Consider the following 56,247-nt stretch of genomic DNA (forward strand, 5'->3'; position numbering starts at 1 on the left):
TACAATCAAACTTGTTAAAATAACGACGGTGGCAACAAAGATAATGTCGGTTCGATACGGAAATGGTTGACCATTAAGTGTTAAGGGAAGTGAGAAGGCCATTGCTAAAGTTATAGTTCCGTGGACACCACTGTATGCCATTATGATACTGTTAGCATGCTTTTCGTTACGGTCCCAGGCACGAATACGGGCAAAGTCCCAATTAGTCCAGAGATAACGTAATACCGTCATAATAAGATACAGCAATATACCGACACCTAATAATATGAAAACAGAACTAGTATTGTGTTTATGTAAGTTAATGATGACACTTGGGAGCGATAGTCCAAGTAATACAAAAACGATTCCGTTTAAGATACTTGAGACAACTTGCCAGGTACTATTCATAACGATTTGCAGCCGGGAACTAGTTAGACGCAAACGATTTTGCTGGATACCGTGGATCAAACCGGTTACGACAACCGCTAAAATTCCTGACACACCGATTGCTTCGGCCATTAAATAAACTACAAATGGTGTTAGTAAAGTGAAGGGCACCATAACCGAAGGAGTATCGACATGCATATTAATTAAACGCAATCGAATAGCAACGATTATTGCTCCCAGAACTCCTCCAACGATAATCCCACCAAAGAAAACATAAATAAAATTACCAATACCGTCCATGACAGAAAATTGACCGGTCACAGCGGCTGCAATTGCTAAATTCAAAGCAACGATACCTGATGCATCGTTGAAGAGGGACTCATTTTCCAACGTCCCCATAACTTCTTTAGGAACAAGCATATTACTGGTGATTGAGCTAACAGCCACCGCATCAGTTGGGGTAATGATTGCTCCCAAGGCAAAGGTCAAAGCTAGCGGCATGCTAGGAATAATAAAATGTGTTGTGAATCCAACAATTAAAATAGAAATAATTGCTAATTCCACTGATAGTGAAAAGGTGGTACCAAATTGATGAGTCAGTCGGGAGAGACTGGTATGCTGACCATCGTTGAACATCAAAACTGAAATAATAACCAAGAGGAATACTTCGGGTTCAAGTTCAAAATGTTTATAGATTGGGATGAAAGATAGTACCAAACCAGCTGCGATTTGAATAAACGCAATTGGAATATTATTAACTTTCCATGAAATAATGTTGGCGACGACAACAGCCGCAATGAGCAAGAGTATGAGAAAAACAGTCTCCATTTTGTAAATCCTCCAATGTGATTTATTTTAGCGCAAAATGGAGATAAAAAATATAAATTAGTGGTGGTGCCGCCTCCAGGTGCAAGAAATTTAGGTCGCTATGGGGACCGACTGGAGCCAAGGTCTCCAGTCTCGATTTTGAACCTCGCAAAGTACGCGAGTTTCAAAACTCGTCCCGTGGTGTAAGCACTAAAGTGCTAACGCCACCTTCATAGCGACCTAAATTTCTTGTACCTTCCGGCTAAGTTGTTGTTTTCATTGGATAATATAGTAGGAAAAATTTGATAATGGATAATAGGCTTTGTTACTTTCATGTTCTTGGTTATTTTAATATAAGAACTTAGGAGATATGTTTATTAGATAATATATTAGTCGGAAGAGTTGAGAAAAGTTAACTGGCTGTGGATGTGGCGTTATGGCTTTAGCCATTACACCACCGGGCGTGTTTGAAGACTCGCGGTATTTGCGAGGCTTCAAACCGAGGACTGAGACCTTGGCTCAGTCCGGTCCGCATAGCTAGTTAACTTTTCTCAACTCTGGAGTTAGCAATCTAAAATACCTTTTACTGACACGCCCGGCATGTTGTGTTATGCTTATATTCGAATGTGAGGTGCAGTATGGCAGAAGATATGCTTAGTTTAGTCATCGTTACTGGTATGAGTGGCGCTGGTAAGACTGTTGCAATGCAATCCTTTGAAGATTTAGGATATTTTTGTATTGATAACATGCCACCTAACTTGCTTCCAAAGTTCTGGGAGTTGGTTCATGAGTCTGGCAAAATTAAAAAGGTGGCGTTGGTTGTAGATATTAGATCACGCGCCTTTTATGATGAAATTTTCTCTATGCTTTCAAAGGTAGATGAAGATGAACAAGAAAAACATCAAAAAGTTGATATGAAGATTCTCTTTTTGAATGCTTCTGATGAAGAACTAGTTTCTCGTTACAAAGAAACTCGTCGTAGTCATCCTTTGGCCATGGAAGGTCGTTTGCTTGATGGTATTCAAAAGGAAAGAGAGCTCTTATCTGAGATCAAGGGCCGGGCTTCAGTTGAAATAGATACAACTGATTTAACGCCACGTCAGCTTCGTGAAGAAATTTTTGATAATTTCCAAGAGAACTCTGTCGTTCCAACTTTCCATATTGAAGTTATGTCCTTTGGTTTTAAATATGGACTACCAATTGATGCGGATATTGTAATGGATGTTCGTTTCTTGAGAAATCCTTTTTATATCAAAGAATTAAAGACGCAAACAGGTATTGATAAACCAGTTTACGATTATGTGATGGATGATGCACAAACGCAAAACTTTTATAATAAATTTTATGATTTGATGAAAGATATTATTCCCGGTTATGAAAAAGAAGGGAAAACTAGTTTAACGATTGCAATTGGTTGTACAGGTGGACAACACCGCTCTGTAGCTATCGCCCAACGACTTGGTACTGATTTGAAAGATAAGTACTATGTTGATATTACTCATCGTGACATGGAAAAATCGCAAAAGAAGGTAATTGAACATGGCAACAAATAGGATAGTTCGGGTTGTTAAAGGACGTCGTCCAAGAGTTGTAGTTATAGGTGGGGGTACTGGTTTACCAGTTGTATTAAACAGTTTAAGAAATATGGATGCTAATATAACCGCAATTGTTACTGTTGCTGATGATGGGGGATCATCTGGTGTCATTCGTGATTATATTAACGTTGTCCCTCCTGGGGATATTCGAAATGTTTTAGCATCCTTATCAGATTTACCAAAGGTAGATTTAGATGTCTTCCAATATCGCTTTAAAACCAATGATGATTTCTTCTCAGGTCATGCGATTGGAAATCTAATTATTGCTGCTTTAACGGAAATGTCACCTAATATTTTTGACGCCGTACAAGAACTATCTAAAATGATGCAAGTTGATGGTCACGTTTATCCAGCAAGTAATACGAAGTTAACGTTGCATGCTGAATTTACTGATGGCACAAAATTGGCTGGAGAGCATGAAATTACTCATTCTGGTAAACATGTTAAGCGGGTTTGGGTCACTGATTCAGACAATCCTGATGAGGAACCAAAGTCGGTTATTTCAGTCATTGCTTCCATTATGCAAGCAGATGTTGTTGTTTTAGGTCCTGGTAGTTTATTTACCAGCATTTTGCCTAACTTGATGATCAGTGATATCGGTGAGGCAGTTAAACAAACTTCAGCAGAAGTCGTTTATATTTGTAATATCATGACACAGATCGGTGAAACGGAAGGTTTTACTGATGCTGATCATGTCCGAGTTTTAAATCGTCATTTAGGCGGTAACTTTATTGATACCGTTTTGGTTAATACACGAAAAATTCCTGAAGGTTATATGGATCATAAAAAATATGATGAATATGTCAATCAGGTCAAGACTGACTTTGTTGGTCTAAGAAATATGGGATGCAAAGTTATTCAAGATGACTTCTTATCACTCCATGATAAAGGTGCATTCCACGATGGAGAAAAGGTTGCTAAGGAAATAATTAATCTTTCCTTACAGTCAGGAAATAGAAAGAATGAGGTGAGACGGTAGTGGTTTCTTACGCAAGTGAGGTCAAACAAGAACTCACAAAATTAGTGGTTCATCCTGAGCACGCACGAGTTGAATTATCAGCTTTGTTACGAATGAATGGCTCATTAAGCTTACAAAATCATCACTTCGTCTTAACCGCACAAACTGAGAACGCTGCAATTGCCAGAAGAATTTTTTCTTTGATCAAGCAAAAGTATGGTATGGAATCAGAATTACTTGTGCGTAAAAAGATGAAATTGAAAAAGAATAATCAATACTTGGTTCGTTTAAAGCATGATACGAATAAAGTTTTGACTGATTTAGATATTTTGGATGAATCTGGCTTGTCAATCAATACAGATGTACCCGAAGAAGTTTTAAATGAAGATCAACGGATGCGTTCATATCTGCGTGGAGCCTTTTTGGCTACTGGTAGTGTGAATAATCCGGAAACTTCACGTTACCATTTGGAAATTTATTCATTATACGAAACTCATAATGAGGGAATCGCTCAGATGATGAACTATTTTCATTTGAATGCCCGGACGACCAAACGTCGTAATGGCTACATTGTCTACTTGAAGGAAGCTGAAAAGATTGCTGATTTCTTGCAGTTGATTGGCGCTACTAATTCAATGTTGAAATTCGAAGATATCCGCATCGTCCGTGATATGAGAAACTCAGTTAACCGTCTAGTTAATTGCGAAAATGCTAATATCAATAAGACAGTGGCTGCGGCTGAACGTCAAATTGAAAATATTAAGCATTTGCAAGCAACGGTTGGCTTGGATTCACTTCCTGATAAATTACGTGAAATTGCGGTTTTACGTTTGGAAAATCCTGAAGTTTCTTTGAAAGAATTAGGCGATATGGTTCCAAGTGGACCTATTTCTAAGTCTGGAATCAATCACCGTTTAAGAAAATTGAATCAATTAGCTGAGGTAGGATAGTATCTCGGGCGCTGATAAAACATGTTCAGCTTTCGAGCATTAAGGCAAAAGGCACCAGTAATCCGATTTTGGATTGCTGGTGCCTTTTGTTTTAAGTGGAAAAAGCTATGTTTTGTCCCAAACTCTTTTTTACTATTGTCTAAAGTTTTGAATTTTTGGTATTGATAACATAATTATTAATATTCCAAATAAAATAAATGAGAACCAAATTAATGGCCGATAAAGTGTCGGTTGAATCTGGGTAATATGATAATCAACTTTTTTATAGTTATCTTGGTTTGTTAGTGTAATAAAACCAGTTTCATCAATTTTAAAGGGAACTTTTTTACCATTGATTAAAACTTGATAATTTAAAGTTCGATAACCAAAGACTGGCAATTTAATCGTACCTTTAGGTACATTATGAGCGGTCAAAGTTAACGAATTAGCAGTGGCCGTATGTGTTAGTGGAATATCTTTCGTTGGTGTCACAGCTAGATGATGAGAAATTAAATAGTTGATCTGTGAATCTAAACTAGCACCATCAGAATCCTTTTGTAATGGAACGGAATTTGGAGCATAGTCAGGAATAAGTGTCCGCATCAACGTGTCGCTATTGATTCCGGTCGAAGTTAGTTTAGCTGAATCGTTCATTGGAACAATAGTTTTGGAATATTCAGTCACGATTGGGCTATGTGTCGTTTTATAGAATTGGTCATGGTAGGCCGTGTAGATTGACATTCCATATGATAAAGCAGTCATCGCCACGAAAATAAGTCGAGCTTTCTTTTGGTCAAAGTTAATCAAAATCAAAACTAATGGAACCATCCCTAGAAAGGGAGCAAAGCGCCAGTTGGCATATTGGAAGGTGTCAAGAACGGGCAGTTTACTGAGTAATCCCCAAGGTACTAGGTTAGTGCTAAATAGAATTAAAACTAATTCTACTAAGAACCAAGGTATTAGTTGACGCAGTTTTTCTTTTTTAATTCCAATTAATACAATTACTAGCAAGATAATTGAAGCTACAGAAATAGTTGATTTAGCATTCCAACTGGTTGTCATAAATAAGGTCCAGATTGATTCACTGATAACATGTCCTTTGCCAAATGGAGCTAATAATCCGGTCTTAGAAATACGGAGAACACGATAAATTATCGGTAGACATAAGGCAACTGTTAATAAAGCGGCAATCGCCAAGTTAATCCAAGCCAAATAATTTTTCTTAAGAATAGTTTCAATGATTAAAAAGATACCAACGATAATAGTAATGGTAACAGCGCTCAATAGATGAGAATTGATAACAATTGTCATTAATAAAGCAGTTTTGATAATTAATGGTGGATCAATCTTAGTGCTTTCAACAGCATCCTTGAGTGTGAAGAGTAGTGGAAAAGCAAAAATCATTACAATGGCAGTTCCTGTCTGCATCTCATTGGTTAAGTCTTTCAAAGCAGAACCTGATAGGGCAAAGATTGAAGCTGCCAAAACGGCGTTACGTGAATCGAAACGCTTATTCAATGATAAAAATGAGACGATAAAAGTCAAAGCGTAAATTAAAACTTTAATAGCAATTTGTTGATGAATCGGGGTTAAGAAGTTGGTGATCCAAACAAAAGGCCAGAGTGTAAAGTCAGGGTACATGCCATTGACAGCTTGTCCCGTGTTGAAAAAGGTATTGAAGTTAACCCAACTAGGTAAAGTGTGTTGTTGAAAAGCTAGGCGAATTTCATAGATTCGTTGTGAATGGAAATAAGTATCATACATTGAGACCATGTAGTTGAAATGAAATTGCCAGAGTGTCCAAATTAGTAAGGTAATGAAAAATAATAATGCAATTAAAATTGTTTGCAGAGCGGGTTTATTCTTTAAATTCAAAATGCCCTCCTATGAGTATGTGGTCAAATATGCCGTTTCCAGGAGCAAGAAATTTAGGTTGCTATGGGGACCGACTGGAGCCAAGGTCTCCAGTCTCGATTTTGAACCTCGCAAAAGCCGCGAGTTTCAAAACTCGTCCCGTGGGGTAAGAGCTAAAGCTCTAACGCCACCTTCACAGCGACCTAAATTTCTTGCTCCTTCCAACTAATTTTTTAATAAGTAGTTGGGTTATTGAATTGTATTTTCATCGTTAAATAATAAGATTAAAAATTCACTAGCATCATGCTTAATCCAAAGACTAATTATACTTCATTTTAAGAATACAAAAAAAAGTATCTTTTCAATTTTAGGAAAGATACGTTTTTACTATCTGGAAACTAGAAACTTTTACGCTGCCTTTTTATTATTCTTAATCAACAAAGCAAAGATGAATCCGAGAATTGCCATGCCGAAGAAGAAGGCAAAGACTTTTTGATAGCCAATTAAACCGGTATTGGCAGGTAGGTGATGATTTTGATTGGTTGTGACTAGAATCAAGGTTGCCAAACTGACACCTAAAGATCCGAGTAATTGACGAACGGTTGTAATGATAGCTGTTCCGTGCGGTAATAGTTCTTCCGACAATGAATTGCCACCTAAGGTTGTAGCTGGCATCATAACGAAGGCATTTCCACCTTCAATTAATGTTGCAATTACAATCATTGGCCAAATGGTTAACTTTGTATGAATGACGAACAACAAGAACCACCCGACGACAATCATTGACATACCAGTAATCAAGGTTGATTTGAAGCCAATACGATCAGCTAATTTACCAGTTAATGGATTAAGAATACTGAGGACAATGGCTGGTGGAACTAGTGCTAATCCAGACATTAAAACTGAGGTGTGTAAAATATTTTGGTAATAAAGTGGATAAATAATTGTTATGACAATTAACGAAATATATGAGAATCCGGTTAGTAGGACGGCTAAATCGAAGTTGAAGTTTTTCATAACTTTCAAATCGAGTAAGGGTTCTTTTTTGGTTAATTGACGATGAATAAATAAAGTCGTTAAAAGTAAACTGATTACCAATAGGATAATTAAATTGGTGCTGAAACTTTTAGTTGCTCCTGCTTGATTAACTACATAAAGTAAACCAATCACACCAAGTAGATAGACAGTTGAAAGTAAATCTAAGGTTGCTTTGTGACGTGGCATAACGTCTTTGATATTGAATAGACCACTAATAAAAATAACAACCATAATCAATAGAAAAATGACAAATAGTCCTTGCCATTGTAAAAAGTTTAAAACAATCCCAGAAATGATGGGACCACTAGCTAGAGCCGATCCCATGACTAGACCAGCATATCCCATCGTGGCACCACGGTTATTTTCTGGTGTGATGGACATTAATACGGATTGAAACGATGGAAATAAAACCCCGACACCGATAGCTTCTAAAGCTCGACCTAGCATGGCGATTGGAAAGTTTGGTGCAATGATGATAACAAAAGTACCAATGGCAAAAATTGCTACGACACTTAAAAAGATTTTCTTAAACGAAAAATTGTTTAATAGCCAAGGACTGATTGGCATCATGATACACATAATCAACATAAAGCCAGTTGTTAACCATTGAATCGTTGGTGCAGTCACGCCGAAGAATTTCATTAATGTTGGATAAGCCGTTGAAAGAGAAGATTGGCTGATCGACATTGTGAAGGTTCCGGACAACAAAGTTATAATGAATAACTTGCGTGCTAGGCTATTTTTAATTTCACCCTTGTTCATAAAATACCCCTTCTTTTGTTTAATCTAATAACAATTTAAGGATAGCCTAAAATAAAAATACTGTCCAATCGATTGATTGGACAGTATTTGATTATTTACTCGGAGTATTAAATTCAAGATTCTTCCCAGTGCAGGGACTTTGCATGATTTGTATAGTTTTAGGTAAATAGTTGGAATCATTTGGCTCCTTGAATAGACATTATGTACTTGTGGTGCTAACGTCTGTCTTCAAATTATTCTGATACGGATAAATTTTTTAAAAGCATGGTTATTTCAGAATCCTATTGAGATGGTAATAAAATCTATGAAAAGTATTTTAGGTATCAAGTTATTTTTGAGCTCCTAAAGAACTAGTCGGAAGATTCGGACAGTGGTTACTGGCAGTGAAAGTGGTGTTAGGACGACCGCTTTTGTCGTTCTTACAGCACCGGGCGTGTTTAAGACTTGCCGAACTTGCAAGGCTTAAACCGAGGTCCGAGACCTTGGCTCGGGCCGTTCCGCACTGCCAGTGACCACTGTCCGAGTCTGGAGACGGCATATCCATAATATGAATAATTTGAAGACATATCCTAGTAAATTTTATAGAAACCAATCACGGATACCATCTTTAATCATCTGTTTGGATTTACTGAAAATATTTTGATGGTCGGCATTATCAATTTCTGCATACAGGTGAGTATTTATTTTGGTTAAAATGTTAGCAAATTGATCAAGTTCTTCGTCAGTTAGAGCGTTTAAAAATTCTGGTACAGCAGATTCCATAGTGGTGGTTTGCCGACCCAAATCAGTTATCCGAATAATAGTCATTCTGCGGTCGGTCGTGGATTTTTCCTTTGTGACCAGTCCTTTTTTGACCAATTTATTAACGAATTCAGCAGTCGATTGGGCAGTTAAATCCAGCCGAGTGGCTAATTCCTTTTGTGATAGACCGTCAGTTTGTGATAAGGCCAGTAAAATCTTTCCTTGGCCTTGAAACATAAATTTTCCCTCTTCGTCGGAGTTTCTGTGTGTGACTTTGTCAGCAACGTGACGGACCATACCGAATTCTATCAGCTTACCAGCAGCGTTTTTTTGTTTTAGTAGATTAGGCATTTGTTTACCTCCGAAATTAATTATACAGCATAAAAAGAAAATATTCAGGTAACCTGAATAAAATGCTTGCATTTTTAATCAGGTACCCTTACAATTAATTTTAATCAGGTGACCTGATGAAATATAAAAATAACGAGGCATTGAATAATGACAGTAAATAATGCGATAGAAGTTAGCCATTTAACAAAAAAATTTAACGATAAAATAGCAGTCAATGATATTTCTTTTGATGTAAAACAGGGAGAGGTATTTGGACTTTTGGGGCCAAACGGTGCCGGGAAAACCACTACCTTGAGAATGATAACGACCTTATTGAAATCTAGTAGCGGTACTGTAAAGATTTTTGGTCACGATACGGCCAGTGAAGGGAAGTTAGCTAGATCGATGTTTGGATTGACAGGTCAATATGCGTCAGTTGATGAAGATATTTCTGCTAGAGAAAATTTAATGATTTTTTCACGCTTAAATGGTCTTTCACGAATGGAATCAAAAAAGCGTACTGAAGAACTATTAGAGGAATTTTCGTTAGTTAATTCGGCTGACAAGTCATTGAAAGATTTTTCTGGTGGGATGCGTCGGAGATTGGATTTAGCAGTCAGTTTAATCACACGTCCAGCCTTAATCTTTCTAGATGAACCAACGACGGGACTAGATCCTCGTACAAGAACCCAGATGTGGGACACGATTAGGAATTTGGTTAAGCAAGGGTCAACGATAGTTCTGACAACACAGTATCTTGATGAGGCAGATCAATTGGCGGATAGAGTTGCAGTCATTGATCATGGCAAGTTGGTGAAAATTGGAACACCGCAAGAGCTTAAACAGCAAATTGGTGGAACTGATTTGAGCTTTACGGTTCGAGATAAGAGTCAAGTTAATTCAGCCACAAGATTAGTGGAAGATAAATTAAAAACAGCTAGTCGCCTTACAGGTCAGCGTTTGAGCACTAATTTATCGGACATTGGGCAATTAGCAACATTATTAACAGCTTTTCAACAAAATAAAATTTCAATCAGTGATTTAACTGTTCAAGAACCATCATTAGATGATGTATTTATGAATCTAACAGTTGGCAAAAATTAGAAAATAGAGGTCTTTATTATGGATGTACAAACACACCGTGGCAATTTAATTATGAATACAGCAACAATGGCATATCGAAACTTATTAAAAACATTTCATAATCCTGACAGAATGATGGACGTTATTGTTCAACCAATCATGTTTATGTTGATGTTTGGCTATTTATTTGGGGGTGCGATTGCGGGTAACGTACAAAACTATTTGCCTACAATTGTTCCAGGGATTTTGATTCAAACAATGCTTTCGGCATCTTCAGGTTCAGGATCACAAATCAGAGAGGATTTAGATTCTGGGGTATATGACCGTTTCAAATCATTACCAATGGCTCACATTGCACCTTTAGCCGGTCAATTATTTGCCGATATTCTTAGATTATCGATTGCTACTATAACTTCATTAACAACCGGTTATATTATGGGATGGCGACCAGCAGCCGGTTTCGGTGGAATTGTAGTTAGTGGCTTGCTTGCAATCTTTATTGGTTGGGCTATGTCCTGGATCTTTGCTCTACTGGGAATGCTTGCTAAGAGTGCCACAACTGTTGAGAGCTTCTCGTTAATGATTATGTTGACATTGTCATTTTTATCAAATGCATTCATTCCGATTCATACTTTGTCAAAAACTATGCAAATGATTGCTTATATGAATCCAATTACTTATGTAATTATTGCCATTAGACAAATTTTAGCAACAGGGCGTTGGACTAATGAAGCTTTCTTGGTCTTGATTTTTGGAATTATGATTGTATTTGTCTTTGCTCCTTTGACTGTTTGTGCTTACAACCGTAATTAAAGGATGCCGCCTCCAGAAACCAGAAAATTAGGTCACTATGGGGACCGATTGGAGCCAAAGAGCGGTCTCCAATCTCGATTTTGACCTTCGCAAAGTACGCGAATTTCAAAACTCGTCCCGTGGTGTAAGGGATAAATCCCTAACGCCACATTCACAGCGACCTAATTTTCTGGTTTCTTCCGGCTAGTTTATTCTCTGCTTTGAATATAAATAAATTGGAGTATTACATTGTGGTTTTGATTACTTTCGTGTCAATAATTATTAGAGCACCAACACTTAAAAATAAAAGCATCTGTAAGAAACTATTTGTTAGTGGGTTACAGATGCTTTTTTTGCAACAAAAAAACATGATGCTGATTTTTATCAGAATCATGTTTTTAGTATAGGTAGGAATAAAACGAAATTTATAAACTCGCTTTTTACTTACCAGCTTTGTTTGTCATAATATCATCGATCAAACCATAATCTTTAGCTTCTTGGGCTGTCATGTAGTTATCACGATCAGTATCCTTTTGAAGTTTTTCAAATGATTGGCCAGAGTTATCAGCCAACATGTGGTTTAATCTCTTTCTTGTCTTCAAAATTTCTTGAGCAGCAATTTCAATTTCTGTCTGTTGACCTTGTGCGCCACCTAATGGTTGGTGAATAAGAACAGTTGAATTTGGAAGTGCAAAACGTTTGCCCTTTGTACCTGATGACAAGATAACTGATCCCATTGATGCAGCCAATCCTGTAGCGATAGTTTGAACATCAGATTTGACAAAGTTCATTGTATCAACAATAGCTAATCCGTCAGTAACAGAACCACCGGGTGAGTTGATGTACATTGAAATATCCTTGTCAGAATCTTGAGCATCTAGGAATAGTAATTCGGCAATGACTGTATTAGCCATTTGACTGTTAACCTCACCAGATAACATGATGATTCTATCTTTTAATAATCTTGAGTAAATATCATAGGCACGTTCGCCACGTGAACTTTGTTCAATAACTGTAGGAACTAACATTGAAATGCCTCCTGTTTTTAATTAGCACTCTTAATAGCACAGTGCTAATTTAGCATAATATTAATATGGGGTCAATAAAGTAGACTTAATAAATAAAAATATTTATTCAAAACGATTCTGTTTCGCTATTTAACTATGTTGCCTCTAGAATTTCTTGCTTTTAAATCCGTAGTCAAAAAGCCAACTAGCATTACGAATCAATCCAGAACAGTTTTGGACAATACTCGTTGTTTAATCTCAAGCCAGCCAATGTGTAAAACATAAGCGGAAGTAAATGATAGTACCCATGTTAATAAATAGCAACTGATAATAGCTAAAATTGGATTACTTTTAGCCAAGGTTTGACCACCGAATGTCCAGATAATTTGTAACCAGAAGACGTTTGATAGATAAGCTCGATAGGCGTAGATAGAAAATGGAAAATCGGTAGCAATTTGGAGGCATGTTTTAGTTGATGAAGTGCTAAAGTAGCTATTAAACTAATGATCGTAAGAGCATAGAGTGTCATTGAAAGCTTATAATAGGGAGCATTTGTTAATTTTACAGGGTAGCCGTAGGAGAATAGTTCAAAGTTAGTCCAGTAAAATGTGATGAAAAGTAGTAATAGTAATAGTAGGAAAAACTTGGGGAGATATTTTTCAATAACTTTGTGGTTTATCCAAGCTAGAGTTCCCAGAATGCCGTAAATAATAAAACTAATAAAAACCCGGTCTAATAAATACCAATTATTTCCATTAGATGCGTGGGTGCTATAAAAATAAAGCCACCATAAATAGAAGATTACAGTTGTGATGGTAATTATAATTGAAAGAATCGGTTTATTTTCAGTCAGGTGAGCGATTAACCAAAATATGGGCATGAGGATAATAAATTGCAACATCATCGTGTTGTACCATAAATGTGGGGCAGCATTACCGTTAACAAACTGCCATAAAAAGGTTCCTAAACTGTTGAATTGAAAATGTTGTTGCAGTTGGGGGAATACTAATAAGTAAATTAATGTCCAGCAAATGGTAGGGATGAATAAAACTAGCCATTGCTTGTATAGGTAAGCAGGATAATTTTTGATAGTGTATTGATTTGTCTGTCGAGTAGTTGTGTACAAAATACCGAAGATGAAAGCGGGAGCCGTGAATTTGACTAGGTTATACAGAAAACCGATTATATTTTGATTGGCAAAGCTAGGCGATGTTTTTAAAACAAAGGTTAAAACTGATTGCATCATTACAGCAGTACATGCAAAGACTTTCATGTAGTCGCCAATATCGGCCGTTTGAGAACTATTTGTTGAATCCATACAAAATAACTTCTTTCTATAATTCATAATTACATCATATAACAGATAAAAACAAAAAAAGAAGCTAAACTTTAGATGTAAAATCCGAAAGTTTAACTTCTTTTCTACAGATAATATTCTGATTAGCTTATGTAACAGTTGATTTATCAACACTCATAAGTGAAACTTTGTGAAACAAAAAATGCGCCACGTGGGGTCACATACCCCAACCTGTGAAACACCTGAAAACACTGACATTATGCACTATTTACTGTAGCTTTATAGCTCGTGGCTCACCCCGTGGCTCACTTTTTCTTAGGCTTTAAATATGCAGTAAAACTATCTATTGTTTCCTTGCTTGTTTGTTTGGTAACATGAGCATAGGTATTAAGTACCACATTTATATCACTGTCACCAAGTTGTTGCTGAACTTGTTTGAGAGTCATTTTTTTGGACTCTAGGGCAATCGTTGCCCATGTGTGCCTAATTCCATGTGGCGTGATTCTTTTAAGCTTAGAATCGCTATCACGGTGTTTATTGCACGTATCGATGATATGCTGCATCCATTTGTTTGGTTTCATCAAGGATAAAAGCTTGTTTTTAGTGTTTGGAAAAATCAATTGCTCATCATCAGATGTTTCAATGCCAAGGAATTTTAATTTCCTGTGTAGTTCATTGATCCAATTATTTAACATGTCGGCAGTGGTTTTGTCCAACCCTAAAGTTCTATATCCTCCGATAGTTTTTGGGGTACCAATTTTTTGCTTGTTATCAATAGCCCTAGTCACAGTTTTATTGATTAACAGAGTTCTATCGGTGTAGTCGAAATCGGATATTTGTAAAGCTAATATTTCGCCTTTACGAGCACCAGTAAAAGCAAGCAGTCGAAACAAAGTAACGGCTTTGTTATTTCTGCCATGATAAGTTTCGTATGATTTTCTAAGAAAGAGATTTAATTCATTTCTATCCCAAAACTTATCATCGCTTAGCTTATGACGTTCCGCTTTATCCTTTGGAAGTACAACTAATTCCATTGGATTATCATAGATGATTCTCAAGCGTTTAGCTTCTTTAAATACCATGCCGGCATAGCTGACAACTTTTCTAAAGTCAACAAGGTCAACAGACCATTTATTAACCATTTCCTGACACATAGGAATGGTTATTTTTTTTATAGACTTATTACCTAGCAAAGGTAATATGTGGTACTTAAACAGTCCCTGAACACGATTTAATGTACTTTCTTTTACGGTACTCTTATATGACTTCATAAAGTAGTCATAAACGTCCTGATACTTAACCTTTTGATTTTCAGCAAATCCGTGTTTATCTATATCAACCATCTGTTTTGCTAAAAATAATTTAGCTTCTCTTTGTGTTTTCAAACCACGCTTTTGTGTACGTTTCTTTTTTCCAGTTAATGGATCAACACCAATCGTATATTGAACACGATAAAATGTTTTACCAGCTTTTGTTTTGTATTGTGTAATTGAACTCATTTTATTTCACTCCATTGCGTGGGAGCAAGTTTAGGAGTAGGAAATAGGCATCACCTCCTTAAAATTGGTAGTCAATTTATACAGAAACCATACTATACGTGATATAATATTATATAGAATATATATTAGGAGGGCTATATGAATTTAACTACACTTATATCATCATTAATAGTCTCTGGTAGTTTTGGGTACTTCAATTACTTAATATTAAAAGGTTTTGATATAATCAATATTAGTGAAAACACAAAAGATGAAAAGATACCAATTCTAATGCTGTTTGGTGCAATGAACTATGGTATTTTTCTATGGATAGGAAGTAGCTTTCTCCAAGGTATTTCCAAAGGTGATTTTGGACAAATTGCAATTGGAATACTGTATGTTTTCGTTCTAGATCTCGTTGCAACTCCCATAATTATCATACCGATGGTGTTAGGATTACGACATATTATGAATTGGATTAGAGGCATTATGGGCAAGAGTAAAACAACATCTCCAAATACTAGGGATGACTTTTTTGAATCCAACAAAACACAAAACATTTACATATTTGATTTCAATAATAGTTTAGTAGCTTGCGGTTATATGAGTCAGGTTGATAGCGTTAGTTCAAATATTTTCGATATGCAACTCATTCCGTTTTACGATGAAGAAGAAAAAAATGTAACATATGATAAAATTTCAAAATTGGCTACAAAAGAGGACTGTCGTTTATTGATTGACTTTGAAAGAAAATTAAAAATATATAACATTGTTGATTAATTGTTCTTATCTTTTTTAGTCGGACTTGGCTTGGATTTAGCTTGATCACGTGTTGGAACATTTCCCTTTATACTCTCACCTAAATATCTTTTTTCAATATCATTATGTCTAGTATCTATTACTTTATTTAGTTCATTATCATCACTCATATTAGAGTCCTTTCGGTCACGCTTAATTGCGTGGCTTTTTTTGATTTTTTGGTAAAAATAAATAAGCCTACTTGAGACTTAATTTATTTTTGTGATTAATTAATCGTTTAAATGCCATAATAATATCCAAGCATAAATCCAAACATAAATGAGAGTATGAAAATAACTAGAGAAGTTATCCATAAAGCCATACCAGCTACTTTATGTCCATATTTAAATTGAACAGTTAAACCAATTACAAAAGCTGATAGTTGAAAAATGCTCAATTTTGGTATTAAGGCTATTGCAAAGCATATCCAACCAATAGTTAGCCAAATTCCCCAAGCATTTGAGGTTGTATTGGATTGATTAGATACAGCGTTTTTGTTGTATTGATCTGCTCCACAATTAGGACAAAATTGGATTCCTTTAGGTATCTTTGAACCACAGTTATAACAGTATTCAAATTCACTGTTTCCCTGTGCCTGTCCAGAGTCCATATAATTCGTTATTTTGCCATTTAAAAAATCTGATAAAGACTGCATTTTTGAATTAAGTTCAGCATTGTCAAAAGGTACAGTAGCATTTTCTAAACCCATTATTTTGATATAACCATCAGTTTCATCAACAGGTTTAAAATCAATACTTTTAATATCGCTATATTGAATATCTTGGTGTTTGTCTGGACCATATTCAACTACTGAATCAACACCTGATCTGTTAATTAAAATTTCAGATTCCTTAGTATCAATTGCAGTTGTGAATGGTGTTTTAATTGTTATTGATATATCGTTCATATTTCCCCCCATAAATATATATTTAATCAACATAAGTATATCAGAAGGGATGTATTAAAAATCACATTACAGCCATTTTTCTTTTGGCAATGTATTCATATCTCAATGGAATACAGAATTGCTGAATGAACATAATATAGCTATTGAAGTGGATATCGCAATCTTTACAATATTGTAGTAATAAGTCTATCGCTACCTTATTAGCAGCACTTTCAGCATTAATTTTTCCCACACTAGACTTGTCATACATATAGCAAGAATCACCATTAAGCATGTGGCCAATCTCATGAGCCACAACCATTGGTAGTTCCTCTTGCTTGTACCAATTCGTATTAATAAACATCATGTTACGTTCTGGTATAGCTAAGGAAGGCCAATCAGAATCTATTCCATTAAGTAATTCGAATCCTATGTGATGATCTAGTGCGTAATTCAGTAAGTAAGTTGTAACATCACTCATATATTATTTTCCCCCGTCTAAGATACGCCTAATCATTTCTAATTCCTCCGGTGGTATTTCTCTACCACCATAACTCATGATGGTGTAATCATCTTGCATAGCATCTTTAATGTCTACCTTTTTAGACTTAGAACTAGTACTTGGATCATCAGTCTTTCCCAAAAGGTAATCCACAGATACATGTAAAACGTCAGCCACTTTAGCAAGTCTACCTATACTAGGTTCTTTCTTTTTCCATCCATAAATACTATTTAAACCTAGACCAGCTTTAGCTGCTGTTTCTTGTAAGCTAATGCCTCTTTTTTTTGCCATATTTTTAGTACGTTCGAATACTGTCATATCAGTGTTTCCTCCAATATGACAAATTAATTTTACGCAAAAGAATAAAAATGTGTTGATTAAATTATTCAATCGCGTTATTATTAATTCATCAAGTAATTGAGCAACAAAAACACACGACCACCGATACAATACTTTGGTGAGGATTACGGTAGTAGTAGGCTTTCTATTGCTTATTTAATATGCTTTTATTTTACTCCATCGAATAAAGCAAAGCAACAACTTGATGAAAAAATAACAGAAAGGAGTAAAAAAATGGAAAACAATTCTACACGCAATCTTTTCTATGGAAAGTCTAGGTTAATTGATGATGAGATTGATAATTTTTGTCAGGGTTTATTAGAAAATATTATCAATAAAAAAAAGACCTATTCAGAAGTTATGAAGGAACTTCGTAGAAATAGGCCTTTCAATCAAAATGAAATAGATAATTTGCTTTATGAGAGAACAATTCAAATGCTTAATAAATCTATGGATAATGTTCTAATTCCTAAAGATTTTCTATCTTAACGATTGAAGAAACACTGTATAGCGTGTCTGGATCGTTATTAAAACAGAAGTAATCAGCATTGTGGAATACATCTAGAAGGTCTGGGACTACTCCCATTTCAATATGAGGATCACTGAGATCAATAGTGTCACCTATTCCAACTGTTACAGGAGCAACGTGCTTCATTACTTCTGTACGATTATCTTTATCATTGTCTAAATCCTTGCTGACAATAACGCTTCTAATTAAATCATCACTATGAATTGTGATGACTTCATTATTTGAAAATGTGATTTTAGCAGATTTCATATTATTTTCACCTCGGATATATATGGAATAACCAAATTATAACAACAGTAAAGGAGGTAGGAAATATGGATGATCAAAAGTATTGGTTTTTATTAGGAATATCTACCATTCTTTCAATATTTGCTCTGGTGTTAGGCATTCTGCAGTTGATAGGTTAACTTCATAAGGCTCGAAATCGGTTTCAATTTTTACCTCATTACCTGTTTTAGTTAGTACCTCTACAAGCATATTTTCTGATTCCCAAGATTTTATAACTAAAGGAAGTTCGGTTGTAAAGGTTCCATCTTTCGAGTCTCTCGGACCATATACTTTATGTGTTTTAGTAAAAATGTGTTTGTTCCCAATAGAAACATTGATTATTGAAACATTCCTATCTGAATGATTACTGACAGTCAGATTAATATATGTTGATACATTTGTTCTCATATATTGTATTTTGTTGAATTCAAGATTAGGTTTCAGAAGTTTTCTCTTATTTACATATTGATAAAGATTAAGACATATAGAAATGATTGCAATAGTTGTTGGTATATAGATTGAAAATGCTGTGTTCATATAATTTACCTCGAATATATGGAATAACCAAATTATAACAATAGAAAGGAGCTGATTATATGCCAGAACAACAATTCGCAGAATATGCTCATGAAATTGAAAGCACAATCAAAATTGGACTTTTTAAAAGAAATATGACTCAAAAAGAGTTAGCTGAATTGATTCATGCTAATCCACAGCAACTAAATAGAGCCATTAAAGGCGACATGACACCCAAGTCACGTGAGTTACGTGAACAAGTAGCACGAGTTTTAAATCTATAAAAAAGAAGGAAAAAAGTAATGAACAATTTAAAAGTAATTGGTAAGGAAAAGGTTGGTTCAATTGAATTTATAGGAATTGAAGGTGGATTTGGTAAAGATAAGAAAGCAATGTTGGTTAAAGATATTGCGGTAATTCACGGACAGACGGTGGGAAACATTAATTTACTGATTAATCGCAATATTAAAAGATTCAAAAAAGGCATAGATATTATAGATTTAAAGGCTGGTAATTTCGCTATTGTTTTGAACAAGAGCGGATTTAGTCAAAATCAGATCAATGCTACGAAGAATATTTATCTATTGTCTGAACGTGGTTATAGCAAATTACTAAAAATTCTTGATGATGATAAAGCTTGGGAAGTATATGACCAATTGGTTGATAACTACTTTAATATGCGAGTTGCGATCAAGGAAAATAATCCAGCTATTGTAAAAGACAAGCGCTTGGAAATTATGGAGAAGAATGCAGCTACTAGAAAAGCAAATTTGATGTACCGAATTGCTATGGCAACTGAATCTAATTCTTCGAAACAATCATTACTAGCTAATGCAGCTAAAGAATTAACTGGAGAAATGACTATTCCGGTCATGAGGAAGAAGGAATATTCGGCAACAGAAGTTGGTAACAAAGCAGGAATTACATCAAATAAGGTTGGACGAATTGCTAATAAGTTTGGAATTAAAGCAGAACAACCTGGTCAAAATAAATATGGCCGTTGGTCAAATAGTAAGTCTCAGCATTCTGATAAAGAAGTTCCACAATGGTTGTACTTTGACGAAGGTTTGAAATTTATCAAAGAACATGTGCAATAACTTGATGAAAAAATAACAGTAAAGGAGGTAGGAAATATGGATGAAAATAAGTATTTGAAGATTATAGATGTATTAACTAGTTCGTTAAAAGAAGCGACAATCACGATAAATAGATTATTAGATAAAAAAAGCTCCGAAATCATTATGATTTCGAAACTAGATGACATATTGACCGTCTTGAAACAAATTCGTGAAGATCGTAAACCACTCACTAGAAAAGATGTTTTGAAAGCATTTAATGGCGATCATTCAGACTCTTCAAAATAGAATCATATAAATGATTATAAGAGTCTATTAAATTGGCTTCCTTAGTGTTAGAACCAGCATTATGCAAAATGGAAAGTTTCTCTTCGGTTCGTTCAACGCCAGATAGGCTATTGATATCCGCCTGAATATATGCCAGCGCTAAATCATGGGCACGTTGTTCATTATCCATTATTTTCACCTCGAATATATATGAATTAATCAAATTATAACAATAGAAAGGAGTTGATTACATGCAAACAAGACCGATTGAAATCATGTTAAGTGAACAACAGTTAACAGGTATTCAGAATCAGATTTATGGAAAAGTTTCCGAAGCAATCGAACAATCAAGCCAGTCAAAAACTTGGATGAAGTGGAAAGACTTGGTTGATTATCTGCCAATCTCAAATAATGCGATTCGAGATCACTTACAGGATTTGCCGTTTCATATTGTAGGTGGAACGAAGTTCTATAACAAAGAAGAAGTAGACGAGTATCTACTAAATAAATAAAAAACAAGCGTGGGAGCAAGTTTATGAGAGCAATAAATATTCCAATGATTGTGTGGTTACCAGTCCTAGTATGGGCAGTCACATATGTATTAACTAAGTATCACGGTATTAAAGGATTCTTGAAAGAATGTACAGACTTTTATATGTAAAGGAAGTGAGACAACTATGGCCAAACAAAAAAATGTTAGTCCACTGGAAGATGGACCAACATTAATAAACTGTGGAAGATATAAGGCTTATGAAATTGTCGGTAAATATGGCATCAAAGCTGAATTACCAGACAACTATAAAGCTATTATTCTTCCGAACCATATGAAGAAAATGAAGAAAGATGAGATTTTGAATAAAATTCAAAACATTCTTTAAATGTTTCAATTGCCGGATATTCAGCACCAGCAAGTTCCAGGCAATTAAGGAGGTGAGTATGTGGATGACATAAAAATAGTACCAGACAGTGAATACAGTCCCATAGGCGACTGTGAACCATATGATCAATACATTGACGATAAATTAACAGGAGATGAACCACATGGTTATTAATAAAGACGTAGTAGCAATCAATGAGGCACTTGATCGATTTAGTAAGGCTAGTGAATCAGTTGGTTATGCTGATGGTTCGATTGCTGAAGTAATGAGTGAACGTGACAATGCTAATAATCTAGACGATAAAGAAGCGTATTCAAATATGATTGAACGTACAGACGCCATGAAAGCAATGATCAAAGACGACCAGGCTAAAGCACGAGAAGACGTTATACGTGCTTTTGCACATTATTACTCATAAAAGGGAGGAGAGAGTGTGTTAACCATCAGCGAACGGATCAATAGAATCATGATTGCCTCAATTCATTATCGGAATCGTCAGTTACTGTTTCGACTGTGCATGTCAGAACACAATCGCAATAAATACATTGATTCAGCTAATGAATTGGAAGCACAAAAAAAGTCGCTACTGACGGCAATCAGCAACGACACTACTACTAATACTATTAATTAACAGAGAAATTATACCACAGAAGGAGTACGAAATGGCTAAAAATAAGGATTTAAAGGTTGATTTAAACGTCGACACGCGTGATTTAGAAATTGAACTTTTAAAGATGCAAAACAGTGTTCTTAAAACGCAATTAGACACACAAAAATTCATTAACAGCCAGAATGTTACTAACTGGTCACAACGAACAGTTAAGCAATCTAGAGAAGAATTTCTAAATCGAGTTGCCACTGCTTTCAAGGAAACCTATGGATATCCAATCGAGTCCATGCAATTGAGCGTTAGAACAGAACGTGGCACGGATATTAATACTGAAAAGACTTTCTTCGTTGAAATTAATACTCGGGAGACTGAACAATGGCAACACTATACGAATTAACAGGTAGCTACCACCAACTACTTGAACTTGCAGAAGATGTAGACCCTACCGCATTCAACGACACTATGGATTCAATTAAAGACGCTATTGATGATAAAGCTGTTGGTTATGCAAAGGTCGATAGGGAGCTTGATAAGGACGAAAAAGCACTACGTGAGGAATCACAACGTCTATCGGCACGTGCTAAGGCTATCAATAACAACCGCCGTATCTTAAAGCAGAACTTACAAGATGCGATGGAAACCACAGGCAAAACTAAGATCAAGACTAAGGAATTCACTATCTATATTCAGAACAATCCGGCATCGGTCAAAATTCCAGATGAAGGTAAAATTCCAGCTTATCTCACTAAGAAAACTATCGTTCCTGATAAAACTCGTATCAAAGAATTATTAAAGGAAGGAAAAGATGTGCCTGGTGCCGAATTAAGTGTCAGTTCATCTTTACGGATTAGATAGGGATTGTATAAATTGAGAGATTACCAATTAGATGAATTACAAAAAATCTATAACTCATTTGATCATGGACATCGTTCAATAATTGTACAATCTCCTCCCTAGAACTGGAAAGACGGTTTTAATGGCTGAGATTGCTAAACGAGCGACTAATAAGGGTAATCGAATATTGTTCGTTGTTCATCGTAAAGAAATTGTTGACCAGGTTGTTAGAACTTTTAAACAGCAAGGTGTGGATATGTCCCTGGCAAAAATTGGAATGGTCCAAACAATTACTAGGCGTGTGGATAAACTCAAAGAACCGTCAATTATATTTGTCGATGAGGCACATCATGTTCTAGCTAAGAGCTACAGACGGATATTGGATAAATTCCCGAATGCGTTAAAACTACTATTTACAGCCACGCCTTACAGATTGAATGGCGAAGGATTTGAGAGTGTCGCTGACGATTTAATCCTGGGCAATTCAATCAAGCAATTAATCAAAGATGGATTCCTGGCACCTGTCGATTACTACGCACCAGTTCAATTAGATGTTTCACAACTTAAAACTAAGAGAAACGGTGAGTTTGATGAAAAATCTATTGAGGAAGCATTCAAACCTAAGGTTTATGGCAATGCCGTTAAAACTTTCAAGAAGTTAGCAGGCAATAAACAGGCTATTGCATACACATACAACGTGGCAAGTGCTGAACGACTGGCAAATGAATTAAACACCAATGGAATAGTAGCAAGAGCAGTAAGTGGTAATACACCAAAAGACAAGCGAGATTCGATTATTAACGATTATCGGGATGGAAAGATTCAAGTAGTAACCAATGCTGAATTATTTACGGAAGGTTTGGATTTACCGAATGTTGATGTAGTAATTATGCTACGTCCCACACAATCGTTATCGCTGTTTCTTCAATTCGCCATGAGGTGCATGAATCCGAGAAAAGGTAAGACAGCAATCATTATTGATCACGTTGGAAATGTTAACCGTTTCGGATTGCCAACACAGGCACATCACTGGACACTGGAAGGAAATAAAAAAGAAAAGTCTAGTCAATCAAGGGATGAAATAAAGCCTGTTACAACGTGTCCAAAGTGCTTCGCTACATTCTATCGCAAAGGTGATAAATGCCCGTTCTGTTGGGCAGAATTGACCGAAGAAAGAGTTCTGGAAGTAGTAGAAGACGCCAAGCTTGAAAAGGTCAAAGAAGAACGGCTACGTAAAGCCAAATTAATAATGGAAGATAACGTTATTAATAATGTGGCTGACAAGCGGCCAAATGAATTAAATAACTATGAAGAAATTAAAGCATTTGGCAAGCTTAATCATTACAAACCAGGTTGGGTTTACTTTTATGCAAAGAAAAGAGGATTTATTAAATGAGTATTTTACCAGAGAATAAGCCACACAAACCAATTGATACTCCCCATAATTTCTTTATTTATGGAGCTACCATGTCTGGAAAGAGTTACTTAGCTGAAAGGTTTCCGAGTCCATTATTTCTAAATACAGATGGTAATTCATTGGCTCAATCCGCACCAGCCATTCAAATTAGAAATGTTAAAAACGCTAATGGGCGGGGATTAAAACAAAGTGTTATTAATCAACTAGATGAAATTATAAGAGCATTACAGAACGAAAATCATTCATATAAAACGGTAGTTGTCGATGTTATTGATGATGTCTGTGTGATGTTAGAACAAGCAATATGTGCAGGAGAAGGGGTTCAAACACTTGCTGATATTGGCTATGGAAAAGGCTTTTCAATGTTCAATACAGTTCTTCAAGAACTAGTAATGGATTTAAAGGCATTGCCACTAAATGTGGTGTATATCAGCCGTGCGGTAACTGAGGGAGAAGGTATTCAAGCACACGAAGTACCTAGCCTTAGAACTAAGTATTACAACATTGTAAATGGAAATGCTGACCTAGTAATTTACACACAGCGAATTGGAAAACGCTATATCCGCAAGGTTACTGATAGACGAAAGGAATACATTCGTGAACAAATTAATGATTCTAAAATTTTACATATTTTAGATAATATTCCAGGAGTTTACGACAAGCCTGTCAAAACTTCAATTGAAGAACAAAAAAAAATTATTAAAGAACAAGAAGACAAACAAACTGAGGGAGATAAATAAATATGAGTTTACTAGATGCAAAGAACAATGCTTTAAAAGGATTTGATCCAAAGAAGGACGATCCAAATGCAATGGATCAAATTCCATCTGGAAAATATAAAGTTATTTTTAAAGGACTTGAACACAAAGCATCGGCTAAAGGCTGGGAACATTTAATGATTACGGTTCAAGTTTTAGAAGGAGAACACGCTGGAAAGATGGACTTTAATAGATTTTCACTTGAATCACCAACACCCGATAACATCGTCTCTGCCAGTATTAAATTGATTGCTAAATTAGCAGTGGCTTTGGGGATTACTTTAAAAGATGAAGATTGGACTGACTATGATACTTTGGCTGCCGCTTTCATTGATGGCAAAGGACAAGCAGTCGAAATGGAATTAAGTGTTCGTGAGAATAAGAAAAAACCTGATTTTCCTTATAAGACATACAATTTCAGTGGCATTCCTAATGATCCATTCAATTCAAACAATGCACCAGAAGTTGATGATTCAGAATTACCATTTTAATTAATAATTCAGTGCAGTAACACTTTAAATAATGCCAAATAGGGTGGAATGCCCGATAGGAGGAAGGACATGAAGAATTTAGTTAATTATGCAGTGGCTTACGCTGAAAAAGGCTTGAGCGTCCTTCCTATGTTTGATAAACAGCCATTAATAAAGTTTGCAGATAAACCAGCCTTAACACCTGATGAAGTTCGAAAAGTATGGGAAAAATTTCCATACGCACAGATTGCAATTAGAACAGTAAATATATTTGTAATCGATATTGATACTAAAGAAGCACATGGTCATGACGGTTTTAGGTCAATTGATGAGTATGCACATAAGGATTTGTTGATACCAACACTTGAACAGGAAACTGCTTCAGGTGGTAGACAGATGATTTACTTCAAACGTTCGGATATGGATATGACTCAACACATTGGTTGGATGCCAGGTGTTGACGTTAAAGCTCATGTTAATAATTATTTCATGATTGCACCAAGCGAGCGAAAAGGTAAGCAATACAAATGGCTTAACCATAACCCAATAGTCACTCCTAGCAAGGAATTAATTGAATTAATTAGTAAAAAAACGATTAGTCAGTCTTCATATAATCACAGCAATTATAAATTTAGTGATGAGAAGACAGCCACATCTGAATTGTTTGAATCAATTGTAAATGGATTGGGCGAAACAGGTGGCAGAAACAATGCCTTAGCAAGTTTTGTGGGTGGACTATTGTTCCGTAACGTTGAGGTTAAAACAGCCTATGAACTGGCTAAACAAGCTAATAATAATACACCCAAGTCTTTACCATCTAATGAGTTTGAAAAAACTTTCGAGTCAATGGTTAAAAAAGAAATCAGAAGGAGAGGAGGAAACAAATGAGTTTAGAAGAATCAATGAATATTCTTTCAGAAATGCAAAAAAAAGATAAGCCTAAAAAAATAGTTAATATGCCTATTCCATTTGAATTGAATGCAAAAGATGCTATAAAGACTAACAGCTTAAAAAATATCGGGTTAATTCTTGAAAGAGATCCAATGTTAAAGAATGTTTTTGCATTTAATGATTTCACTCATGAAATAGGAGTTGTTAAAGATATTCCTGATTTAAATATAAAAAAAGGTCAAATGTTAGATGATTATGATCCAGCAATTCTAAGGTATGTTGAAGATAAATATGGCGTATTTTTTAATAGAAATTTACTTCAAATGGCAGTTACTAATGATGCACGAAAGAGAGAATATAATCCGGTTACAGATTACTTTGATTTTGTGTATATGAATTGGGACGGTAAAAAACGTGTAGCTGACTTTCTACCCACATTTCTAGGAGCTGAAAAATCAGATATAACAACACTTATAACCAAATTGTTTTTTACAGGAGCTGTTTCTAAAGCTTATGAACCTGATACTAAGTTTGACTTTGTATTAGACCTAGTAGGAGGACAAGGAGCTGGTAAAACAACGTTCTTAATCAAAATGGCTAAAGATTGGTATACAGATCAGTTCTCAGACTTCAAGGATAAGGATAGTTACTCAGTAATGCTCAGAAATTTAATCGTTAATGATGATGAAATGACGGCAACTAATAATAGTAGCTTTGAGAGTTTGAAGAAATTCGTATCAGCACAAGAGTTAGAATTTAGACCACCTTATGGAAAGAAGTCAATTAGATATGATAAGAACTTTGTTTTAGCTAGGACAACTAATGAAATGACTTATTTAAAGGATAGAACTGGTGAACGGAGATTTTTACCTATCAAAGTAGATAGTAGTAAACAGCTTATGAGTCCGTTTACAGACTTAACTGATGAGGTTATTGATCAAATGTGGGGAGAATTTACAAGTTATTATCAACATAGTTTTAGTTTTGGCCTTACTAAAGAACAAGAAAATTTATTAACTGAACATCGTGAAGACTTCATGTATATAGATGAAGTAGAAACGAAAATTGATGAATGCTTAAATGATTGGCCAGATGATTTTATTAGTAGCAGTCAAGTAGCTAAATATTTAGGTGAAGAAAACTTAGTTAAAAATAGAAGATTAGCAAAGAAGATTAAATACGTAATGGATAACAAATTTGGATGGACATACGTAAAAAATCCAAAACGAGGATATAGAAAGGACACTAAATAGACACTAATAGGCACTAAAAATAGACTTAGTGCCTAGTCTCTACCCTTAGAGCTTCAAGGCTTATATAAATAATAAGGCACTAAAGGCACTAATAAGTAGTATAGGTTATATATATTTATATATTAGGTATATATATAGGGGATAAGAAAAATTAGTGCCTAATGCCTAAATGAGACCTAACCCCTTGAAAGAGTAAGAAAAGTTAACGCCTAGCTTAGTGCCTAGTAGTGCCTGGTAATTATGAATAAATCAGAACAACAAATTCAAAATGATATCCGTGTTGCTGTGAGTTTAGATCATTGCAAAGTATTTAGAGCCAACGTTGGTAGTATTCGATTACCAAACGGTAAGTTTTTTCAAACAGGATTACCAAATGGCTATCCGGATTTACACGGATATAAAATTTCAAACGGTAAGATATTTTACCTTGAAGTTAAAACACCAACAGGTAGACCACGACCAGACCAGATACAGTTTCATAATCAATTGATGTCTGATCATATTATTCACGGTATAGCACGCAGTCCAGAAGATGCATTGAAAATAATAGATGAGGAGCTGGTTGGATATGGATTTTAACCGCCGACCAGCTTAACAAACCAACACATTACAAATATACATCATGACATATAGAGGAGAAAATTATGAGTAAAAGACAATTAAGCATTAAATATAAGGATTTAGTAGATTACGTAAATGAACAGAAGCCCGAAAAAACACTAGTCAAAATTTTAGATGATTCAACTAGACAAGCAAAAGACTGTTATAACCCAGGCAGTAAGTTATGGAGAATTCTTGAAGAGCTTTATACAACTTGTTTATCTGACAACGAAATCATTGATCTAGTTGAAACGATTATTGATATCTATAACAGTAATTACGAACTTGAAGAGACTAAACATTATTGGAAATTAAATATGTTTGGAATCGGCGGTAATAAATTGTATGCTTTCAAATTCTATTTACCTGACCGTACAGTTGGTATTGTTTCAGAAGATGATGTCTTAACTGCTGGTAAATTTACTAGGAATGAATTGACTGAAATGTTAGCTAATACAGATACAAATCTTACTATTGATAATTTTGACCCCGTGGAGGATTTAGACGAATGAAAAGACAACTAGAAAGTAAATATAAAAAGATAGTAGATTGCATCAATAATGCTAAGCAAAATGATAATTATTTGGGACAAATTCTTAGAGACTATTTAGATGGATTCGGAAGTCTGGGAAATATGTTTACAGAGCTGGACCTCGGAGATACATGGTCGTCTGACGATACTGTAATTCCAATTATTACAGATATTTATTTCGATAATTACGAGTTACAGCAACCTAAACATATGTACAGACTGGCTGATATCGATTCAGACAAAGGAGCTATCTATTTAACGCTTAAGGATGACTACTATACATTGCAAGTATGGTCTTATTCCACTAACAAATATCAAGAATTAACAGATAAACAATTTCAAGAATTCCTAAGCCAACATACTAAATTTACAGCCGACATGTTCGAAAAAATGGAGGTGTAAAACATGGTTTCAATAGTTCCAATTGTATGTGATATTGAATCAGATTATGGCAGCGTTAAAAATGCTGATTTGTTTGATAAACGATTAGTTGAAATTCGTAAACGATTCAATCACGGTATTGATCCAATTGTTAAGTCAGAGCTAGGAATTGATATTGAAGTAGCACAACGCTTGCTTGATTCAAAAATGACTAAATCTAAAGTAGCTGAAATGCTTGGAATCAAAGAATATCAATTAAATAGATACATCATTAATGGATATCTCACATATGAAAATCACAGAGGGAAATCAACAGCTAAGAAATCAAGATTCCAACTTTACAAAAACGGCGACTATGTTGTTTCAGGCACATATTCAGAAATTTCGGAAACGACTGGAATTTCAGCCAATTCTCTAAGATACTACCGTTCAAATAAATATAAGCAAAGACATCACACGGTTAGATATCGAATGGTGCCAATCAAATAGGAGTAAACAACTATGGGTTCAGAAGAATTTGCAGAAGCTTGGATATTTTATTCAAAAAAAGAGGAGAACAAAGACATGACAGAAAAACGAGTATTAAACGGTTACAGCAAGGACGTACAAGTAGATTTTAAGAAATTAAGTGAGGACTATGATTTTCCACTATATGAAATTATGGAAGACTCATTTAGACATTTACCAGCTTTACAGAATTTAATAGATGTAATTCAAGATGAAGATGATGACAAAAGATTACTTCAAGATATTGCTGATTACATTAATGGCAAAGCTAAGTTTTCTGAACAAAAATATTATATTAAAATGCCTAAAGTAAATTATCCCTATCTTATACGAGATATGGGCGGCAAATTTGATCACGCTCAATCACCTGATATATTAGGCAGTGGTGAAAATAGCTTTACTGAACAAGAAATCAAAGCTATCGATTCAAGATATATGGTATTCGCTGTGCCAGTGGAGGCAGACGATGAATAAAGAAAAAGTAATAGGCATTTCAAATAGACTAAACAGCATCGTAGATGAAGCTAACAGACATCCTAATGGTAATCCGGGGCATATTACATGGAGTAAGGCGGTTTATGCAATTGAATGTCTATCTAAAGAAGTTAATTCAAAGCCTGTTATGCCTGAAGTTTTTGATGACTTTGCAAAGAAGTTTGATTTAACGATTCAACAAGGCGAACAAAGTTTAGATGAAGCATTAAACGAAATTTATATGATGTATATGCATGGCGGTAGTAAGTTCAATGATTTAGAAGACTATATGAGAAGTCATGGAGATGAAGAATTTTACACCAAGTGTGTCGATGCACTAGTAAATGGTTATGAGGTGGAGCATGGCTAAATGGGTAACGGTACGTATTAATCACGAGACAGGAACTACATTGGAAACCTTAAAGATAAATCGAATTAAAGGGATGTATACATCTTCAATAATAATGAATATCAATTACTTCATAGCGTATGATGGTATGTTTGGATATCAAGCTTTGGAAACTACTAAGGCTGATTATAAATTGTTAACAAGAATTTTAGAGCTACCAGAATTAAACGTTTGAGAGGAAATTAAATGATAATTGATGAATTTGCAAGAAAGACCGCCGAAATACAAGAACTTTTAATGAATAATGATAAGTGCTTGTTAGAAGAGAATAAGCAATTGAAGGAACGAATTAGTAAGCAAGAACTTAATTGGAAGTTAGTTGAAGGTATTGGTTATGGGATTATTGTAAGTACAATTTTTATTAACAATTTGGATAATTAGACAACAAAAAAGCCACCCACAAATGTGAGCAGCTAATTAATTGGTTCCAGCAAATCAATTATATCACTACGGGGGCTGTATTAATGGGATTATTTCCAGAACTAGACGAAGATCAAACAATTAAAAACGTTAAATACTATTTTGAACACGAGTTTCCAAGGTTAAAGGTTCGCTCACATATGAATATTGCTTCTATACAGTCGCCCAGTTTTGATACAGTTGGAACTTCAGGAACGACTAGAAATACGCAAGAAGACAAAATTATGGGGCAATTGTGGGCAACAGATTTGGTTAAGGCTACTTATAAAATGGTAGAGCGTATGCCAGATGGACCAGATAACCATTATTTTAAAACAATTATAAAATATTGCTTTTTGTATGGAAAAGGTAATACCGTGGCTTTAGAACAGACCGGGTATGAATCATCGAGATATTTCGAATGTAAAAGAATGGCTATGTTGTATTTCGCCGATTCATTCAGCGATTATTATGACATGGAAGTAAATGTTATGAAAAATGAAAATAGTGGAGTTTGAGTGGACAAAGTCCGTAGGACATTCGGAGTGATTCTGAGTAATATTGGTATCGTAGAAAAGATTAGATATGCGGTTACTCTACCGTTTAAAAGGAGCTCATTTGTTAGAAGAGTTATGATAACGCTCTTCATTTCGTGAGAACGCGTGGGCGAGTTAATAAAGACCAATTTTAGATAGACGTTCCTTCCCAGGACTTAATATTATTTTACATGCTACTTCGATTAACTTCAGGTTCAACTCCTGGTTCTCACATTGGCCGGCGGAAAACGGCCATAAAATATAAAGGAAAGCCTCGTTTTTCCTTTTTGTAAATAACATATAGTATATGAATACGGTAGCGACACTAATTCATATACAACAGTAGCTAGTGGCGCAAAGGGTAACGTAGTCCAGCTCTCTTAAAAGCAGAGTTCTAGATAATATCTTTGAAGGGTATTATCACGGATAGGTTTTGATTAGTTTATAAATCCCGGGAAACTATTCAAGGAAATCCTGGTGCAAGGTTCGATTCCTTGCCTAGCTATATATGATTATGAAAACAGCCTTTTGGTAATGATCATAGTCATTAATGGTATTAACATAGGCCTAGCCTGGTGAATACTTAATTATATTAGCCGTGAAACTTACGCCGACTATTCGTACGTTGGCTGACATCGTGATGATGAGGGGGCAGACGTGTTACCGTTAAGGCTAATCGTAGTGTGATAGTTCACTAAACTGAACGGTTCTCTAAGCAGGACGGGTAAGGACGTGGGTTCGAATCCCACTCACACTATATCAATTAGATCAGTCAACTATGGCTGGTCTTTTTATTTTGGAGGAAAGCGATTATGTTCGTTAGAAGATGTAAGCATAGTGGCTGTCATAACTTAGTGAGTGGTAACAGTCCATTCTGTAGCAAACACATGGCAGACCTATCAGCATATGAAGAACGTATAGCGAAGCAACGTTCACATATCAAGAGACATCAGCAAGAGTACAATGCTACTGCTCGTGCTGCTAATGATGAACGCAAGCAACGTGACGGCTTCTATCATTCAATAGAATGGAAGCACATCCGATTGTCTGTACTTGAGCGTGACAACTACGTTTGCCAATACTGCTATCGCTTTGGCATTGTGAGACCAGCCAATACAGTTGATCATATCGTACCAGGTCAAGTAGCACCGGAGCTTATCCGAGACACTTCTAACTTAGCTACAATCTGCCGTGAATGTCACAGGCGTAAGACAGATTGGGAACATAAGTTCTACCACACAGGATACAAAAATAATAATCAAAAAATACAAAAAGATATTTTATTAAAAGGCATTTCAGAATTGCCGAACTTTTCAAAATAGACCCCCGCCTACTGTCTCTAGGGAGACAGCTCGCATAGTGGGCATGAGCTTTAAAAAAAGTCCGAAAATTAAACTTTTAACGTAGGAGGTGAGAGTATGAACCCAAGAAACGCAGGTAGAAAGCCTAATTTAGCTGTTGTAGACCCACGACATCCAGAACAAAAGGCACGTCAAACTGCCGTCAAACAAGCTAGAAAGAAGCTTAAAAAGCTACCTAGTAGAGCACCAAGCTATTTAATGCCAGAAGCTAAGAAATTGTGGAAGACATTAGTGCCACAGCTTGAATCAGTCGGATTAGTTAGCGTTTTAGATCAAACTAATCTCGAATTATTCTGCACACAGTATGCCATGTACTTAGATGCAGTTAATAGTATTTCAGAACATGGTCAAGTTTACATGGATGAGAATGGAAATCTCAAAAAGAACCCAGCCGTTGGTATTATTGATAATTGTTCTAAAACTTTACGCTCATTAGGTATGACTTTGGGAATTGATTTTAACTCTCACTCTCAACGTATTGGTGTAAGTGGAAATGATTCCAACGATATTGATATTCAAAAAGAATTGAAGAAGTTTGGAGGCTAGTTGATGGACTTATCAAAAATAAAACGTAGTCAACGACCACTTGAACTTTTAAAAGAGTACCGTTCAAGAAACTTCAGTGACATTAAAGAAAAATACAAAGATGAAGGTACAAAATATGCTTTTAAAGTTTTAGATTTAGAAGTTATCTCTGGTTACAATATGAAACTTGCAGCATACAGACAATTGAGGGACCTTCAATGTGTCGAAGACTCAACTTATAACTATCCTTATTACTATGATGTTGAAAAGTGTCAACAAGTTTTAAACTTTGCAGATATTTGTCCAAACGTTGATACAGGAGAGCCGGTGCCTTTAATGGATTGGCAAAACTTTATACTTTGCTTAATGTTTGGCTGGCGAGAAATTAAAACAGGAAATAAACGTTATGGTTCAGTTATTATTTCTGTTGCTCGTGGACAAGGGAAAACTTATTTAATGTCTATTATTGCTTGCTATTCTTATCTAATCGAAACTATGGGACTGGATAATCAAGATCTCATGGTTACTTCAAACATCACTGATCAAGCAAGAAAAATCTATGGCTATATTTCAACCATGATGAACAAAATCATTGATAAGAATGTCGTATTTAATGAAGTAAAGAATAAAACCGATTTAGATGTTCAATACAATAAGGTAATTCAGCGTAAAACTAATAATAGATTGTTACAGCTATCGGCAGAGAGTGGTAAGTTTGATTCTTACCACTTTTTGTTTGCCGTCTATGATGAAGCTGGAGAAACTAATCACTCTGTTGTTACTAGTAAAATTACATCCGGTCAAGTTAAAGTTCCTAATTCGCAGTTCACTCAAATTTCTACTGCTTATCCCGATTCTACAGTTCCTTTTAAACAAGAGGAAGATTCCATCATTAAAATTATGGAATGTGACGAACATGAAGAGGGCGACCGTAAATTAGTTTTAATTTGGGCTCAAGATAGTGAAGATGAAATGAATGATCCTGAAACTTGGGCTAAAAGTAATCCTTTACTATTACTGCCAAGCGAACATGATAATTTGATGTCAGGCTTGAAACAGGAGCTTGATGATAAGCGCTTGTCGGGTGAAGAGTTTAGATTTGCTAATAAGAATTTAAATCTATGGCTAGACTACAAGACTAATTCATATATTGATTTAGATGATTGGGAAGCTACTACTTCTACTACTGATTTTGATATTAAAGGTAAAGACGTATATATCGGCTTTGATGCCAGTCTTACATCCGATAACACTTCACTAACGTTCATCTTTCCTTATAAAGAGAACGGCATGGAACGGTACCATATCATGCAGCATTCTTTTATTCCATGGAAGTTAATGGGTTCCATTTCAGCAAAGGAAAAATCAGATGGTATTGAGTATCGTAAGTTTGCCGAACTAGGCTATTGCACAATTACTAATAATGAACGTGGACTTATTAATTTAGATCAAGTCTACACGTGGCTTATGACATTCGTAGAGAAAAATAAATTAAATGTATTGTTCTTTGGTTATGATGCTTTAAGAACCAACAATTTCACTCAAGCATTAAACGACAAGACAGACTGGAACATTATGCCTATTAAACAAACATCATATGTTTTAACTGAATCAATTAAATACATTCAGGATAGTTTCTTCCACAGAAATATTTCTCATGAAGACGATGAAATTATGAAGAAAGCATTAATGAATGCTGAAGTTGGTGAGAACAGAGCTGGTATTGAAATTGGAAAATCTAAGCAATCATTAAAGATTGATGTGGTTGATGCTTTAATTGATGCGATGTATCAAGCAATGTATTACTTCAATGATATGCGAGACCGTGACGATCCACTCTCTCGATATTCTGATGATGATATTAAAAAATATTTGAATTCAGGTAAATTTAGTTTTTAAGGAAGGAGACCAATGGTTAAAAATCTAATAGCAAAACTCAATAGTTTTAAACACTGGCTTCTAATTAATTTAGACACAGTGCTTTTTTTATTGGCAATTTTAATTGTTGATATAAATACATACCACTTTGGAACGATGATTGGTAATTATGTTTTGGGTGCCACTTTAATAATTGTTTCATTGATTTTGAATAAGCCTACTAAGTAACCGCCTACTATAGAAAGGAGGTGAATAAATGATATTTAGATCATTAAGACCGTCTAAGGAACCTTATACAGCATTGGGCAGTGGATATACAGGATTAGGTTATTCAATTAAAGATAACAAAATTGTTTTTAATTCTGATTTGTATCTGCTAGGGATGCTTTAAAAAATTCCGATGTATTCGCAGTTGTAAATAAATTGGCAGAAGACATGGCTAGTGTACATTTCAAGACTAATAATCAATACACAAGTAAGGTTTTAACTAATCCTAGTCAATTAACTAATAGTTTTTCTTTTTGGCGCTCAATGTATGCTCAAATGTTACTTTCAGGTAATGCTTATGCATTAATCTGGGGTGATAAGTCGGGTAGAAGTGACCATTTAGAGTATTTGAGACCGTCTCAAGTAGATATTTATAAATCGGCAGATGAGACTCAACTAACCTATGATATTAATTTTCCTGATACAGAAGAACCAGATATGAAGTCAGTTCCTGCTAGTCAAATTATTCATTTAAAAGGCGTTTCATTAGACGGTGGTTTGATTGGTATTTCGCCATTACGTGCTCTATCTAAAGAAATGCAGCTTCAAGATGCTAATAAGGGCTTGGCGTTAGGAGCGATGAAGAATGGGCTAAACATTACTGGCCTTTTAAAGATCAACAAAGGCGGATTGCTTGAAGGTGAAACAAAAGACAGTGTTCGTAGAGCTTTCGAACAACAGGCGGAAAATGGACATATTGTTGTTCTTGACGATTTGGAGGATTATCAATCATTAGAAGTTAATCGTGATATTTCTAAGCTGCTCTCTTCAACAGATTGGACCAGTGAACAGATAGCTAAGGTTTATGGAGTTCCTCAGGATTACTTAGGAAGCGAATCAGAACATTCAAATATTGAAATGGTAGCCATTCAGTACGCTCAAACAATTGGTCGTTATATTCGTGGAGTTGTTTCAGAATTTAAGCAGAAATTAAATGGTGAGATTGACTACGATGTTAATGCCATTTCTGATATTGACGGGCAACAAGTTGAAAAACGTGTTAGAGGGCTTGTTACCGATAGAGTTATTGGTTATAAGACCGCTCAAAAGATTTTAATTCGTAGTAACTCTGATTTGTTGACTAAAGAGGACATCGTTTCTGGTGATGTTCCGTTTCAAGGTAGCACCATTAAATCGAAAGGAGGTGAGGATACAAATGACGAAGACAATGGAACAAAGAGCGATCAATGACAGCAATTTTAAAGTTGAAAAACGTTCAGAAGACGATGATTTTAATACACTGTCAGGATATGCAATTGTTTTTGATCAACCCAGCGAAAACTTAGGCGGATTCATTGAATACGTTGATCGTTCAGCATTAGATAATGTGGATATGAGCAACGTACAACTGCTTTATAACCATAATATGGACAATATTTTAGCACGTGCGGATAGCAGCACTTTGTCACTTTCAGTAGATGACAGAGGGCTGTTTTTTAATGCTCAAATTCCTAAAACAACGCTTGGCAATGATGTTGCTGAAAATGTTAGAAATGGTAATTTAAAAGGCTGTAGTTTTGGCTTTACCATTGATGATGATGATTGGTCTGACTTAGATGAAGATACTGCTACAAGGCATATCACACAGATTGGCGACCTATTTGAGCTATCAATAACACCAATGCCAGCGTACAAAGAAACATCAGTTTCAAACCGCTCTCTTTCAGAATTTGAGAGCAAAAAAAATAAGAAAGAAGATTCCAATCTAAATAATGAATTGGAACTTTTAAGAATGGAGACAGAATTATATGACAAAAGAAGAACTTCAAAAACAAATTAAAGAAGCTCAAGAATTTATTCGCTCTAAGGATAATCCACAAGAAGATAAGGATAAAAAGGTTAACGAAATTAAGGAACTTACTAGAAGTTTCAAACAAGCTCAAAGTCTTAATGATTTATCCGATGAATTGGGTGAACTAAAGGATGACGTTAAAGAAGATCGTTCAAAGAAATTCCCAGAACAAGGAAAAGGTAAAAAGATTAACCGTAATGAAGATCCACTGAAGGAAATGCGTTCAGCTATTAATGATTATCTACATTCTGGTGGTACAGTTCGTTCAGACAAGCTTCGATTTACAGAAGGTAAGGACAAAGATTTAATTATTCCAACAGAATTAACACGTGATGCACTAGATGGTATTAAATCTGCTGATGTTAATCCAACAATTCCTACATCAATCTCTTACATCCCTCAAGATGAAGTTAAAACTGTTGTAGATTTAGGCAGTTTTGTAAATCATAAGTCTGTCAATACTGCTACTGGTTCATATCCAATTCGTAAGAAGGCTACTGCTAAATTGAATACAGTTGCTGAATTAGAAAAGAACCCTGAACTAGCAAAACCAAATTTCACAGAAATTAGTTACAAAGTTGAAACAAGACGTGGTGCCGAACCAGTTTCACAAGAAAGTATCGATGATTCAGCTGTTGATTTGATTCCATTCTTAGTAAACGATGCTAACGAACAAAAGATTAATACAACTAATGCTGATATTGCAGCAATCTTTGAATCATTTAAACCACTAACTGTTAAGACACTTGATGATATTAAACATATTAACAACGTTGACTTGGACCAAGCATATAATCGTTCAATTGTTGCAACTGGTTCATTCTATCAATGGTTAGATACTTTAAAAGATGGAAACGGTCGTTACCTATTACAAACTGATGTTAAATCTGCTTCTGGTACATCTATTTTCGGTATTCCAGTATTTAAGATTGATGATGATCTATTTGGTGCTAAGGGTGATGCTCATGCGTTTATTGGTGATTTGAATCGTGCTATTTTCTATGCCGATCGTGCACAAATTACTGCAAGATGGGTGGATGACACTGTATATGGTCAATACCTTCAAGTTGGTACTCGTTATGACATCGTTAAGGCTGATGAAAATGCTGGTTTCTTCTTAACGGTTGATAATAAAACTGCTTCTGCTGCTGATGCTTCTAATGTTGGTACTCAGACTGCTGCTGGTAAGTAATCATGGATGATTCACTATTAAGCGACTTGAAATTAAGTTTAAGACTTGATTCCGACGAAGAAGACGATACGATTTTGAATCGTAATTTAACTGCTGCCGAAAGTTATATTAAAGGAGCAATTGGTAATGATGACGGGCTTATGAAAGGATTTTATGAGCTTGATTCTGTTAAACATTCTTATGAGATTGCTGTAATTGCTTTAGCAAGTTCATATTATACTTTTAGATCATCTGGTATGACCGGACGTATTAATACAGTTGATATGACTGGTAATTCAATTATTGCTCAATTACGAGGTAAGTATTTAAAAGAAAAAGAAAGACGTGAGGCCGATGGTTCAGAACATCAATCCTAGTAGATTGAAGTATCGAGTTAGTTTAGGCAAAGCAGGATTCGTAGAAACACCACAAGGAACTAATAGACCAGATTTTAAAGAAATTAAAAATCTTTGGTGTGGAATATATACAATGTCGATGACACAACAGATTACTCTTTTAGGTTCGCCGAATACTTTTGACTTAGTTTTAATCATTAGACATCAGTCAGATGGTTTAAAAGGCGTTAAATACGCACGTTTTAAGGACCAGTTGTATCAATTAGTTGGTAGTTCCCCCGACTTTGACGATTCACCACGTTCTTTTGATTTAATAACTCTAAAGAAAATAGATAAAATTGGAATTTCTTGAGGGTCTTGAAAAATTAGAAAGGGAACTATCTAATTTATCTTTAACTCCTAGTCAAAAGAAAGCTATGACTAAAGCAGGAGCAGAAGTCTATAAAGAGAGTCTTAAAAATAATTTGAACAGTAGTTTACATAAGGGTCCACACACACGTAGATCAAATATCAAATTAGCAGATGACATCAGTCTTAAATATAAGGGCGCTGATGGTGCTACTTATGTAGGCTTCAAGAGCACTCCTGGTCATTCTGGCTATGTAGCTAGAATCCTTAATGACGGCTATATGGCTCATGGTGGTAAAGGTGCCAGTGAACACACCACTAAATATGTTCCAGGACTACATTTTCAAGAACGAACTATAAATGAAACAAAAGCCCTAGTCTTAGCAGCAGAAGTTAAAAAATACAAAGAAATGTTAGGAGACTAGCATGATTACCAAAAAAGTTAAGGATATTTTGCTTAAACGAGCGGATGAGTTAGAAATTAACCCGTCCTGTTTTTTTACTCAAAATATTCCACAAGGTTATACAGACGTTGATAAAACAACTGTTTTAATAACTGAAATTAGTAGCGTTTATTCAAATCGTGCTAGTGATGTTTCTACCACTAAAGAAAGTAGGATAGAAATACAGATTTTTTATCGTGGAGATACTAGCCCAGATATTACAGAATCAATAATTAATCAAGAATTAGAAAAAAACTGGTTCTATCAATATGACTCATATCCGGACGTTGATCCAGATACGGGCTTTTTGACTAGAACCATGAAATACGAAAAAACGGAGGTCATTTAAATGGCATTATCAGGTTTTGAATCAGCACGTATCGGTATCTATACCGATAATACTGAAACAATTGACAAGGACAATATTTTTACAATTGAACCCAAAGAAGGAGGTTCAGTAGTTAGTGCGACAATTTCAAATTTATCACCAACTATCACACCTATTTATGGGTCTGATCAAGAATGGAAAGCAGGTTCTAAAGGTCATGGTGCTATTTCAGTAGCATTTCTTGCTAACGCAATTCCACAAGAAGTCAGACAAAAGATTTTGGGAATGGCAACTTTCGATGGTGGTATTTCGGGTATTGGTAAGAAAACAGAATCACCATATTGTGTTTTTGAAATGATTTCACATGACGCAACAGACGAAAGTGTTGGTGCTCATTTAGCTTTAGTTAAAGGAAGATTCCACCTTACTACCGTTGCTCCAAAGACAAACACAAACACAACTGTTTATGATCAAGAACAACTTACATTTAGTGCTACTGATCGTGATTCTGATGGATTCGCATACTTTGAAGCCTTAGAGGATGGAAAGAATTATGATGCAGGCAAGTGGGAAACAAAAATCTTTGGTATTCCACTAACAACAGATGGTGCCGCTCCTGCTCCAAAGACTTCAGGAACAACAGGTACTCCAGCATAAAATTAGAAGGGAAAGATTAATCAATGTCTAAAGAATTCGTATACATCAATGCGTTCGGCCGTCGCTTTACGGTCAAGAAAAGTAACAAAAATTTGAGACTTTCTTACGCATATTACACAAATTTAAGTAATAAGAACAAAAACATGATGGCTGTAGCTGATGAAGCAGACAACATTGAAACTAAAGATTTGGGGGAACGTGAAGCTGCTGAGCAAATTATGAACAGCTTCGATACAGCCTCTAAAGCTGCATTAGATTTACAAAATGTTCCAGTCAATTTTATTAAGGAAATTTTGAAATTGACTCCTAAGCAAGTATCAATGCTTGACGACATGACTACATCGGAAACAGGTGCTTTGGCAGGCCGAATCGCTCACGGTGTTACTTCGGATGATGAGGATATTGACCCAAAAAAGCCACACAAGAGGAGCAAGTAGATCCTTTTACCGTCTATCAAGATTTCTTAAATTACGAAAAACAAATTATGCAAGAAACAGGTTGGGACTTAGAAACAGTTGAGTCTCAGCCATTTTTTGTACTTGCAGAAATTTTAGACGATAAACGTGAATCTAATAACCCTAATAATTCTGTTGGTCCTATGAGTTTGACCGACTTTATTAAAACGGGTGGTGTTTCCTCAATTTTAGAGAAAGGAGGATAAATATAAATGGCAAAAGATATGGAACTAAATACAGGTATCCATATTGATTCAATTCAAGCTGAAGGCTCCCTCCAGTCTCTAAGAAATCAAGTTAAGGCGTTAACGTCTGAGTGGAAGATTAATGAGCAAGTCCAACGAGCTAATGGTAATTATCAATCAGCGTATCAAGCAAAGGCCGAAGGATTAGGGCGAGCTATTGAAGGACAGACTAATTATCTTAATCGATTAAAGTCTGAAATGAGCAACCTCGATAGAACTACTACAGAAGGTAGTCAGAAGTTTAGTCAATATACTAATCAAGTTAATACAGCTACACGTCAGCTTAATAATATGATTCAGCAACAAGACCGTGCTAAATCCACTTTAAACTTGTATACAACAGGTATTAAAGAACAAAAGCAAGCAATGGAAAATGCTAAGAACGTTTCTCAATCACTTGTTGAACGTTATAAAGCTGAAGGCAAAGAGATTAAGGCATCAGCGACCGAAAGAACGGCACTGAAGACACGTATTCAAGAACTCAACTCTTTGTATTCAAAGGAATCAAGTGAGCTAGAACGTGTTAAAAAAGAATCTGGTGCAACATCTAAGGAATATGCTACACAGACTAAACGTGTTAATGAACTTGGTACTGAAATTGCTAAAAGTCGTACCCGCTATCGTGAGTTAGGCAGTGAGTTAGGTGGAATGGGTACACATTTCACTGGAATCAGACAAGCAGCCGCTACTTCTAAAACCGCTATTGGCAATATGAATAGCAGCATTAAAAATAGTATAAGTCATATGAAGAATATGGCTATGGCAGCAGGTATAGCGGGTGCAGCAGTTACTGCTATGTTCGTTAGTGGTGCTAAAAAATCTGTTGAACTTGAAAATAGCTACAAACAGATTACTAACCTGGCTGAAACTGGTGGCGAAAAGGTAGTGGAAGCTACTAAGAACGTATCTAGAATGCAAGAAGACGGTCAAAAGTATGCTTTAAAGTATGGTAAGTCACAACAAGAGATTGCAGATGGCTACGAAGACTTAATCAAGCGTGGATATGACACTAAACAAGCATTGGGTGCTATGAAGTCTGAATTACAGGCTTCTGTAGCTTCTGGTGATGATTTTAAAGACGTTGTTAAAGTTTCATCACAAACGCTCGAAGAGTTCGGTATGAAAACAACATCTACATCAGGAATGATCAAGAATACTAAAAAAGTTGTTAATGATTTAGCATATGCAGCCGATATGACAGCCACAGGATTTAGTGATCTGGGTATTGGTATGTCGTATGTTGGCTCAACTGCTCATCAAGCTGGATTTAGTTTAAGTGAAACGTCTAGTGCAATGGGTATCTTATCTAACAACGGACTGGAAGCATCCCAAGCTGGTACTGGTTTACGAAAAGTAATTAATAGTTTGATTTCGCCAACTAAGACAGGCGCTTCTGCACTTCAAGAATTAGGATTAAGTACCAAGGATTTTACCGATAATAAAGGTAATATGAAGTCCATGACTGACATATTCGGTTTATTGCATGACAAGATGCAAGGCTTGGGTAAGAACAAGCAAACCGATATTTTCCATGATTTATTTGGTACAACAGGTCAACAAGCCGGTTTAATCTTGGCTGAAAATGCTAAGCAACTTGGCGAATTGAATCAAAAGGTTGCTGATTCTGCAAAGAATGATTATGTTGGAAAGCTATCTAAAAAGAATAGTGAAACAGGTAAAGTCGCATTAGATAGATTAAAGCAGTCTGTTAATGCTATTACTATGACTATTTCGAGTGCTGCATTGCCAGCCATTACAGAAATTGGTGATAAGTTAGCTAAAGCAGCAGGTACTAAAGAGTTTGAAAACGCTGTAAAAGGTGTTGGCAAATGGGTTGGAAATCTAACTGATAAAGTAGCTGATTTCTTTACTTACTTAGGCAAACATTCTGATGACTTAAAAGGTATTACAGGTTCTTTAGGAACAATTGTTAAAGATATAGCCAAGGGTGCTTGGGATACGTTTTATGGAATTATCAAGGGAATCGGTAAGGCATTTAATTTAGTTCATACCAATGGTAAAAAGGCCGAAGACCCACTAAAAATTTTGAATCAATTTGTGTCTGGTATTGCTAAACATGAACAAGCTCTCAAAACTATAGGAGGCTTGTTAGCTGGTATTTGGGTAGCTGATAAAGTAGCTAATTTTGCAGTTAAAATCAATGATGTTACTGATGCCTTTAAAGGTTTGAAAGATAAACTAGTTCATTCAAATATTGAAACCGCTGCAAGTGAAGTTGGCGAAAAAACTGGTGAAAACCTTACACAAGGAATTACTTCAAAAATGGATAGTGGAGCAATTGAAAGTAAAGGTTCAGCACTTGGACTATCGCTAGGCACTAAGTTATCCATTGGAGCAACTGCTGCTTTAGCCGGTATAGATATAGCTGGTGCAATTAGTGCGAAGACTCAAAGTCAGAAGGTTAAAAACATTGGTGGAGCCATTGGTACTACATTGGGAGCTGGAATTGGTGGCGTATTAGGTGGTGCACCTGGCGCAATGTTGGGAGCAACCATAGGTGATCAACTTGGTAAATCTGCTGCTCCTGCGTTTCAAAAATGGTTATATCATCCAGATGATCCGACAGCTAAAAAAGGCACAAGTAAATATTATGACCAGTTAGCAGCATCAGCCAAAAAGCGTGCCAATCAATTTAAGAGCAATATGCTAGATCCTGACAGTACTGCTTATGAGCAAGGGCAAGATTTAAAACAGATGAAAATAGCCGAAGCCAATGTCAAAAAATATGAGGCTTTAGCTAAAAGAGCAGAAAAAGCTAAAGAGAGTATTAATAAGCCTCCTAAAAAGACTTCTACAGCTAAAGCAATTCAGGATGTAGCTACGACACATGTATCTAAAACAGATATTAAGAATGTTAAAAGTATGGTGTCGGCTGTAAAAGATTACGAAACAGCTATTAAAAGCCTTAAGTTAAGCCTTAAAAAGAACAGTCCTTCTAAGGAACTATCTAAAATTGATAAGTCAATTAAGGGTAAGTCTAAAGAATGGAAAAGTATGGTAAAACCAGTTAATGATGTAGCTGGTGCATTTAAGAAGTTTTCATCTTTCACAAAGTCTATGAAGAAAGACCCATTTTCTGATTTGAATAGTGATTTAAAGAAGTTAAAGAAAACCCTTAAAGATAGTAATATTACAGATAAATTAGATTCCATGGCAAAAGATTTAAAGAAAAATAAACTTGCCAGTGAACTAAAGACTATGGCTAGTTCTATTAAAACTGATACTAAGACGTGGACTAAATTCGCTAAGCCAATTAGAGACGTTCAAAAAGCTTTTCAAGAGCTTAACAAATTTACTAAGACGTATAGTAAATCTGATCCATTTGCCAATTTGGATAAAGATATTCAAAACTTAACTAAGACTTTAAATAATCAGAATATCGGTAAAATTCTAAAATCGCAGATAACTGAAGCTAATAAGGCAACAACTAAAGTAACCTTCGATACTGATTTCAAAAACCTTACAGATAATGTTGTGGACGCCCTAAAATCATTCAAGACTAACTTTGATAAGTCCTGGAAAGATGTGTGGGCTAATACAGGCTCTGAGGAAAAGGACGCATTAGCCAAAGTTGTAAGTAATTACAGCTCTAAAATGAATGCCATTTCTAAGAAGGAAATTAGTTTTTCTAGCGACTATTTAAATAAATGGAGTTCGTGGTTAAAATCTGTAACAAGCTCATTTAAGACAGCATTTAATTCTTTGCCAGGACTGGCTAGTACCGCATTAGGAAAAGTTATAACTAATGTTAATAAGGGTATCGGTGGGATTAATTCAGTCATTACTGATTTTGGTGGTAAATCACTGAATTTAGCAAAATATGCTGTAGGTACTGCTGGTACCCCTGGTGGTAATTTAGCTGTTGTTGGTGAGCAAGGATATGAGCTTGCTTATGACAAAGCTAATGGAATTTATCCAGTTGGCTTAAAAGGCGAAGAAGTTCGTTACTTGGGTGCTGACACGGCAATCCTTCCACACCACTTATCAGAGCAATTTATGGGAATGGTAGCCAATCTACCACACCATGCAACTGGTAAAGGTGATACAAATAAAACATCCGAAGACATGACCGATTATGTATTTGAACATTTGGATGAAATAAAAAAAGACCCAGTTCCATTTTTAAAGAAACCTTACTTTGAGAAGGCTAGTTTTAGTGGAAATGAGTTTATTAGTCGTTTCGGAAATGCTATTTCAAATGGTTTTCTAAAAGCTATTGCTGAACCATTTAAGAAAATATTAGCCGATATGGACTTTAGTGGAGCTGGCGGTGCTAGACCAGCCAAAGCATACGGTCCAATGATTAAAGCGGCCGCTGCTTACATGCACCAGAAGATAACTGATTTTAATGTAGATATGATTGAACGTATCATCGCCAATGAATCAGGTGGTGATCCTAACGTTACTAATAACTGGGACAGCAATGCAAAAGCTGGTACACCATCAACTGGTATCCTTCAATATATTCTACCTACATTCTTAAACTATGCTATGCCAGGACATACTAATATCCACAATCCGTTAGATCAGTTGATTGCGTTATTTAACGATGCTACATGGCGTACTGATATGGGTATGGGTTACAACGGTAAGTATGGCGAATGGCGTGGTAGTGCTTCTGGTCCTAGTGGACCAAGACTTATGTATGATGGTGGCCTTATTAATAAACCAACAAGTATTATTGGTGGTGAGGCTGGTCCCGAAGTTATGATTCCACTAAATAACAAAATGAGAGCAGTTCAAATTTTACAAAAGGCCAAAGACACTATAGGTGGTCCCGATGATACTAATGCATCAGTTTCGATTGATACGACCAGAGTTGAAAGCAATCAACAACAACAATTGATGATGACTCAAATTATGGTTAAATTGCTAAGTAAGATTGCTGACGGTTCAATGGCTTCTGATGTTTCAAATGGTGGCACATCATTAAATGATATTTCAAATGCTTTAGATAAAATTGGCTTATCTAATCGAAAAATGACTAAGTTCCAAGGAAAGGGAGGTACAGCATTTGCCTAAAAGATTATCAGATGGACATTACAGACAGAACTCATTACTAATTAAATCCGATGGACAAAATGAATTTGAGATTAGTAATTATCATGATTTGATATTTACTAGACTTATAGTAGGTTCACCACAGACGGCTCCTAATCTAAAGACTAATGCAGGTGTAGACGGACAAACTCAAATGGGTCCTGTATTGTACACCTCACGCACGGCCAAAGCCGACTTTTTGCTAAGAGTTGATGATGGAATTGATTTAGAAAGTCGATTCCATGAATTTTATAATAAGTTCTTCAATCGAGGCTTAGTGAGAGTTCGTCAAAGTTACGATATTGGTCGTTGTTTTTATGGAATACCTAAGCCATTTTCTTATACAGATGTTGGATTTTACGATAAAACTTTTTCAGTAGAGTTTGATATCCCTAGTGCTTACATGTATTCAGTGGCTAGATCAACGGATTTTCCGATTGATCCAAGTAAGGAAGATTTGATTTCTAATAATTTAAATCTTTCAACAACTGATTTGAATTACACTCACTCTCAAGGAACCTTTAAAATATTTAATCCTAGCGATTTTGATATTCAACCGTATGAACAGAATCATGAATTAAATATTATTTTTAAGGGTTCTGGTAGTCCTAGTTTGACTAATATAACCACCCAAGATGTTTTCTCTATGAACTCAAATGTTTCTTCAAATGATTCTCTAGTCCTGAAAGGTGTACACCCACTGCTTAATGGTGATTCTTGCGAAATAGAAACTAATCACGGTCACATCAATTTAAAGAAAGGTTGGAATAATTTCAGCTTGGCAGGCTTTAGTGGCACTGTCACATTTGATTTTCCTTTTATATATCTATGATTAATTTTAAAAAATATAGAGTTCAGGATAGAGAAGGCAAGTATGATGAAACTCTTACTTGTATTGATAGAGGATCATTAAACAATTCAGAAGAAATGAATAAGACTAATCAGATAGATTTCACAGCGATTAATGATAATTCTATAGGTTATCAATTGCTACAAAACGAAAATTACATTGTATTTGATGGTCAAAGATATCGTATTAAACAGGCTGAAAAGGACGATGAGGGGTATGACTTCAAGCGAACTGTTTCAGCCACACATGTCTGGTTTGATTGCCAGTACGTTTATCAATACGACAAAATCAAAGGTACTAAAAAACTTTCAGCCAACGATTTGATGAGCTTCGTTTTTGATCAAAATGAACTTGGTAATCATGGGTTTACTTGGAAAGTTTTAAATAGTACAGAGACTGCTACGTTCACTGACTATGGTGAAAAATCAGGTCTTGAATGTGTCAATGATTGTATTGAGAAGTTCAATTTAGTAGTAGTCGCTGATAACAAGTTTATTACTTTGGTGCCGTTAAAGGATTGGCAGCATAAAGTTAATAAGTCTTTTAGGTATGTCCATGACACTCCTACCTTTACGGCAAATATTGATACAACAGAGATTCAGAATATTGCACGTGTGTATGGTAAAACTAATGCACCTGTTACATCACCAATCGGCACCGCTATTGGAACCATTAATACAATGGAGGTAAACGGAGCACCTGTTGTTGATGACCCCAATAAACCTACTAATACAGTTCAGAATTTGCCAAATGGTACTAAGTGGGTTATGGATTCAAAAGTTGTAGCTAATGGTGAGACATGGTATAGAGTATCAACTAATGGGTGGGTTAACGAAAAGTACATTGTGTTTGATAAAAATGGGGATGTACAACCTGAAAACCATATAATTACAGAAGTGTCAGGGCAAGGAACTATTAAGACATCTACTGATTCATTAAAAGAAGATACTTCTGGTGGTAAAGTTTTACCGGTTGGAAACGCTATCGGAACAGTAAATACAATGATAAGTGGTGGTGCTCCTGTTTTGAGTGATCCATTGAAACCTGATTCAATAGTTAACCACTTGAACAATGGGTCAACATGGGCTATTAACAATAAAAAAATTGTTAATGATACGACCTATTATGAGGTTGCTACTAATCAATGGGTTGATTCTCAATATATCAGTTTTGATAAAGATGGAAGCGTGAAACCAGAAGATCACACTATTACACCAGTAAGTGGTCAAGGAACCGTTAAAACTCCCGAAACTGATAAAGATACCGATAAAGGCGGTGATACAGATGAGTGATTCTAAAGAAGATACCTCTATTGTTTATGTATATGATTCACCATTTACACCGCAAAATAAGACAGGCAGAACTTTGCCACCCGGCTCTCAATGGCTGATTAATGCATCTGTTTCCGATGGTGCTCAAGGTAAGTCTTGGTATCAAGTTGGAACAAATCAATGGGTCGTGCAAGACCAATTAGATTTTTCTGGTAAAACAGATGTCAGTCCATCAGAGGTTACACCTACTGAATCAATTATTTATGATTCCCCGTGGACGCCACAACATGAGGTTGGTAGAAAGTTAACTAATGGTACTCAATGGAAAATTAACGGAGAAATAACTGATGGAGCCGGTGGTAAAACTTGGTATAGAGTAGCAACTAACGAATGGGTTTGTTCAGATAACTTTGTTTTTACTGGAGACACAGACGTTGAACCGACAGAAGTTAAGAAGTCTGATGATGACACGGCTGACGACCATTCTACAGATTACTTTCAACCATTCATTATTAGAGATGAGAAATCAATTCAAGAATGGGGCGAACGTCCGGGTCCTTCGATAACTAATAATGATATTGAAGATCCTGAAGAAATGAGAAAATATGCTTTATCTCAAATGAAAACAGAGCCCACTGTGGATATCACATTAACATATTCTGGCGACGATACTTTTAAAGCTGGAGATATGGTTTATTGTGATATTCAACCTGAAAGCTTTACTACTTGGGTAACTGTTGTAAGTGTCAAATATAATCCCCTAAGTTATTCCCATACGTATGAGGTAACTTTGAATAACACCACTGAAACGCTATCAGATTACGAGCTATCTATTCAAAACTCGTTATCCAATGCAAGATATAATGGTGCTATTTCTATTTCAAACGGTATTATTGCTAGTCCGTTTTTACCTAGAAAGATAGGAGAGGTTTAATGAGCCCAATATATAAGTTGCCAGATGAGAATGGTCAATTTTATTATCCACAAACACATTACCTGGCAGTTGTGGATTTAGATAAACATATTAATTCATTACTCAATAATCAATATGCAACGTACGTTAAGGACATGAAGTTAGTTAATACTTCTGGTCCTTTTTATTTTGACGAGAATACGTTAAATAAGCCCGCAAATATTCCGAAAGGATACCTACGGGGAACATTCATGGACGAAAAAAATGGAATTGTAGAAATCCTTACAACGAATAATTATTACGAAATCACAGACGGTGAGATGTCTGATATTAAAGAAAGGGCGTGATTAATTGAATTTACCAGAAGATGTTATAAATTCAGAGTTTCCTAATTTAAAACTAAATTCAAAAGATGGTAAAACTGTAACTCTTGCTTTTGATAATGGAGAAAATGTTGTTATTTCAAAACAAAATTCTGATGGCACTACTGATTCAGAAGTATATAACTTTAAAGCTGTAACTGATGAAACGGTATTCCCACCAGTTCCTGACTTACCTAATTATTGGCACAACGTTGATTTAGATAAATGGAATGGTGTAATTGATAGCAATTTTAAAGATAGCTTAAAAAGCAATAATGATCAGATTCAGAAATCTATCAATTCATTGTATGAATATGAAACTGATCAAAGAAACTTCTTTGTAAAGTTGAAGGATACTTTGAGTGACTTTAAAGGATTTGTTGAAACAATTATTTCTTCTAAAGTTGCAGATTATTTAAGTAAATTTTCTGATCAATTTTATAAAAAAGAAGAAATTGATTCCATGATGGCAGACTTAAGTACACGTATTGATAATGTCCGCAAACGTGTGCCAAACGATACGATCATCGGAACATTCCACAATCCCAGTCGAAGCGATCAAATGCCTACTAATATTGACGTAAACGATAAAGTTACACCAGAAGCACAATCAGTGCTTGATGAAATTGAAGAAGGAGGTAATTAAATGGCAGATTCAGCATATATTAAATACAAGCAGTCACAAGATGCACAATTGCCACCACTTAATTATGATAATGGCGCAGATCACGAAGAACCATATGACAATATTGAAACAGATATTCCACTAGAACAGCCTTTGCTATTTAATCTACAACATAGCAAGGCTTTTTATTTACCACACTCTCAAACCGATGATGAGAGTGACCATATAACACCTCAAACAATTGTGAACCCAGCTACCAGGGCTAGAATTTTACCAGTAGCGTTCTTACGACAAGGCGAAGCTAATTCACATGAGATTAATATGACTGTCTTAGATGGAATTAAACCAGCTGATTTATCTGAATATAAAATGTTCTCAATTCGTGGATATGATTCACAATGGCATTTAATTTCAACCGACGAAAATATTGATACAACGGATGCCAATATTGGAGAACTTCATTGGAAACCAGAAGAAGCAGTGGCACTAACAGCTGGTAAATATCACACGATTCAATTAGTAATTGAAAGTGAAGATAGAACCACAACAGCGATGACTTTAGACTTTGATTTACATATCATCCCTAATAATGTAGCTTTCCCTAGACCTATGGCGTTCTATATTTCGGAAATGCAACGTGCATTGTTTAATGTTGGACAATTAACTGGTTCAGCATATAAAAATACAAGTTTCATGGTTAATTTCATGGAGCAGGTTGTAAGACAAGCATTAGCTGATTTTAATAAGTCAATCGATGATGCTATTGCAGATTTCACAAAGCAAACTGGTGACATGCAAACTAAAGCTAATGGTCTAAATGATGATCTCGAAACGTTAAAAGGCAAAGAAACTGATTACGAAACTAATTTAAATAAGTCATTAGCAGATTTAAAAACACAGATGGCTCAATTAGATTTAGTTACTCAAACGACGTTGAAAGACGATGTCACTAAATTATTTGCTAATGATGATATTGATATTACTATCACACCAGAAGCACAAGCAATTTTGGATGATATTGAAAAGGAGGATACAAATGGTAAATAAATTAAGTCAAACAATTATTGATTTTGATAAATTGGATAAAAAGAACATCAAAACTATCAAAATTGGAGATAAAATTATTCGTCCAGACGAAAATGGACAAGCTGTTTTAAATGGCACATCTGGTGGAGATGATGGTGGTGATACTGGTGGTGGGACTGATCCAAATCACCCAGCAGCCGGTGCTGATTATTACGCAGGCTCATTAGCCGATGGTGAAATTACTGAAAGATACTTGCTTTATCAACGTAATGAAAGTGTTGCAGAAGACCCAACAACATCAAAAACTGTTACTTTACTTCGTGATGTTGGAACCAAATTTAATATGGCCGGCGATGGTGCTACATTCTTGCTACACTTGCAAAAGACAATTATGACGGCTGGAGCTAAAGGCGCCGTGTCAGATATTAATTTAAATTATGATACCAACAATATTGCCAAAGAAGGATATTTCACTACTACATCAGTTTATCCGGTCTATATCAAGGCGGCTGATTTAGCTACAACTAATGAGCTAGATGTTCCAATCAATGGAATTGGCGAAAATTTGAGTGGTAAAAATGTTTTAGCTCCACATCTTAAAGTGAAATTTAACGGTGATGGGACTATGACATATTACAGTGTTACTGGATATGATAACGATGGTAATACTGCCGGTGCTACTGGGGCTAATTACGATGTAGTTGTTGATGTAATTGCTACATTTTCAGTCCAACCAGCTGTTGCACAAATGCCGGCATCGGTTAATTTCTTTACTGGAACAGCACGAAATGATATTGCTTTATCAGGTGTCTCAGATTTTTATGAAAATTCCATGGATGGAATTTTATTAACCTTGAATCAGTACGTTTATAGTTCCACTGATTTTGATAGAGCATTTCGAAGTTCATTCGGAATTGATAGCCCATTAAGAGTTCCGAAGGAACAATTAATCATAGGAAATAAAATTGATTTCAAATTTAGTGAGTGGAATATCCCCGGTACAGGAGCGGCTCATGGTATTGATTGGTATACAAAAAATAATTCGGGAGGCTGGAGTGACACAGGTAATGTAATAATGCAATCAGGAACCGATGGTGATTTTTATATGATAATTAATAAAGACTCAATTTCATTTAATTGCTATAGAAATGCACTAAATAGTAATAAGGATTTAATACCGTTTTACGCAAAAATAAATAGTATTAATCCATTTAAAAAGTAAGGAAGGTAAAATATGAAAATTGCAGTTCAATTAGATGATGATAGAAATATTATTAACGCAAACATTACAAATGAGTTGGGTGCAGAATTACAAGTTAAATTGTTCGCAAATCAGGGTTGGACGCTAGCAGAAAGTGATCCAGCCTTTTCTAGTGCTGAATCGTACTTATGGTCCGTAAGAGAATCCGATAATAAATTAGTTCACATTTCAACGGGCATGACACCAGATGAAGAAACTAAAGCTTCACTATCCGAGTTAACCAAAGAACAACTAAAAGATAGTTTAACCAAAGAACAGCTTCAAATGGGCTTGACATCTTTGACAAAAGAATATATCGAAGATAAAGCTAATTCTAAAATGGTTACTACTGAGCTAACTAAGCAGATAGCAGAACTAACCATAAAATTGGATAAGGTAATGGGAATTGATCCAACTCCAAAGGTACCAACAGATGTGACATCCACAGCTACTAATGATGGAGCAATTATCACAGCTAAGTAAGATAAAAAAATAGAAAAGGAAGTATTAAATTATGGCAGATCGTTCAAAAGATATTGAAGTAGTTTATGACAAGACAGGAAACAAAATTGGCGAAAGCGAAGTCGGTATTGCTAGCGTTGCTGTTACAGGACTAGTAGCAGGAACAGTAGTTGCTGATGGTGATTATAAAATTACTTTTAAGGATTCAGTTACAGGTCTCGAATCAGAAAAAGTTGATGTAAAAGGCTGGACAGTTCTAACAGCAGCTCCAGAAGCACCAACAGATGTGACAGCAACACCTACTAACGATGGAGCAGTAATTACAGCTAAGTAGCCAGTAAAAGCATGCTCCCTTACTGGTAGTGGTGGCGGTCGGAATTAATTTAAAAGGAGTAATTAAAATGACAGAATTATTAAAAATGGAATTTGGATGGGGAACACTTAAAGCAAGCGACATTGTGGATTATGTTCCTATTGTCATTTCAGTTGAGGATTATAAATACATCACTGGACAAGAATATCAAGAAATTAAAAAGGACTAGCCGTTTGGCTAGTTTTTTTTAGTACAAAAATTTAGGAGATGATGTATATGTATGCACCAACGCCGGCACCACACATCGGATTAATGCAATGGTGGATTGCCGCTGAAAAACTAGTTGAAAACCCATGGTTTACAACTTTCTTGCTTGTAATAATTGTTGATTTAGCCACAGGATTTCTAAAGGGATTCTTTAAAGGAGCAGATGAAAAGGTTAACTCAACCACTGGTAGACAGGGGTTGATCAAGCATACTGTTATCGCTGGAATAGCAGTCATTTTTTATCCATTAGTTGACTGTTGGGGATTGGCCAACTTTGCCAATGGATTTTTGATGTTTTTCATCGGTCAATATGGAATATCAATCGTAGAAAATTTAGGAATCATGGGAATACCGTTGCCAAATTGGTTGACGGGTAATTTAGAAAAATTGGCAAATAGAGGAGGACGTGTAAATGACAAAAATAGCAAATATTAGCCTTGATATTCGTAAAAATAACACAGTTGATAATGATCCAATAATTTTGAGACAAGGCGATAATGATGTAATTATTGAGGCCTCAATTTCTAATAATGGCTACCCGAATATTGAAATAGACTTTGCAACATTTGTAGCAAAGAAACCTGATGGCACAATTATTTCTAATGATCCAGTAAACATAAGCGGAAATGTAATTAGCTATCCCGTTAGCAAACATTTAACTGAGTCTGTTGGTAAAATTCAAGATGCTTATTTTGTGATCAATAATCAGATCACTACCTGTGGCTTTGATATCTCAATCATCCCTAGCGCACAGCTAGACGATACTTCAGTCAACTATATTCCAGGTATTGAAAGTGTCAATAAGTTTTTGGAATCTACCGAAGCTGACTGGCTAGGAAGAATCCAACAAATGAAAACTCAAATTGCTGGTCTTGATATTCCAACGGAATTCAAATTACTTATGGATAAGGCTTTGAGTGATGCTAAGGCTCAATATCAACCAACCATAGATGCTGCTGAAGCAAATGTTGAGAATATTGTTGCTGATTTAGCAGCTAAAAAACTGGATTTGACAAATAATAGTGATGAATTGAATAAAACAATCGCTACTATTAAGACCCAAGTAACTTCTGTAAACTCGTTCTTGGATAACATTCAAAAACAAATTATTGCAGCCAACTCCAGTTTTACAGCTGGACAACAAGCTCAAGTTTCTCAATCAATTTCAGACTTAAAGGCTAAAATAGATGCTTTAACGGTTGCTAAAACTGGTCCTAAGGGTGACAAAGGCGATATTGGACCACAAGGACCTAAGGGTGACAAGGGTGACAAAGGTGACAAGGGCGACAAAGGTGAAGTTGCCGTCATCAATGTCATCTCACAAGCTGACTATGACAAATTGGCTGACAAGTCCGGAATCTATTTTATTAAGGGGTGATTAAATGTCAACAATAAATGGACAAGTATGTGTTGTCGATGGCGTGGCAGTAGACAAGGTGTTCAGCGATGGCAAGCAAGTTTATGGTAGAAATCTGTTAACCGGTACAAGCAATGTACAAGATTACATTATATCTGGCAGTCAATGGGTTAGTGGGTCTCAATCAAAAAACGGTTCAACTATAACATTTCCGGGCATTCCGGGGGAAAGTTATACGTATTCTTCAATCGTTAAAAGTACGACATTCGATTGTTTTTCGGAGATACAATTTTTTGACAGCAATAAGAAAGTAATATCCATGTTCTACACCACAGCTAAAAAAGATACCGGCCTGCGTTATGTTTCTGCGGTTGCACCTGCTGGTACCGCATTTTTATATATTCACATGGTTTTGAACCATCCGATGGATTCGCAGACGCTTGTATTTAACAGCGAAAAGCTTGAGCTAGGCACTTCAGCAACACCTTGGACACCGGCGCCAGAAGACGTATTAAAATAGGAGGCATACAATTGAATAAGCACAAGTTGAAGGCACTCATCAAAGAAGATAATGATGATGAAGATTAATTGGAAAGTACGATTACTGAGTGTCAAGTTCTGGCTGGCTGTTTGGCTAGCCTTTTTTAAAGGAAAACAATAAGAAGGTTAAAGATGATGGAAATAATTAAAAGTTTAAATTTAATAGACAATGTAGGATTAACAATTTTAATACTTGTCTGTTCTATGGGATTTACTGCCTTTACTAAGGTAGCAACGCCTTTAGAAAACAAATATTTGCCATTTGTATCGATGATTTTTGGAATAATTGTCGGTATTTTAGTTGCACTTATTCTCCACGAAGATATAGGAAGAGCCGCAATCGCCGGATTATTGGTAGGTGGATTTACTTCTGGTTTATATACTGGTGTAAAGGGATCACTTGGGGGATACGATGCTTCAGTGAAAAGCTCTATCAGTGATGATCTAACTGAAGTAAAAACGCCAACATATTCAAAATCTACTAATCTAAGGAGGAACTAATATGGCTAAATATTTTGCAGATGTTTCCAGCTTTCAACGTGACGATTTAGGCTTCTTTCAAGAATTAGTTAATGCAGGTGTGGCTAGTGTTCTAATTAAAACCACACAAGGCAGCCCTGATGGAGATAACTATATTAATCCTAAATCTACCAATCAAGCACGGAATGCTTTAGCAGCTGGAATGAATGTCGGCTTCTATCATTATTTCTTAGCAACAAGCGTTACAGACGCTATCAATGAAGCAAAATTTTTTGAGCAATCTGTTATCAATTTAGGGTTTGGTAAAGATACTCCGCTTTGTGTTGATGTCGAAGATCCGTCATTGAATACGTCAGCAATAGCAAGCTATGTTGATACTTTCATTAATTATCTTGAAACACAAGGCTATACAAATGTATTTCAATACTCAATGGAAAGCTGGTTCAATCAAGGTATCTTGAACGCTAATAAACACCCAACATGGGTTG

Annotated in this window: 74 protein-coding genes, 1 tRNA gene and 1 pseudogene (2 of these 76 only partly in view); 62 read left to right on the forward strand and 14 right to left on the reverse strand. The window is 35.6% G+C overall.

What is annotated here, in order from left to right; genetic code table 11:
• Positions 1–1,194, reverse strand: partial view of a cation:proton antiporter gene (locus tag D1B17_RS03720; protein ID WP_120142970.1) — the 5' portion only. Its footprint begins 831 nt before the window's first position; the window shows 1,194 of its 2,025 coding nt (coding positions 1–1,194); its start codon is at positions 1,192–1,194; its stop codon lies off the left edge, out of view.
• A gap of 617 nt (positions 1,195–1,811) precedes the next feature.
• Here D1B17_RS03720 and rapZ point away from each other — a divergent pair.
• Genes rapZ through whiA form a run of 3 tightly spaced genes read left to right on the forward strand, consistent with a single transcriptional unit; the run spans position 1,812 to position 4,676 of the window.
• A complete protein-coding gene (rapZ, locus tag D1B17_RS03725) occupies positions 1,812–2,726 on the forward strand; it encodes an RNase adapter RapZ (RefSeq protein WP_120142969.1) in 915 nt (304 codons plus the stop codon).
• Complete coding sequence (locus tag D1B17_RS03730) at positions 2,713–3,747, forward strand: gluconeogenesis factor YvcK family protein (RefSeq protein ID WP_120142968.1); 1,035 nt, start codon at positions 2,713–2,715, stop codon at positions 3,745–3,747. The genes rapZ and D1B17_RS03730 overlap by 14 nt, the downstream gene beginning before the upstream one ends.
• Positions 3,747–4,676 (forward strand): DNA-binding protein WhiA, encoded by a 930-nt coding sequence (gene whiA / locus D1B17_RS03735; protein WP_120142967.1) that lies wholly within the window; start codon positions 3,747–3,749, stop codon positions 4,674–4,676. Before D1B17_RS03730 ends, whiA begins: the two co-directional genes overlap by 1 nt.
• A 132-nt stretch (positions 4,677–4,808) precedes the next feature.
• Here the strand turns inward: whiA and D1B17_RS03740 are convergent, their stop codons facing one another.
• The 3 genes from D1B17_RS03740 to D1B17_RS03750 all read right to left on the reverse strand — a co-directional run bounded on the left by D1B17_RS03740 (position 4,809) and on the right by D1B17_RS03750 (position 9,401).
• A complete protein-coding gene (locus tag D1B17_RS03740) occupies positions 4,809–6,530 on the reverse strand; it encodes a hypothetical protein (RefSeq protein WP_120142966.1) in 1,722 nt (573 codons plus the stop codon).
• 387 nt (positions 6,531–6,917) lie between these two features.
• Positions 6,918–8,309 (reverse strand): DHA2 family efflux MFS transporter permease subunit, encoded by a 1,392-nt coding sequence (locus D1B17_RS03745; protein ID WP_120142965.1) that lies wholly within the window; start codon positions 8,307–8,309, stop codon positions 6,918–6,920.
• Between the two features lie 579 nt (positions 8,310–8,888).
• Positions 8,889–9,401 (reverse strand): MarR family winged helix-turn-helix transcriptional regulator, encoded by a 513-nt coding sequence (locus D1B17_RS03750; RefSeq protein WP_166806609.1) that lies wholly within the window; start codon positions 9,399–9,401, stop codon positions 8,889–8,891.
• A gap of 147 nt (positions 9,402–9,548) precedes the next feature.
• On the opposite strand from D1B17_RS03750, the gene D1B17_RS03755 reads away from it, so the two are divergent.
• Positions 9,549–10,484: an ATP-binding cassette domain-containing protein gene (locus D1B17_RS03755; RefSeq protein ID WP_120142963.1), complete on the forward strand. Its 936-nt coding sequence runs from the start codon at positions 9,549–9,551 to the stop codon at positions 10,482–10,484.
• Between the two features lie 18 nt (positions 10,485–10,502).
• Positions 10,503–11,276, forward strand: coding sequence for an ABC transporter permease (locus D1B17_RS03760; RefSeq protein WP_120142962.1), 774 nt, complete (start codon positions 10,503–10,505; stop codon positions 11,274–11,276).
• Positions 11,277–11,695: 419 nt separating this feature from the next.
• Here the strand turns inward: D1B17_RS03760 and clpP are convergent, their stop codons facing one another.
• From clpP to D1B17_RS03775, 3 genes and pseudogenes are all read right to left on the reverse strand, one after another.
• The gene (gene clpP / locus D1B17_RS03765; RefSeq protein ID WP_120142961.1) at positions 11,696–12,283 is read right to left on the reverse strand and encodes an ATP-dependent Clp endopeptidase proteolytic subunit ClpP; all 588 of its coding nucleotides are present in this window, start codon (positions 12,281–12,283) and stop codon (positions 11,696–11,698) included.
• 197 nt (positions 12,284–12,480) lie between these two features.
• Positions 12,481–13,580: pseudogene (locus D1B17_RS03770) on the reverse strand (acyltransferase family protein).
• A 284-nt stretch (positions 13,581–13,864) separates the two neighbouring features.
• Positions 13,865–15,058 carry a site-specific integrase gene (locus tag D1B17_RS03775; RefSeq protein ID WP_120142960.1) on the reverse strand — a complete coding sequence of 398 codons (1,194 nt, stop codon included), beginning with the start codon at positions 15,056–15,058 and terminating at the stop codon, positions 13,865–13,867.
• A gap of 138 nt (positions 15,059–15,196) precedes the next feature.
• Between D1B17_RS03775 and D1B17_RS03780 the strand changes: the two genes are divergently transcribed.
• Positions 15,197–15,817 (forward strand): hypothetical protein, encoded by a 621-nt coding sequence (locus D1B17_RS03780; protein WP_120142959.1) that lies wholly within the window; start codon positions 15,197–15,199, stop codon positions 15,815–15,817.
• Here D1B17_RS03780 and D1B17_RS12540 read toward each other — a convergent pair.
• The 4 genes from D1B17_RS12540 to D1B17_RS03795 all read right to left on the reverse strand — a co-directional run bounded on the left by D1B17_RS12540 (position 15,814) and on the right by D1B17_RS03795 (position 17,541).
• Positions 15,814–15,966: a hypothetical protein gene (locus D1B17_RS12540; RefSeq protein ID WP_166806610.1), complete on the reverse strand. Its 153-nt coding sequence runs from the start codon at positions 15,964–15,966 to the stop codon at positions 15,814–15,816. The two genes, D1B17_RS03780 and D1B17_RS12540, sit on opposite strands and share 4 nt — an antisense overlap.
• A gap of 107 nt (positions 15,967–16,073) precedes the next feature.
• Positions 16,074–16,742 (reverse strand): zinc ribbon domain-containing protein, encoded by a 669-nt coding sequence (locus D1B17_RS03785; protein WP_120142958.1) that lies wholly within the window; start codon positions 16,740–16,742, stop codon positions 16,074–16,076.
• Positions 16,743–16,803: 61 nt separating this feature from the next.
• A complete protein-coding gene (locus tag D1B17_RS03790; protein WP_120142957.1) occupies positions 16,804–17,202 on the reverse strand; it encodes a M48 family metalloprotease in 399 nt (132 codons plus the stop codon).
• Between the two features lie 3 nt (positions 17,203–17,205).
• Positions 17,206–17,541 (reverse strand): helix-turn-helix domain-containing protein, encoded by a 336-nt coding sequence (locus D1B17_RS03795; protein ID WP_120142956.1) that lies wholly within the window; start codon positions 17,539–17,541, stop codon positions 17,206–17,208.
• A 99-nt stretch (positions 17,542–17,640) separates the two neighbouring features.
• Here D1B17_RS03795 and D1B17_RS03800 point away from each other — a divergent pair, with 99 nt between their 5' ends.
• Positions 17,641–18,051, forward strand: a complete 411-nt coding sequence (locus D1B17_RS03800) for a hypothetical protein (RefSeq protein ID WP_137432097.1) — start codon at positions 17,641–17,643, stop codon at positions 18,049–18,051.
• Here the strand turns inward: D1B17_RS03800 and D1B17_RS03805 are convergent.
• A complete protein-coding gene (locus D1B17_RS03805) occupies positions 18,032–18,340 on the reverse strand; it encodes a hypothetical protein (protein ID WP_120142954.1) in 309 nt (102 codons plus the stop codon). The two genes, D1B17_RS03800 and D1B17_RS03805, sit on opposite strands and share 20 nt — an antisense overlap.
• Positions 18,341–18,442: 102 nt before the next feature.
• Positions 18,443–18,895 (reverse strand): hypothetical protein, encoded by a 453-nt coding sequence (locus D1B17_RS03810; protein WP_120142953.1) that lies wholly within the window; start codon positions 18,893–18,895, stop codon positions 18,443–18,445.
• Positions 18,896–18,954: 59 nt separating this feature from the next.
• Between D1B17_RS03810 and D1B17_RS03815 the strand changes: the two genes are divergently transcribed.
• From D1B17_RS03815 to D1B17_RS03825, 3 genes are read left to right on the forward strand one after another with little or no spacing between them, the layout of a single operon-like run.
• On the forward strand, positions 18,955–19,158 hold the full coding sequence (locus D1B17_RS03815; RefSeq protein ID WP_120142952.1) for a helix-turn-helix domain-containing protein: 204 nt from the start codon (positions 18,955–18,957) through the stop codon (positions 19,156–19,158).
• An 18-nt stretch (positions 19,159–19,176) separates the two neighbouring features.
• Positions 19,177–19,971 carry an ORF6N domain-containing protein gene (locus tag D1B17_RS03820; RefSeq protein ID WP_120142951.1) on the forward strand — a complete coding sequence of 265 codons (795 nt, stop codon included), beginning with the start codon at positions 19,177–19,179 and terminating at the stop codon, positions 19,969–19,971.
• Positions 19,972–20,007: 36 nt separating this feature from the next.
• The gene (locus D1B17_RS03825) at positions 20,008–20,238 is read left to right on the forward strand and encodes a hypothetical protein (protein WP_120142950.1); all 231 of its coding nucleotides are present in this window, start codon (positions 20,008–20,010) and stop codon (positions 20,236–20,238) included.
• Here the strand turns inward: D1B17_RS03825 and D1B17_RS03830 are convergent.
• Positions 20,207–20,407 (reverse strand): hypothetical protein, encoded by a 201-nt coding sequence (locus tag D1B17_RS03830; protein WP_120142949.1) that lies wholly within the window; start codon positions 20,405–20,407, stop codon positions 20,207–20,209. The two genes, D1B17_RS03825 and D1B17_RS03830, sit on opposite strands and share 32 nt — an antisense overlap.
• A gap of 61 nt (positions 20,408–20,468) precedes the next feature.
• Here D1B17_RS03830 and D1B17_RS03835 point away from each other — a divergent pair, with 61 nt between their 5' ends.
• The 52 genes from D1B17_RS03835 to D1B17_RS04080 all read left to right on the forward strand — a co-directional run.
• Entirely contained in the window at positions 20,469–20,729 is a 261-nt protein-coding gene (locus tag D1B17_RS03835; protein ID WP_120142948.1) for a hypothetical protein, read from the forward strand.
• A gap of 23 nt (positions 20,730–20,752) precedes the next feature.
• Positions 20,753–20,878 (forward strand): hypothetical protein, encoded by a 126-nt coding sequence (locus D1B17_RS12835; protein WP_276606950.1) that lies wholly within the window; start codon positions 20,753–20,755, stop codon positions 20,876–20,878.
• Between the two features lie 16 nt (positions 20,879–20,894).
• A complete protein-coding gene (locus tag D1B17_RS03840; RefSeq protein ID WP_120142947.1) occupies positions 20,895–21,095 on the forward strand; it encodes a hypothetical protein in 201 nt (66 codons plus the stop codon).
• Between the two features lie 163 nt (positions 21,096–21,258).
• The gene (locus D1B17_RS03845) at positions 21,259–21,513 is read left to right on the forward strand and encodes a hypothetical protein (RefSeq protein WP_120142946.1); all 255 of its coding nucleotides are present in this window, start codon (positions 21,259–21,261) and stop codon (positions 21,511–21,513) included.
• Between the two features lie 15 nt (positions 21,514–21,528).
• Positions 21,529–21,726 carry a hypothetical protein gene (locus tag D1B17_RS03850; protein WP_137432098.1) on the forward strand — a complete coding sequence of 66 codons (198 nt, stop codon included), beginning with the start codon at positions 21,529–21,531 and terminating at the stop codon, positions 21,724–21,726.
• 31 nt (positions 21,727–21,757) lie between these two features.
• On the forward strand, positions 21,758–22,102 hold the full coding sequence (locus tag D1B17_RS03855) for a hypothetical protein (RefSeq protein ID WP_120142945.1): 345 nt from the start codon (positions 21,758–21,760) through the stop codon (positions 22,100–22,102).
• Complete coding sequence (locus D1B17_RS03860; RefSeq protein WP_120142944.1) at positions 22,081–22,560, forward strand: siphovirus Gp157 family protein; 480 nt, start codon at positions 22,081–22,083, stop codon at positions 22,558–22,560. Before D1B17_RS03855 ends, D1B17_RS03860 begins: the two co-directional genes overlap by 22 nt.
• Positions 22,561–22,642: 82 nt before the next feature.
• Positions 22,643–23,935 carry a DEAD/DEAH box helicase gene (locus D1B17_RS03865; protein ID WP_240704453.1) on the forward strand — a complete coding sequence of 431 codons (1,293 nt, stop codon included), beginning with the start codon at positions 22,643–22,645 and terminating at the stop codon, positions 23,933–23,935.
• Positions 23,932–24,696, forward strand: a complete 765-nt coding sequence (locus tag D1B17_RS03870; RefSeq protein WP_120142942.1) for an AAA family ATPase — start codon at positions 23,932–23,934, stop codon at positions 24,694–24,696. The genes D1B17_RS03865 and D1B17_RS03870 overlap by 4 nt, the downstream gene beginning before the upstream one ends.
• A 2-nt stretch (positions 24,697–24,698) precedes the next feature.
• Complete coding sequence (locus D1B17_RS03875) at positions 24,699–25,205, forward strand: DUF669 domain-containing protein (RefSeq protein WP_120142941.1); 507 nt, start codon at positions 24,699–24,701, stop codon at positions 25,203–25,205.
• A 69-nt stretch (positions 25,206–25,274) separates the two neighbouring features.
• On the forward strand, positions 25,275–26,072 hold the full coding sequence (locus tag D1B17_RS03880) for a bifunctional DNA primase/polymerase (protein WP_120142940.1): 798 nt from the start codon (positions 25,275–25,277) through the stop codon (positions 26,070–26,072).
• Positions 26,069–27,328 carry a virulence-associated E family protein gene (locus tag D1B17_RS03885; RefSeq protein ID WP_120142939.1) on the forward strand — a complete coding sequence of 420 codons (1,260 nt, stop codon included), beginning with the start codon at positions 26,069–26,071 and terminating at the stop codon, positions 27,326–27,328. The genes D1B17_RS03880 and D1B17_RS03885 overlap by 4 nt, the downstream gene beginning before the upstream one ends.
• Before the next feature lie 240 nt (positions 27,329–27,568).
• On the forward strand, positions 27,569–27,907 hold the full coding sequence (locus tag D1B17_RS03890) for a VRR-NUC domain-containing protein (RefSeq protein ID WP_120142938.1): 339 nt from the start codon (positions 27,569–27,571) through the stop codon (positions 27,905–27,907).
• Positions 27,908–27,972: 65 nt separating this feature from the next.
• On the forward strand, positions 27,973–28,440 hold the full coding sequence (locus D1B17_RS03895; RefSeq protein ID WP_120142937.1) for a hypothetical protein: 468 nt from the start codon (positions 27,973–27,975) through the stop codon (positions 28,438–28,440).
• Positions 28,437–28,862, forward strand: a complete 426-nt coding sequence (locus D1B17_RS03900) for a hypothetical protein (protein ID WP_120142936.1) — start codon at positions 28,437–28,439, stop codon at positions 28,860–28,862. Before D1B17_RS03895 ends, D1B17_RS03900 begins: the two co-directional genes overlap by 4 nt.
• Before the next feature lie 3 nt (positions 28,863–28,865).
• Entirely contained in the window at positions 28,866–29,330 is a 465-nt protein-coding gene (locus D1B17_RS03905) for a hypothetical protein (RefSeq protein ID WP_120142935.1), read from the forward strand.
• A gap of 12 nt (positions 29,331–29,342) precedes the next feature.
• On the forward strand, positions 29,343–29,822 hold the full coding sequence (locus D1B17_RS03910; protein WP_120142934.1) for a DUF1642 domain-containing protein: 480 nt from the start codon (positions 29,343–29,345) through the stop codon (positions 29,820–29,822).
• Positions 29,815–30,192 (forward strand): hypothetical protein, encoded by a 378-nt coding sequence (locus D1B17_RS03915; RefSeq protein WP_120142667.1) that lies wholly within the window; start codon positions 29,815–29,817, stop codon positions 30,190–30,192. The genes D1B17_RS03910 and D1B17_RS03915 overlap by 8 nt, the downstream gene beginning before the upstream one ends.
• On the forward strand, positions 30,185–30,406 hold the full coding sequence (locus tag D1B17_RS03920) for a hypothetical protein (RefSeq protein WP_120142666.1): 222 nt from the start codon (positions 30,185–30,187) through the stop codon (positions 30,404–30,406). The genes D1B17_RS03915 and D1B17_RS03920 overlap by 8 nt, the downstream gene beginning before the upstream one ends.
• A gap of 11 nt (positions 30,407–30,417) precedes the next feature.
• Positions 30,418–30,612: a hypothetical protein gene (locus D1B17_RS03925; protein ID WP_120142665.1), complete on the forward strand. Its 195-nt coding sequence runs from the start codon at positions 30,418–30,420 to the stop codon at positions 30,610–30,612.
• An 83-nt stretch (positions 30,613–30,695) separates the two neighbouring features.
• Positions 30,696–31,148, forward strand: coding sequence for an ArpU family phage packaging/lysis transcriptional regulator (locus D1B17_RS03930; protein ID WP_120142664.1), 453 nt, complete (start codon positions 30,696–30,698; stop codon positions 31,146–31,148).
• Positions 31,149–31,846: 698 nt separating this feature from the next.
• Positions 31,847–31,923: transfer RNA gene (locus tag D1B17_RS12545), tRNA-Ala, on the forward strand.
• A 130-nt stretch (positions 31,924–32,053) separates the two neighbouring features.
• Entirely contained in the window at positions 32,054–32,488 is a 435-nt protein-coding gene (locus tag D1B17_RS03935) for an HNH endonuclease (RefSeq protein ID WP_166806611.1), read from the forward strand.
• Positions 32,489–32,584: 96 nt separating this feature from the next.
• Positions 32,585–33,073 (forward strand): phage terminase small subunit P27 family, encoded by a 489-nt coding sequence (locus D1B17_RS03940; RefSeq protein WP_120142932.1) that lies wholly within the window; start codon positions 32,585–32,587, stop codon positions 33,071–33,073.
• 3 nt (positions 33,074–33,076) lie between these two features.
• The gene (locus D1B17_RS03945; RefSeq protein WP_120142931.1) at positions 33,077–34,951 is read left to right on the forward strand and encodes a terminase large subunit; all 1,875 of its coding nucleotides are present in this window, start codon (positions 33,077–33,079) and stop codon (positions 34,949–34,951) included.
• 235 nt (positions 34,952–35,186) lie between these two features.
• The gene (locus tag D1B17_RS12840; protein WP_276606951.1) at positions 35,187–35,321 is read left to right on the forward strand and encodes a hypothetical protein; all 135 of its coding nucleotides are present in this window, start codon (positions 35,187–35,189) and stop codon (positions 35,319–35,321) included.
• A 32-nt stretch (positions 35,322–35,353) separates the two neighbouring features.
• Positions 35,354–36,388 carry a phage portal protein gene (locus D1B17_RS03955; protein WP_120142930.1) on the forward strand — a complete coding sequence of 345 codons (1,035 nt, stop codon included), beginning with the start codon at positions 35,354–35,356 and terminating at the stop codon, positions 36,386–36,388.
• Positions 36,354–36,977, forward strand: coding sequence for an HK97 family phage prohead protease (locus tag D1B17_RS03960; RefSeq protein WP_166806612.1), 624 nt, complete (start codon positions 36,354–36,356; stop codon positions 36,975–36,977). Before D1B17_RS03955 ends, D1B17_RS03960 begins: the two co-directional genes overlap by 35 nt.
• The gene (locus D1B17_RS03965; RefSeq protein WP_120142928.1) at positions 36,946–38,181 is read left to right on the forward strand and encodes a phage major capsid protein; all 1,236 of its coding nucleotides are present in this window, start codon (positions 36,946–36,948) and stop codon (positions 38,179–38,181) included. The genes D1B17_RS03960 and D1B17_RS03965 overlap by 32 nt, the downstream gene beginning before the upstream one ends.
• A gap of 2 nt (positions 38,182–38,183) precedes the next feature.
• Positions 38,184–38,537, forward strand: coding sequence for a head-tail connector protein (locus D1B17_RS03970; protein ID WP_120142927.1), 354 nt, complete (start codon positions 38,184–38,186; stop codon positions 38,535–38,537).
• Entirely contained in the window at positions 38,515–38,868 is a 354-nt protein-coding gene (locus D1B17_RS03975) for a phage head completion protein (RefSeq protein ID WP_054642043.1), read from the forward strand. The genes D1B17_RS03970 and D1B17_RS03975 overlap by 23 nt, the downstream gene beginning before the upstream one ends.
• A complete protein-coding gene (locus tag D1B17_RS03980) occupies positions 38,855–39,289 on the forward strand; it encodes an HK97 gp10 family phage protein (protein WP_120142926.1) in 435 nt (144 codons plus the stop codon). Before D1B17_RS03975 ends, D1B17_RS03980 begins: the two co-directional genes overlap by 14 nt.
• A 1-nt stretch (position 39,290) precedes the next feature.
• Positions 39,291–39,656, forward strand: a complete 366-nt coding sequence (locus D1B17_RS03985) for a DUF806 family protein (protein ID WP_120142925.1) — start codon at positions 39,291–39,293, stop codon at positions 39,654–39,656.
• Positions 39,657–40,292: a phage tail protein gene (locus D1B17_RS03990; RefSeq protein ID WP_120142924.1), complete on the forward strand. Its 636-nt coding sequence runs from the start codon at positions 39,657–39,659 to the stop codon at positions 40,290–40,292.
• A gap of 23 nt (positions 40,293–40,315) precedes the next feature.
• Positions 40,316–40,729 (forward strand): hypothetical protein, encoded by a 414-nt coding sequence (locus tag D1B17_RS03995; protein WP_120142923.1) that lies wholly within the window; start codon positions 40,316–40,318, stop codon positions 40,727–40,729.
• Positions 40,730–40,776: 47 nt separating this feature from the next.
• The gene (locus D1B17_RS12550; protein WP_156314048.1) at positions 40,777–40,953 is read left to right on the forward strand and encodes a hypothetical protein; all 177 of its coding nucleotides are present in this window, start codon (positions 40,777–40,779) and stop codon (positions 40,951–40,953) included.
• A gap of 6 nt (positions 40,954–40,959) precedes the next feature.
• Entirely contained in the window at positions 40,960–46,035 is a 5,076-nt protein-coding gene (locus tag D1B17_RS04000) for a phage tail tape measure protein (protein WP_120142922.1), read from the forward strand.
• A complete protein-coding gene (locus D1B17_RS04005) occupies positions 46,028–46,885 on the forward strand; it encodes a phage tail domain-containing protein (RefSeq protein WP_120142921.1) in 858 nt (285 codons plus the stop codon). The genes D1B17_RS04000 and D1B17_RS04005 overlap by 8 nt, the downstream gene beginning before the upstream one ends.
• Positions 46,882–48,195 (forward strand): prophage endopeptidase tail family protein, encoded by a 1,314-nt coding sequence (locus tag D1B17_RS04010; RefSeq protein ID WP_120142920.1) that lies wholly within the window; start codon positions 46,882–46,884, stop codon positions 48,193–48,195. The genes D1B17_RS04005 and D1B17_RS04010 overlap by 4 nt, the downstream gene beginning before the upstream one ends.
• On the forward strand, positions 48,188–49,108 hold the full coding sequence (locus tag D1B17_RS04015; RefSeq protein ID WP_120142919.1) for a phage tail protein: 921 nt from the start codon (positions 48,188–48,190) through the stop codon (positions 49,106–49,108). Before D1B17_RS04010 ends, D1B17_RS04015 begins: the two co-directional genes overlap by 8 nt.
• On the forward strand, positions 49,108–49,434 hold the full coding sequence (locus tag D1B17_RS04020) for a hypothetical protein (protein ID WP_120142918.1): 327 nt from the start codon (positions 49,108–49,110) through the stop codon (positions 49,432–49,434). The genes D1B17_RS04015 and D1B17_RS04020 overlap by 1 nt, the downstream gene beginning before the upstream one ends.
• A gap of 4 nt (positions 49,435–49,438) precedes the next feature.
• Positions 49,439–50,095 (forward strand): hypothetical protein, encoded by a 657-nt coding sequence (locus D1B17_RS04025; protein WP_120142917.1) that lies wholly within the window; start codon positions 49,439–49,441, stop codon positions 50,093–50,095.
• Positions 50,096–51,121, forward strand: a complete 1,026-nt coding sequence (locus D1B17_RS04030) for a hypothetical protein (protein WP_120142916.1) — start codon at positions 50,096–50,098, stop codon at positions 51,119–51,121.
• The gene (locus D1B17_RS04035; protein ID WP_120142915.1) at positions 51,111–52,322 is read left to right on the forward strand and encodes a hypothetical protein; all 1,212 of its coding nucleotides are present in this window, start codon (positions 51,111–51,113) and stop codon (positions 52,320–52,322) included. Before D1B17_RS04030 ends, D1B17_RS04035 begins: the two co-directional genes overlap by 11 nt.
• A 12-nt stretch (positions 52,323–52,334) precedes the next feature.
• On the forward strand, positions 52,335–52,823 hold the full coding sequence (locus D1B17_RS04040; protein WP_120142914.1) for a hypothetical protein: 489 nt from the start codon (positions 52,335–52,337) through the stop codon (positions 52,821–52,823).
• A gap of 31 nt (positions 52,824–52,854) precedes the next feature.
• Positions 52,855–53,136 (forward strand): hypothetical protein, encoded by a 282-nt coding sequence (locus D1B17_RS04045; RefSeq protein ID WP_120142913.1) that lies wholly within the window; start codon positions 52,855–52,857, stop codon positions 53,134–53,136.
• A 67-nt stretch (positions 53,137–53,203) separates the two neighbouring features.
• Complete coding sequence (locus D1B17_RS04050; RefSeq protein WP_120142912.1) at positions 53,204–53,344, forward strand: XkdX family protein; 141 nt, start codon at positions 53,204–53,206, stop codon at positions 53,342–53,344.
• Between the two features lie 47 nt (positions 53,345–53,391).
• Positions 53,392–53,817, forward strand: coding sequence for a phage holin family protein (locus tag D1B17_RS04055; protein WP_166806613.1), 426 nt, complete (start codon positions 53,392–53,394; stop codon positions 53,815–53,817).
• Positions 53,795–54,760 (forward strand): hypothetical protein, encoded by a 966-nt coding sequence (locus D1B17_RS12740; protein ID WP_240704454.1) that lies wholly within the window; start codon positions 53,795–53,797, stop codon positions 54,758–54,760. Before D1B17_RS04055 ends, D1B17_RS12740 begins: the two co-directional genes overlap by 23 nt.
• Before the next feature lie 4 nt (positions 54,761–54,764).
• Positions 54,765–55,259, forward strand: coding sequence for a hypothetical protein (locus tag D1B17_RS04065; protein WP_120142910.1), 495 nt, complete (start codon positions 54,765–54,767; stop codon positions 55,257–55,259).
• Between the two features lie 152 nt (positions 55,260–55,411).
• Positions 55,412–55,780, forward strand: a complete 369-nt coding sequence (locus D1B17_RS04075; RefSeq protein ID WP_120142909.1) for a hypothetical protein — start codon at positions 55,412–55,414, stop codon at positions 55,778–55,780.
• Position 55,781: 1 nt separating this feature from the next.
• On the forward strand, positions 55,782–56,247 hold the beginning of the coding sequence (locus D1B17_RS04080; protein WP_120142908.1) for a GH25 family lysozyme. The gene runs 560 nt beyond the window's last position; 466 of the gene's 1,026 nt are visible here — the first part of the coding sequence; its start codon is at positions 55,782–55,784; the stop codon falls past the right edge of the window.

It is taken from the genome of Companilactobacillus zhachilii (assembly GCF_003606365.2).
GTDB classification, from domain to species: Bacteria; Bacillota; Bacilli; order Lactobacillales; family Lactobacillaceae; genus Companilactobacillus; species Companilactobacillus zhachilii.

Coding starts and splice junctions, on each gene's coding strand:
- rapZ (WP_120142969.1), top strand. CDS start 1,812: ATGGCAGAAGATATGCTTAGTTTAGTCATCGTTACTGGTATGAGTGGC.
- D1B17_RS03730 (WP_120142968.1), top strand. CDS start 2,713: ATGGCAACAAATAGGATAGTTCGGGTTGTTAAAGGACGTCGTCCAAGA.
- D1B17_RS03745 (WP_120142965.1), bottom strand. CDS start 8,309: ATGAACAAGGGTGAAATTAAAAATAGCCTAGCACGCAAGTTATTCATT.
- D1B17_RS03750 (WP_166806609.1), bottom strand. CDS start 9,401: ATGCCTAATCTACTAAAACAAAAAAACGCTGCTGGTAAGCTGATAGAA.
- D1B17_RS03755 (WP_120142963.1), top strand. CDS start 9,549: ATGACAGTAAATAATGCGATAGAAGTTAGCCATTTAACAAAAAAATTT.
- D1B17_RS03760 (WP_120142962.1), top strand. CDS start 10,503: ATGGATGTACAAACACACCGTGGCAATTTAATTATGAATACAGCAACA.
- clpP (WP_120142961.1), bottom strand. CDS start 12,283: ATGTTAGTTCCTACAGTTATTGAACAAAGTTCACGTGGCGAACGTGCC.
- D1B17_RS03775 (WP_120142960.1), bottom strand. CDS start 15,058: ATGAGTTCAATTACACAATACAAAACAAAAGCTGGTAAAACATTTTAT.
- D1B17_RS03780 (WP_120142959.1), top strand. CDS start 15,197: ATGAATTTAACTACACTTATATCATCATTAATAGTCTCTGGTAGTTTT.
- D1B17_RS12540 (WP_166806610.1), bottom strand. CDS start 15,966: ATGAGTGATGATAATGAACTAAATAAAGTAATAGATACTAGACATAAT.
- D1B17_RS03785 (WP_120142958.1), bottom strand. CDS start 16,742: ATGAACGATATATCAATAACAATTAAAACACCATTCACAACTGCAATT.
- D1B17_RS03790 (WP_120142957.1), bottom strand. CDS start 17,202: ATGAGTGATGTTACAACTTACTTACTGAATTACGCACTAGATCATCAC.
- D1B17_RS03795 (WP_120142956.1), bottom strand. CDS start 17,541: ATGACAGTATTCGAACGTACTAAAAATATGGCAAAAAAAAGAGGCATT.
- D1B17_RS03805 (WP_120142954.1), bottom strand. CDS start 18,340: ATGAAATCTGCTAAAATCACATTTTCAAATAATGAAGTCATCACAATT.
- D1B17_RS03810 (WP_120142953.1), bottom strand. CDS start 18,895: ATGAACACAGCATTTTCAATCTATATACCAACAACTATTGCAATCATT.
- D1B17_RS03815 (WP_120142952.1), top strand. CDS start 18,955: ATGCCAGAACAACAATTCGCAGAATATGCTCATGAAATTGAAAGCACA.
- D1B17_RS03820 (WP_120142951.1), top strand. CDS start 19,177: ATGAACAATTTAAAAGTAATTGGTAAGGAAAAGGTTGGTTCAATTGAA.
- D1B17_RS03825 (WP_120142950.1), top strand. CDS start 20,008: ATGGATGAAAATAAGTATTTGAAGATTATAGATGTATTAACTAGTTCG.
- D1B17_RS03830 (WP_120142949.1), bottom strand. CDS start 20,407: ATGGATAATGAACAACGTGCCCATGATTTAGCGCTGGCATATATTCAG.
- D1B17_RS03835 (WP_120142948.1), top strand. CDS start 20,469: ATGCAAACAAGACCGATTGAAATCATGTTAAGTGAACAACAGTTAACA.
- D1B17_RS12835 (WP_276606950.1), top strand. CDS start 20,753: ATGAGAGCAATAAATATTCCAATGATTGTGTGGTTACCAGTCCTAGTA.
- D1B17_RS03840 (WP_120142947.1), top strand. CDS start 20,895: ATGGCCAAACAAAAAAATGTTAGTCCACTGGAAGATGGACCAACATTA.
- D1B17_RS03845 (WP_120142946.1), top strand. CDS start 21,259: ATGGTTATTAATAAAGACGTAGTAGCAATCAATGAGGCACTTGATCGA.
- D1B17_RS03855 (WP_120142945.1), top strand. CDS start 21,758: ATGGCTAAAAATAAGGATTTAAAGGTTGATTTAAACGTCGACACGCGT.
- D1B17_RS03860 (WP_120142944.1), top strand. CDS start 22,081: ATGGCAACACTATACGAATTAACAGGTAGCTACCACCAACTACTTGAA.
- D1B17_RS03870 (WP_120142942.1), top strand. CDS start 23,932: ATGAGTATTTTACCAGAGAATAAGCCACACAAACCAATTGATACTCCC.
- D1B17_RS03875 (WP_120142941.1), top strand. CDS start 24,699: ATGAGTTTACTAGATGCAAAGAACAATGCTTTAAAAGGATTTGATCCA.
- D1B17_RS03880 (WP_120142940.1), top strand. CDS start 25,275: ATGAAGAATTTAGTTAATTATGCAGTGGCTTACGCTGAAAAAGGCTTG.
- D1B17_RS03885 (WP_120142939.1), top strand. CDS start 26,069: ATGAGTTTAGAAGAATCAATGAATATTCTTTCAGAAATGCAAAAAAAA.
- D1B17_RS03890 (WP_120142938.1), top strand. CDS start 27,569: ATGAATAAATCAGAACAACAAATTCAAAATGATATCCGTGTTGCTGTG.
- D1B17_RS03895 (WP_120142937.1), top strand. CDS start 27,973: ATGAGTAAAAGACAATTAAGCATTAAATATAAGGATTTAGTAGATTAC.
- D1B17_RS03900 (WP_120142936.1), top strand. CDS start 28,437: ATGAAAAGACAACTAGAAAGTAAATATAAAAAGATAGTAGATTGCATC.
- D1B17_RS03905 (WP_120142935.1), top strand. CDS start 28,866: ATGGTTTCAATAGTTCCAATTGTATGTGATATTGAATCAGATTATGGC.
- D1B17_RS03910 (WP_120142934.1), top strand. CDS start 29,343: ATGGGTTCAGAAGAATTTGCAGAAGCTTGGATATTTTATTCAAAAAAA.
- D1B17_RS03915 (WP_120142667.1), top strand. CDS start 29,815: ATGAATAAAGAAAAAGTAATAGGCATTTCAAATAGACTAAACAGCATC.
- D1B17_RS03920 (WP_120142666.1), top strand. CDS start 30,185: ATGGCTAAATGGGTAACGGTACGTATTAATCACGAGACAGGAACTACA.
- D1B17_RS03925 (WP_120142665.1), top strand. CDS start 30,418: ATGATAATTGATGAATTTGCAAGAAAGACCGCCGAAATACAAGAACTT.
- D1B17_RS03930 (WP_120142664.1), top strand. CDS start 30,696: ATGGGATTATTTCCAGAACTAGACGAAGATCAAACAATTAAAAACGTT.
- D1B17_RS03935 (WP_166806611.1), top strand. CDS start 32,054: ATGGCAGACCTATCAGCATATGAAGAACGTATAGCGAAGCAACGTTCA.
- D1B17_RS03940 (WP_120142932.1), top strand. CDS start 32,585: ATGAACCCAAGAAACGCAGGTAGAAAGCCTAATTTAGCTGTTGTAGAC.
- D1B17_RS03945 (WP_120142931.1), top strand. CDS start 33,077: ATGGACTTATCAAAAATAAAACGTAGTCAACGACCACTTGAACTTTTA.
- D1B17_RS12840 (WP_276606951.1), top strand. CDS start 35,187: ATGATATTTAGATCATTAAGACCGTCTAAGGAACCTTATACAGCATTG.
- D1B17_RS03960 (WP_166806612.1), top strand. CDS start 36,354: ATGACGAAGACAATGGAACAAAGAGCGATCAATGACAGCAATTTTAAA.
- D1B17_RS03965 (WP_120142928.1), top strand. CDS start 36,946: ATGACAAAAGAAGAACTTCAAAAACAAATTAAAGAAGCTCAAGAATTT.
- D1B17_RS03970 (WP_120142927.1), top strand. CDS start 38,184: ATGGATGATTCACTATTAAGCGACTTGAAATTAAGTTTAAGACTTGAT.
- D1B17_RS03975 (WP_054642043.1), top strand. CDS start 38,515: ATGGTTCAGAACATCAATCCTAGTAGATTGAAGTATCGAGTTAGTTTA.
- D1B17_RS03985 (WP_120142925.1), top strand. CDS start 39,291: ATGATTACCAAAAAAGTTAAGGATATTTTGCTTAAACGAGCGGATGAG.
- D1B17_RS03990 (WP_120142924.1), top strand. CDS start 39,657: ATGGCATTATCAGGTTTTGAATCAGCACGTATCGGTATCTATACCGAT.
- D1B17_RS03995 (WP_120142923.1), top strand. CDS start 40,316: ATGTCTAAAGAATTCGTATACATCAATGCGTTCGGCCGTCGCTTTACG.
- D1B17_RS12550 (WP_156314048.1), top strand. CDS start 40,777: ATGCAAGAAACAGGTTGGGACTTAGAAACAGTTGAGTCTCAGCCATTT.
- D1B17_RS04000 (WP_120142922.1), top strand. CDS start 40,960: ATGGCAAAAGATATGGAACTAAATACAGGTATCCATATTGATTCAATT.
- D1B17_RS04010 (WP_120142920.1), top strand. CDS start 46,882: ATGATTAATTTTAAAAAATATAGAGTTCAGGATAGAGAAGGCAAGTAT.
- D1B17_RS04015 (WP_120142919.1), top strand. CDS start 48,188: ATGAGTGATTCTAAAGAAGATACCTCTATTGTTTATGTATATGATTCA.
- D1B17_RS04020 (WP_120142918.1), top strand. CDS start 49,108: ATGAGCCCAATATATAAGTTGCCAGATGAGAATGGTCAATTTTATTAT.
- D1B17_RS04030 (WP_120142916.1), top strand. CDS start 50,096: ATGGCAGATTCAGCATATATTAAATACAAGCAGTCACAAGATGCACAA.
- D1B17_RS04035 (WP_120142915.1), top strand. CDS start 51,111: ATGGTAAATAAATTAAGTCAAACAATTATTGATTTTGATAAATTGGAT.
- D1B17_RS04040 (WP_120142914.1), top strand. CDS start 52,335: ATGAAAATTGCAGTTCAATTAGATGATGATAGAAATATTATTAACGCA.
- D1B17_RS04045 (WP_120142913.1), top strand. CDS start 52,855: ATGGCAGATCGTTCAAAAGATATTGAAGTAGTTTATGACAAGACAGGA.
- D1B17_RS04050 (WP_120142912.1), top strand. CDS start 53,204: ATGACAGAATTATTAAAAATGGAATTTGGATGGGGAACACTTAAAGCA.
- D1B17_RS04055 (WP_166806613.1), top strand. CDS start 53,392: ATGTATGCACCAACGCCGGCACCACACATCGGATTAATGCAATGGTGG.
- D1B17_RS12740 (WP_240704454.1), top strand. CDS start 53,795: ATGACAAAAATAGCAAATATTAGCCTTGATATTCGTAAAAATAACACA.
- D1B17_RS04065 (WP_120142910.1), top strand. CDS start 54,765: ATGTCAACAATAAATGGACAAGTATGTGTTGTCGATGGCGTGGCAGTA.
- D1B17_RS04075 (WP_120142909.1), top strand. CDS start 55,412: ATGATGGAAATAATTAAAAGTTTAAATTTAATAGACAATGTAGGATTA.